Raw genomic sequence first — 57,258 nt, 5'->3', positions numbered from 1 at the left:
CATCAGGCCGATCGCCGGCATCGCCCGGCCGAACATCTCGTCTGAGGTGTCGGCGATCGTCTTGGCATAGGCATTGCCGTAGCCGGTGGTCGACGGATTGATCGAGAACACATCGGCCCGCAGCGAGGCGTAAGGCGTCCAGACCTGGCCGATCGAATCGATGAAGTTGCGCCGCCATGAGACTTCGGCTGTGGCGCGCGCGGTATTGCCGGCGAGGCCGCGCACCAGGCAGGTGCTCTTCTGATAGACCGCGCAGCCATCATAGAGCGAATAGGATGGCGTCGTGACCAGATAGGCGCTCTGGTTCGGGATTTGCTGGTAGGCCGTCGCGTCGCGGTGCAGGGCGGTGACATTGGCGTTGAAGGTCAATTCGCCGCCGAGGAAGGACGGCTTGTTGATGCGCTTGTCATAGTCGATGACCGGCAGCACCACGGGCTGCTGCTTCTGCCAATCGGTCGAGGTCAGCGGCTGGAAATAATAGCCGCGCATGTCGAACCAGGCCGTCTCGCTCTGCCCGTTGAGATAGACCGTCGAGATCGACTCCTGCAGATAGGTCGTCGAGCTGATGCTCTCATTGAGGATGCGGTAGTTCTTGTAGAACCAGCGATCCGTCGACATCGCCACGTTCCAGCCGAATGACCAGCGCGGGTTCAGGTAGAACTTGCCGTTCGATTCGATCGATCCGCGGAATTCCTTGTCGCCGGCGCCCAGCGGCGTCGCCAGGAACGCGGACTGGTCCTGCTGGAAAATACCCGTGGCGCGGATCTTGTAGGAGCCGTTGACGAGACGCTGGCGCCATTCCACCTGGCCGAGCAGGCCCTGGCGCGTCAGATAGGTCGGCGTGATGGTCAGGTCGTAATCGGGCGCCAAATTCAGGAAATATGGCAGGCCGACGCCATAGCCGAGCGCTCCCGTATTCAGAAACTTCGGCGAGAGGAAGCCGGATTTCCGCTTCACCGTCGAATCCGGACCTGACATGTAAGGCACATAGGCCATCGGCACGCCGAGGAATTCGAGGCGGGCATCCTCGTAATAGATCGTCTGCTCGGACTTCTTATGGATGATCCGCGCGGCGCGCACCTGCCAGAGCGGGGGTCTTTCCGGATTGTCCTTGCAGGGCTCGCAGGCGGTGTAGATGCCCTTGTCGAAGATGAAGGTCTCGCCGTCGGTACGCTCGCCGCGCGGCGCGGTGAAACGCGTCTTGTCGGGGTTCACGACGCGTAGCGAATCGATGAAGCCGTCGCGGAAATCGTCGGTCAGGTTGAAATGGTCGCCGTTGATGACCGTGCCGTTGGTCTCGGTGATCCGGGCGTTGCCAGTGGCGATGACGCGCTTGCTGGCGCGGTCATAGACAACCTTGTCGGCCTCGATCGTCCGCCCCTGATAGAGAATCTGGACGTCGCCCACGGCGGAAACGGTGTTGTTGTCCTTGTCGTAGACCAATTCGCGAGCGTCGACGACCATCCGCTCCTGCGGTTTGGCCCCAGCTTGCGGTTTGGCCCCGGCGGGATTCTGGGCAGCAACAGGCGCCTGCGCGACGGCGATGCCGCCGGCCGTCAGCATATAGGCCAAGCTCGAGGCGAGGGCGGTCGCCGTAGCAAAGCGCGCCATGCGTCTCACGCCCACATTCATACGCTCAATCCTAAATTAACCATAGGCACAGTACTCTTACCCGTCTTCCTGATGAAGGAGGGCCAAGGCTCCCAGCATCGTCCCGACGGCCGCAGGCAGCCACGCGGCGACGATCGGATTGACGATTCCCGACGATCCGAGTTCCTCCGACAGCTGCGTCGCAACATACAGCACGAAGCCGGCCGCCACGCCACCTATCACCAGTCTAGTTACTCCACCAAACCGGAAAAATCTTAAGGAAACGGACGCAGCGACCAAAACCATGGCGACGAGCAGCAGCGGCCGTGCCTTAAGTGACTGATAGCGCAGTTCATAGCGTGTCGTATCAAGCCCGGCACGCTGCGTTCTTTCGATCACCGTGGGCATCGCCCAGAAGCCAACGGCGTCGGGCGGTGTGAAGCTTTGCCGCATCTGTTCCGGCTCCAGCGTGGTCGCGAGCAGGTAGGTCTTGTAGTTTTGCGGCTCTTCCATGGCGGAGATCACACGCGCGTCGGTGAGTTCCCAGTGCCCTCGATAGAGCACGGCGCGTTTCGCGTCGATCCGCTCGACGAAGCCGCCATTGGCATCGAAATTGAAGATCGCGACGTCGGACAGGCCGTCGCCGTCCGGTAGTGCGCCGGCGGCGCGGATGATCGCCTGGCCATCGACGCTGCGTTGCCGCATCCAGATGTCCTGGCCGCTGGCCGTCTGGCCGGTGCGGGCGAATAGCCGCAGTTCGAGCGCGGTGGCCTTGCGCTTCAGCTCGGCCGCCACGGGGTTGTAGATCAGGATCGAGACAAGCCCGATGACCACGGCCACCAGGGCCGCGGGTTGCAGGAATTGCCAGGCCGAGACGCCGACGGAGCGTGCGACGACGAGTTCGAGCTTCCGGCTCAGCGTCAAAAGCGCGAACATGCCGCCAAACAGCGCCGCGAACGGGAAGATCTGTTCGGCGACCGCCGGCGCGCGGTAGAGCGCGAGCTGGATGATCAGCGGCGTCGTGGCGATGGGCGAATCGCCCGCGCGCCGCATCAGCTCGACGAAGTCGAGCGTTCCGATCAGGAAGAAAAACGTGCTGAAGACGCCGAGGATGGCGCGTGCGAACCGCTTTGTCAGATAGCGGCCAAAGGTCGAGATCAGAAGCATCAGGCGCGCCGAAGCCTTGCTGCGAGCAGGTTGAACGGCGCAAACAAGGGCGCCGTGAGGCGTCCCAGGAAAGGACGCAGCCTTTGGCCGAAGACGATTAGCGAGACCGAGATGATGATGGCGGCCAGCGGCAGGATATAGAGCAGCCAGACCGCGAAGCTTGATCTGACGCTTGCCGTCCAGGCGGCGTAAGCGCCGATGCGCGTCGCGCTGACGATGAGGATGGCGGATTGGAGCGCGACCGCGCGGCCCTGACGTGTGGTGCGCGCCTCGCCGATCGCCGCAAAGGCGATCAGCATGAAAGCGATCGGGTAGAGCGGCGCCGACAGCCTGTTGTGCAATTCGGCGCGGAAACGCCCCTCCTGGAGTTTGTAATAGCTCTCATTGGGGTCCTGGTTCAGCAGCGCCCAGGTCGAGCGTTCGCGCGGCTTGTAGGTGACCTTGTCGCCATCGCCTTCGCCGGACCCTCCCGTCGGATCGCCCGACAGTGCCGATAGGTTGAGCGCGTAGCGCTGGAACGAGATGATCGAGGTCGTGTCCTGGCGATTCTCGCGCTGGATCGTGCCCTTTTCCAGCATCAGGAAGCTGTTGCCGTCGACATCGACGGTGCGTCCGCGCTCGGCGATATAGATCGAAGGCTGCTTCGGATCGCGCCTGTCCTGCATGAAGATGCCGACCAGCGCGTCGCCAGACTTCTCGCGGTAATGGAAGGTCACGCCCGAGTCGAGGGAGACGAACTGGCCCTCCTTGACCACGTTCGCGACGAAATCCGCGCGGATCAGCGTGATCAGGTCGCGCAGCATGCGAAATCCCGCGGGCATCACCGACAGCGTCATCCAGCAGACGATCAACGAGGTCGCGATCGTCAGGACGATGAAGGGGCGCGTCAGGCGATGGGGCGCGACGCCGGCTGCGTTCATCACGATCAGCTCGGAATCACTGTTCAGCCGGTTCAGTGTGTAGAGCGTCGCCATGAACAGCGCGACCGGCGCGATGCCTGCGACCAAAGCCGGTAGCGAAAGCAGCGTGACGGTGAAGAAGATCAGGACCGTCTGGCCCTTGCCGGTGATCAGATCGACCTCGCGCAGGGCCTGCGTGACCCAGATCACGCTCGTCAGCCCGACAAGCAGGACGATGGCCGCGACCGTCGCGATCTTCAGGATGTAGCGGTCGAGGCGCTTAAGGAACAAGCTTCTGATTCCGATGCGAGGCTGGGAGGCGAGGCTCCCTTGGACGGTTCGACGAACTCACCCTATGGTATAGGCGCAATCAAGGCGCAAACGGGAATCGTTTGTGTTCGTCTCGTTTCGCCCTTCCCGATGCCCCAATCCCTAAATCGTGAGCCCGTCATGTCGCAGCGCCTGAAGCTCGAGGTCAAAGCCCTGAACGCAATCTCCGGCCAGGATCTCGTGATTCTCGTATCGGATGCGCTGACGCCGCCGAAGACGGCCGAGGAATGGCTCGGCGAAGGCGTCCGTAGCCTGCTCGCGCGCGCTGCCGTGGCCGAGCGCTTCAAAGGCAAGGCGCTGTCGGGGCTGACACTGCTGGCTCCCGACGGCGCCGGCTATGAGCGCTTGATTGCCATCGGCGTTGGCCCGGAAGCGGAGCGCGGCAAGCTCGATTTCGCCAAGCTTGGCGGCGCCATTGCCGGGCGCCTTGGTCATGGCCGCAGCGCCGATGTGATTCTGGCCCTGCCGGACGGTGAGCCGACGGCCGACCAGACCGCCGACATTGCGCTTGGGATGCGGCTGCGCGCTTACGCCTTCGATCGCTATAAGACCAAGACGAAGGAGAAGGACGAAGCCGAGCCGCTTACGGTGACGCTGCGGGTGTCTGACCCTGCGGCGCTCAAGAAAGCCTTGAAGGCGCGTGAGGCGATTGCGGGGGGCGTCGAATTGGCGCGCGATCTCGTCAACGAGCCGCCCAATGTTCTCTACCCCGAAGAGTTCGCCGATCGCGCCGCCAAGCTCGAGAAGCTCGGTGTCGAAGTCGAGATTCTCGACGAGAAGCAGTTGAAGAAGATCGGCATGCGTGCGCTCCTGGCCGTCGGCCAGGGCTCGCGCCGCGAAAGTCGCGTCGTCGTGATGCGCTGGAACGGCGCGAAGTCCGGCGTCCAGCCTGTCGCCTTCATCGGCAAAGGCGTGACCTTCGACACCGGCGGCATCTCGCTCAAACCCGGTGCCGGCATGGAGGACATGAAGGGCGACATGGCCGGCGCGGCCTGCGTCACCGGGCTGATGCATGCGCTCGCCGCACGCAAGGCCAAGGTCAACGCCATCGGCGTGATCGGCCTCGTCGAGAACATGCCTGACGGCAATGCCCAGCGCCCCGGCGACATCGTCACATCGCTCTCGGGGCAGACGATCGAGATCATCAACACCGACGCGGAAGGCCGCCTCGTGCTGGCCGATGTGCTCTGGTACACGCAAGATCAGTTCAAGCCGAAATTCATGATCAATCTCGCGACGCTGACCGGGGCGATCCTGGTTGCCCTGGCGCAGGAGCACGCCGGCCTGTTCTCCAACAACGACGAGCTGTCGGAGCGGCTGAGTTCCGCCGGCAAGGCGACAGGCGAGGCGGTCTGGCGCATGCCGCTGGGGCCGGCCTACGACAAGATGATCGATTCGAAATTCGCCGACATGAAGAACTCGGCCGGCCGCTATGGCGGCTCGATCACCGCCGCTCAGTTCCTGCAGCGCCATGTCAACGACACCCCCTGGGTGCATCTCGACATTGCCGGCACGGGCATGAGTTCGCCCAATACCGAGACCAACCGCTCCTGGGGCTCGGGCTGGGGCGTGCGCCTGCTCGACCATCTGGTGGCGGAGCATTACGAAAGCTGATTCGGTTTCGGAGACTGCTCCCACAGCATTTTGGCAAGAAAGGCTTTCATGCCGGAAATCCTGTTCTTCCATCTGCAGTCGCGCCCGCTCGAACAGGTCCTGCCGACGATTCTCGATCGGGCGGTTTCGCGCGGGCAGAAGGTCGTGGTCGAATTGTCCAGCCCGGAGCGATTGAGCGCGCTCGACGATCATCTCTGGACCTATTCCGACGAGAGCTTCCTGGCTCATGTCACGGCGGCCGAGGCCGACGCGGCGACGAATCCCGTCGTGCTGACGACGAAGGCGCATAACCCCAACGCGGCGCAGGTCCGCATCTGTGCGGAGGGTGTCCGCATTCCCGACGCATTGCAGGATTACGAGCGCGTCGTGTTGATTTTCGATGGTGACGATCCCGACGCGCTGACAGCGGCGCGCGAGGATTGGAAGTCGGTTCGGGCTTCGGGTGCCAGCGCCAGCTACTGGCAGCAGGACGAGGCCGGCCGCTGGGAGAAAAAAGCGTGAAATTGCCTGTCCTGCTCGTTTGCGCCGCCGTTTTGGGCGGGTGTTCCGTCGATATGGGCGGGTTCGCCTTCACCTCCGAGTCCAATGGCGGGCGCACCACCACGACGACGAGCAGCGCCACGGCCCGCGTCTCGACTCAGGAAGCGCAACTGACTGCGGATGGCGAATGCAGCGCCGATGTCTCGCTCGATCCCTCGACCCGCCCCTTGCCGCCGCAGATCGCGGAAGGCATCACCGAATGCGAGCTGGTCAAGCTGAAGGGCGCGCGCCCGACCGATGTGCTGATCGGCGACAGCGGCAAGGGCCAGCGCGAGGTGCAGGTGCTCTATTCCGAGCCCGGCGGCCGCGAGATCTACATGTTCACCGACAACCGGCTGAGCCGGATCGTGAAGCCGGGGCAGGGCTGACCTCTTCGGCACATTCCCGCATCGGGAGCAGGAACCAGGATATGCGGCGGTCATCGATCATTCGTTTCGCAGCTGTCGCCATGACGGGCCTTGCCCTGCTTTCGACCATGCCGCGGACCGCTTCGGCGCAGACAGTCTCGCAATTGTCGCAAGCCGAAGCCGCCAACAAGGCGCTCGTCCTCGACTTCTGGTCCAAGGTCTTCGATGCGCAGGACTGGACCAGGGCGAAGGACTATCTCGCCGACGACTACATCCAGCACAATCCCAACGTGGCGAGTGGATTGGCCGGATTCAACGCGTATTTCTCGAAGATCTGGCCGAACCCCAAATCCGCCACCGCGATCATCGCGACCGAATTCGTGGCCGTCGTGACGCAGGGCGATCTCGTCCAGCTCGTGATGCGTCGCAGCCGGGCAGAGCCCGGCAACGAGTTGAAGACCTATGACAGCTATTGGTTCGATCTGTTCCGGGTCAAGGACGGCAAGATCGTCGAGCACTGGGACCCGGCGCTGAAGCCCGTCAGGAATTGACGATACGGCAGCAGAAACGATTGTTCCTTGGTCGAGCGCATATCCTGCGGATCTTGTCGAAGGCGCCGTGACCGCTTCCCGGCTCAGGCGCTCTCCAGTTCCTCGCTCAGGCCCAACCACTCCTCTTCGGCTGCCGCCAGCGCCTCGGCGAGCTCGGCCCGCTGCCGCGACAGGATCAGCGCCTTGTCGGGATCGCGCGCGAAGGCCGCGCCATTGCCGAGCACGCCGTCGACCTTCTCGATCAATCCGGTCAGCTTGGCGATGCGCGCCTCGGCGAGATTGAGCTTTTGCCGCAGTGGGCCCTGCGCGACGCGCTTGACTGCAGCCTCCTTGCGCTCCTCGGCTTTGCCATTGCCTGACGGGGCTGCCTCGGCGGCGGATTTCTCGCGCTTGGCCGCCTTCGCGGTGCCGAGCACGAAGCTGCGATAGTCCTCCATGTCGCCGTCGAAATTCTTGACCGTGCCGTCGCCCACCAGCCAGAGCCGATCGGCGCAGGATTCGATCAGGAAGCGGTCGTGGCTGACGAGGATGACCGCGCCGGGATAGTCGTTGATCGCGTTGACCAGGGCGGTGCGGCTATCGATGTCGAGATGGTTCGTCGGCTCGTCGAGGATCAGGAGATGGGGGCCACCGAAGGCCGCGAGCCCGAGCATCAGCCGGGCCTTCTCGCCGCCGGAGAGGTTCTTCACCGGCGTCTCGGCCTTGCTCGCTGGGAAGCCGATCTGAGCCGCCTTGGAGCGGACCTTGGCCTCGGGCGCGTCTGGCATCAGATCGCGCAGATGCGCGACAGGCGTGTCCTCCAGCCGCAATTCGTCGAGCTGGTGCTGGGCGAAATAAGCCGTCTCCAGCTTCGATGATTTTCGCATCGTGCCCGAGAGCGGCGGCAGCCTGCCGCCGATCAGCTTGCAGAAGGTCGACTTGCCGTTGCCGTTCGAGCCGAGCAGCGCGATGCGGTCGTCGGGCAGCAGCGTCAGGTTGAGCCTCGACAGCACGGTGCGGTCGCCATAACCGGCGCTGGCGTTGTCCAGCACGATCATCGGCGGCGAGAGCGGCCGCTCGGGGCCGGGCAGGCTGAAGGGCTGGACGTCGCGATCCACGATCGTCGCGATCGATTCCATCTTCTCCAGCCGCTTGACGCGCGACTGCGCCTGGCGCGCCTTCGAAGCCTTGGCCTTAAAGCGGTCGACGAAGGCCTGGAGATGCTTGCGTTCGGCGTCCTGCTTCTCCTTGGCCTTGGAGAGCTGCATCTGCTTTTCGGCGCGCTGCCTGGCGAAGGAGGTGTAGCCGCCGCGATAGATCGTCAGCTTGCCCTGGTCGAGATGCAGGATGTGGTCGACGCAGGTGTCGAGCAATTCGCGGTCATGGCTGACGACGAGCACGGTGTGCGGGTAGCGCTCGAGATAATCGTAGAGCCAAAGCGTGCCTTCGAGGTCGAGATAGTTGGTCGGCTCGTCGAGGAGCAGCAGGTCGGGCTCCGAGAACAGCACAGCGGCGAGCGCGACGCGCATGCGCCAGCCGCCGGAGAAATCCGAGCAGGGGCGCTGCTGCGCCGCCTCGTCGAAGCCGAGGCCGTGCAGTACGGTCGCGGCGCGGGCCGGCGCGGAATGGGCGTTGATGTCGGCAAGCCGGGTTTCGATCTCGGCAATGCGATGCGGGTCTTTGGCGGTCTCGGATTCCTTGATCAGGGCCGCGCGCTCGGTGTCGGCAGCGAGCACGACCTCGATCAGCGTTTCCGGACCGCCGGGCGCTTCCTGCGCGACACCGCCGATGCGCCGACCCTTGGGCAGGCTGATGCTGCCGCCTTCCGGCGAAAGATCGCCGGTGATGATACGGAAGAGCGTGGTCTTGCCGGTACCGTTGCGGCCGACGAGGCCGACGCGCGAGCCATCGGGAAGCGAGGCGCTGGCGTGATCGAGCAGAAGCCGTTCACCGAGCCTGTAGGTAATGTCGTTGATCGTGAGCATGCGGCGGTTTAGGCGGGAATTCGCCCCTAAAGCAATCGTCAAACGCGCCGGGAGGCTGTTCGACGGACGCCGTCACGGTTTCGCCACGGTCTCGCCTTTCCGCGGCCCGGCCGGACCCTCACGCAAAGTAAGCCGCACACCATTCGATTCGCCCAGAGCATCCCATGCAGCTCAATCCCAGTTTTGCCGTCCGCCGCCATGTCTCGGTCGCATCTATCCTGATCGTCCTGACGTCGGTGATCGTCGGCAGCGCCGCCGCCGCTGCGACGTTGCTGCCGCTATCCTGGCTGCCATTGTCCTGAGGGCGAGGCCTTTCAGCGAAAGTTAACGCCGACCTGTCTATTCAGGCGAGACCATCATCGGTGTCGCTGCGAGGGCCAGGGCGCTTGTTCAGTCTGAGATTCAGGCTTCCTGCTGCCATGCTCGGCCTGGCGTGCCTAGCTGCGCTCGCCGTGGGCGGATCGGCCTATTTCGCCGTTCAGCAATGGACGCGCGAAGCCGTGCGCGAGCGCCTCGACATTCTCGCCGAAAGCCATGCCAAGGCGATCGAGCGGCGTTGGCTGCAGATCCGCTCCGAGCTCTCGGTGCAGGCGCGTAGCGCCTATACGGTCACGACGCTCGACGAGATCGGCAAATGGATGGAGCTGGGCGCTTATGACCGGAGCGCCATTCTGTCCTATTATCAAGGAGATGGTTCGCTATCTTCGTCCGAGCGCGTGGCGCGGACCGGCCAGGATCACAAACATGGCTATTCCTGGCGCCACGTCGCGATCCACGAGACCTATTCCGCGATCCTGAAGCAGTTCGGCTATGCCGACGTCTACCTCGTCTCCGCCAAGGGGCGCGTCGTCTACAGCGTGACCAAGGGGCCCGAATTCGGGCGCCTGATCAGCGAGCCCGACCTTGCCCGATCAGGCCTTGGCACAGTCTTCGAGGCCGCGAGCAAGCTGCCCATCGGCGAGCAGGCCGTCATCGATTTTGCGCCCTACGACCCGGTCGGTGGCGAATCGCGTGCCTTCCTGGCGCAGCGTTTCTCCGCCGCCGATGCGGGGGCTTCCGATCCGGCCGGTACGCTCATCTTCGCGATCAACACCTCGCTGATCGACGAGGTTCTGGCGGCGAGCGCCAGCGCGTCGCGCCATACCGAGGCTCATGTCATTGGCGCCGACGGCTTCATGCGCTCGAACCAGGCCGCGCGGCAGGCTGGCACGGCGCCCGTCGAGACGCTCGATCCGCGCCGGCTCGCCGCCTCGGGCGGTGCCATGCTCCAGATGACGAGCCGCGACGGCGCGCCGCTGGTCGTGACCGGGCGCAGCATGACGGTCGACGGCTGGCCCTGGCTGCTCTGGCTGACCGAGCCGGAGAGTTCGGCCTTCGCCGTCATCGACAAGCTCAAGGGAGCGATCGTGGTGGCCAGCCTCAGTGTGCTCGGCCCCGTGCTGCTGGTGGCGCTGCTGCTTGGCCTCTCCGTGGCGCAGCCGATCGCCGGGCTCGCCGAGGCGCTTGCGGGAGCCGCGGCCGGGCGCACCGATCTGCGCATCCCTGGCGCGCAGCGACGCGACGAGATCGGTGCGATCGCGGCGTCCGTCCAGAGCATCCGCGAAACCATGGTGCGGGACGAGCAGGCCCGCCTGCAGGAGCGCGAGGAGCGCGATGGCGACACACAGCGGCAGCGCGCGGCCTTGCTCAGCGATCTCGCATCCGATCTGGAGCGCTCCGTGCTGGGTGTCACGAGCGCGGTCTCCAACGCTGCTGAGGCTCTCAGCGTGACGGCGAGCGAATTGTCGGCGGGAGCGCGCGAGACGCAGGCTAATGCCGGTACGGTCCACGAGGCGGCTTCGCGGGCGATCTTCAGCATGAGCTCGATCGAGGAGGCGGCGCGCGATCTGCGCCTGGCGATTGATCGGCTTGATGGCGATGTTCAGTCCTCCGACCGCTCGGCGCGGTCGGCGCGGGATTACGCGGACGAGATGGGGGCGATCGTCGATTCGCTGGCAACAGGAGCCGCGCGCGTTTCCGACGTCACGGGCCTGATCTCGGGCATCGCCGCGCAGACCAATCTGCTTGCGCTCAACGCCACGATCGAGGCCGCCCGCGCCGGAGACGCCGGTCGCGGCTTCGCTGTCGTCGCCTCCGAGGTGAAGGGGCTGTCGGCTCAGACCGCGCGCGCCATCGAGGATATTTCGCGCCAGATCGCGACCATGAACCAGGCCACGGGCGAGACAGTCGATGCCATCGCCGGCATTCGCGGCATGATCGCCGATCTGAGCGACGCGGTCCGCCGTACCGCGGGAACGATGCGCCAGCAGCATGGCGTGACCCATGCCATCGTCTCCGATGTCAGCGCCGCGACCCATGAGTTCAGCCGAATCGGCGACGCCACCAGCCTGGTCTCGAACGCCTCGCAGCAGACCTCGGAGGCCGCGGCCGCCGTCCTGCGGGCGTCGAGCGAATTGAGCGGGCTTGCGGGTTCGCTGAAGGCGCGGATCGATCAGTTCATCATCCAGGTCCGCGCGGCGTGAGCGCGGCGAGCCGCTTGTCGGCGAGGCAGGCAAGGGCTAACCCTTCCTCATGAGCCGCACAGCCTTTTATCCCGGATCCTTCGACCCGATCACCAACGGCCATGCCGACGTCATCGCAGGCGCCTGCCGGCTCTGCGACCGGCTCGTCCTGGCCATTGGCGTGCATCCCGGCAAGGCCCCTATCTTTTCGGCCGATGAGCGCGCCGCGCTGCTGCGCGAGGTCGCGGGGCCGATCGCGGCGGCGGAGGGCGTTGCCATCGAGGTCGTGACCTTCGACTATCTCGCCGTCCAGGCCGCCCAGGCCGCCGGCGCGACCATCATGATCCGCGGCCTGCGCGACGCCACCGACTTCGACTACGAGATGCAGCTCGCCGGCATGAACCAGGCCATGGTGCCCGATCTGCAGACCGTGTTCCTCCCGGCTTCCGCCAATACGCGCTACATCACCTCGACGCTGGTCCGCCAGATCGCGTCGATGGGCGGAGATGTCTCGGCTTTCGTTCCGCCTCTGGTCAGCACTAGGCTCAAGGTCAAATTCCCGATGCGTTAATCCCGGTTCCGCGCCATTTTCAGTGACGCGAATTGGATTTGCATTTGCATTTTGCGAACGGCGATGGTGTCTCTGGCACCACTGACTCGCATCGTTTCGGTGCGAGTCCACCGTTCCACGAGTTCCTCCATGCGCCTCTCCCGCTACTTTCTGCCCCTGCTGCGCGATACGCCCAAAGAAGCCGAGATCGTCTCGCATCGCCTGATGCTGCGCGCGGGGATGATCCGCCAGCAGTCCGCCGGCATCTATTCCTGGCTGCCGCTGGGCCTGCGCGTCCTCGACAAGATCAGCCGCATTGTCCGCGAGGAGCAGAACCGCTCGGGCGCCATCGAGATCCTGATGCCGACAATCCAGTCGGCCGATCTCTGGCGCGAGAGCGGCCGCTACGACGCCTATGGCAAGGAGATGCTGCGCATCAAGGACCGGCACGACCGCGACATGCTGTACGGCCCGACCAATGAGGAGATGGTCACCGAGATCGTTCGCTCCTACGTCAAGTCGTACAAGGACTTGCCGCTCAATCTCTACCACATCCAATGGAAATTCCGCGACGAGGTCCGCCCCCGTTTCGGCGTGATGCGCGGGCGCGAGTTCCTGATGAAGGACGCCTATTCGTTCGACATCGACCAGGCCAGCGCGCGCCACGCCTATAACCGCATGTTCACGGCCTATCTGCGCACCTTCGCGCGTCTCGGCCTGAAGGCGATTCCGATGAAGGCCGACACCGGCCCGATCGGCGGCGACCTCAGCCATGAGTTCATCGTGCTCGCCTCGACCGGCGAGAGCGAGGTCTTCTGCCACAGCGACTACCTGAATTTCGAGACCCCGGCGGCCGACACCGATTTCGACAGCGTCCCCGGCCTGCAGGGCGTTTTCGACAAGTGGACGAGCCTCTACGCCGCGACAGAGGAAATGCACGACAAGGCAGCCTTCGAGGCGGTTCCGGAAGAGAAGCGCGTTTCGGCGCGCGGCATCGAAGTCGGTCACATCTTCTATTTCGGCACGAAGTATTCCGAGCCGATGGGCGCAACCGTGGCCGGCCCGGACGGGGTACCCGTGCCTGTCCATGGCGGCTCGTACGGTATCGGTCCGAGCCGGCTCGTTGCCGCGCTGATCGAGGCCGGCCATGACGATGGCGGCATCATCTGGCCCGATGAGATCGCGCCCTTCGACATTGCCGTGCTGAACCTCAAGGTCGGCGACGCTGCGACCGACGGTGCCTGCGAGCAGCTCTACAAGGCTCTGCTCGCCAAGGGCTATGACGCGCTCTATGACGACACCGACACGCGTCCGGGCGGCAAATTTGCCACCGCCGACCTGATCGGTGTGCCCTGGCAGATCATCGTCGGCCCCAAGGGGCTGACTGAGGGCAAGGTTGAGATCAAGCGTCGCGCCGGCGGCGAGCGCGAACTCGTCTCGCTCGAGGCCGCGCTCGACCGCTTCAAGGGCAAGACCGCGTGAACCCGCGCAACCGGCAGGGCAGGGGTCAATGAATATGGCGACGCAGGCGATGCCGGCCGAGACGGCCGATGCGGGCGCGCAGATTCAGCCCACCGGAACCCGCCCCTTCGCTGGCTTCGAATGGCTGCTGGCCGGACGCTATCTGCGCACGCGCCGGCGCGAGGGCTTCGTTTCGGTTATCGCCGGCTTTTCTTTCCTCGGCATCCTGCTCGGCGTCGCGACGCTGATCATCGTGATGTCGGTGATGAACGGCTTCCGCAAGGAGCTGCTGGAGAAGATCGTTGGCGTGAACGGCCACATCTTCGCAACCCCGATCGACCGCCCACTTGACGACTACATGGCGGTGGCGGAGCGGCTTCGGAAGGTGCCGGGCATCAAGCTCGCCATTCCGCTGGTCGAAGGGCAGGCGCTGGCATCGTCGCAATACGCCAATGGCGGCGTGCTGGTGCGTGGCATCAGCGAGGCCGACCTCAAATCGATCCCCTTTGTCGGCGGAAACATCAGGCGCGGCACGCTCGATGGCTTCGACACGGCCGGCGGCGTCGCCATCGGCAAGCGCCTGGCGGATTCCCTGTCGCTGCAACCGGGTGATTCGATCACCATCGTGACGCCGCGCGGGGCCTCCACGCCCTTTGGTACGGCGCCGCGCATCAAGGCCTATCCGGTGCAGGCCGTGTTCGAGATCGGGATGACCGAGTTCGACAGCTCCTTCGTCTTCATGCCGCTGACGGAGGCGCAGGCCTATTTCAACCGCGACGGCGACGTGAACGTCATCGAGATCTTCGTCGACAATCCCGACAAGACCCAGGCCGTGCGCGACGCCATCGAGGCCGATGCGCCGCGCCCGCTCGTGCTGTCCGATTGGCGCCAGCGCAACCGGACCTTCTTCAGCGCGCTCGAAGTCGAGCGCAACGTCATGTTCATCATCCTGGCCCTGATCGTGCTCGTCGCGGCGCTCAACATCGTCTCGGGCCTGATCATGCTGGTGAAAGACAAGACATCGGACATCGCGATCATGCGGACGATGGGGGCGACGCGCGGCACGGTCTTGCGCGTCTTCCTGATCACGGGCGCGGCGATCGGCGTCTTCGGAACGCTGGCGGGCCTCGGGCTCGGGATCGTCTTCGCCAGGAACATCAAGTCGATCACCGCGGCGCTGAACTGGCTCACCGGCGCCAATCTCTGGGATCCGACCGTGCGTTTCCTCAGCGACATTCCCTCGGTCATCGACTGGAGCGAGGTCACGAGCGTGGTGGTGATGGCGCTTGTCCTGTCGCTGCTGGCGACGCTCTATCCGGCCTGGAAGGCGGCGCGTCTCGACCCCGTCCAAGCGCTCAGGATGGGTTGAAGGCGGGAACTGGTCGCATCATGCAACGCGAAACACCTGCACTCTTCCTCTCTCAGGTCGAGCGCTTCTACCCCCAGACCGACGCTCCGCTCGAAATCCTGCGCAAGGCGGATTTCGCGCTGTGGCCGGGCGAGCTCGTCGCGCTCGTCGCGCCCAGCGGCACGGGCAAGTCGACCTTGCTCCATGTCGCCGGCCTGCTCGAAAAGCCGGATGCCGGCGAGGTCTTCGTCGGCGGCATGGCGACCGCCAAGCTCGACGACAAGGGCCGCACCCGGCTGCGGCGCACCGAGATCGGCTTCGTCTACCAGTTCCACCATCTGCTGCCGGAATTCAGCGCGCTGGAGAACGTCGTCCTGCCCCAGCGCATCCGCGGCCTGCCGAAGCAGTTGGCGGAGGAGCGGGCCGCCGAACTCCTGACCTTCCTCGGCCTGGGCGCGCGCCTCGACCATCTGCCGGGCGAACTCTCCGGTGGCGAGCAGCAACGCGTCGCGATCGGCCGCGCCATGGCCAATACACCGCGCCTGCTGCTGGCCGATGAGCCGACCGGCAATCTCGACCCGCATACCTCGCTGCATGTCTTCAGTACGCTTGTGGCCCTGGCGCGTGCTTCGGGGCTGGCGGCGCTGATCGCGACCCATAATCTCGACCTTGCTAGCCGCATGGACCGGCAGGTCACGATCCGCGACGGGCTGGTCGTGCCGCTCTGACGGCAAGTCAGTCGGGCGCGATCGAGAGCGCAACGCGGCTCGCGATCACCTGGTGATGTTCGACATGACTGGGACGATCCAAGAGGAATCGCTCATCCTCGGGATAGTAGCGGGCGAGATCAGGCTCCTTGCCGGCGAAGTCCCGGATGGCATCCATCGATTCCCACCAGCTGAGCGTCGCAATCTGGCTTGTTCCGTCGCCCAGCGGGCGTATCAGAATTTGAAATCCCAGATTTCCGGATGTTCCTGCGCAGTCGCTTGCCCCGGTGCGAGCGACATAGGCGCCGTACTCGTCTTGCTCGCCCGTTCGGATGCGGCCTGTCCATTTGCGAAGAATTACCTTGCTTGCCGTCATGGGACGCTCCTCAAGCGACCAAAGCGCGTGATCTCCCGCATCATAGCTGCATAGTTGACGCAGCCATGTGAAGCTTCACGTGAACATAGCAGCTGGGGCGATCGGCGGGGCATGACCCGAAATGGGGCGCCGCACCGCTCTGGGGACCTGTCGATGCTCGCTTAACGTCCTGTTAACTGCCATTCATATGCGCAGAGTGGAACTGACCTATCGGCATTGACGAGAACAAAACATGAATTAAATTGGACGTATAGAGAACAAGGGAGATGGACATGATCGCTGCGCGCAAACTCGTCGTTGGCTTGGCCGAAATCCTGTCGCTAGGCCTGTTTCTCGGCATGATCTGGATCTGGGCGGCGTTGATGGCGGGACCGCGCGTCTGACCTATCGACAGCGCGGCATGTCTATCCACAGCGTGGCATGCCGCCGCCTCGACGCCTGCTCCGCAACCGCTTCATATGACGCTGGCGCGACGCCGCGAGTCGTGCGCTGAGTAGCGGGCAGGCGAGGGTGGAATGAGTCGAGAATCCGGCGAGGCGCGCATTCTGTCGGAGGTCGGCTTCGTCCATCTTCATGTCCATTCGAGCTATTCGCTGCTCGAAGGCGCGATGACCGTCTCCACCATCGCCAAGATGGCTGCCGGGGACGGGCAGCCGGCGCTGGCGCTGACCGACACCAACAACCTGTTCGGCGCGCTCGAATTCTCGGAGAAGCTGGCGGCCTCCGGCCTGCAGCCGATCGTAGGCGTGCAGCTCTCGGTCGATTTCGCGGATGAAGCCGAGGGCGGCCGCAAGCCCGTGCAGCAGGACACGCCGCACATCGTCCTGCTCGCCATGACGGAAGGTGGTTACGGCAACCTGATGAAGCTCGTCTCCGAGGCCTGCCTGGCGGCTGGCGGCTCGGGGCAGCCGATCTCGTCGCCGGAGCGCCTGGCGGCGCATCATGACGGGCTGATCGCCCTGACCGGCGGTTATGGCGGTCCGCTCGACATGGCGCTGCGAGCCGGGCAGGCGCCGCAGGCAAGAACGCGGCTCGACCAACTCGCCTCCATCTTCGGTGACCGGCTCTATGTCGAGATCCAGCGCCATGAGCGCGAGGGGCAGGCCGTGGTCGAGGCGCATCTGCTGCGGCTCGCTTATGATGCCGACCTGCCGATCGTCGCCACCAACGAGCCTTTCTTCGCAAAGCCCGGCGATTTCGACGCCCATGACGCGCTGCTGGCGGTTGCCGCGGGGCGTCTGGTTTCCGACGGCGAGCGCCGCCGCGTCACGCCGCTGCATCAATTCGCCAGCCGCGCCGAGATGAAGCGGCGCTTTGCCGACCTGCCGGAGGCCTTGAGCACGACCGTCGAGATCGCGATGCGCTGCTCCTGGCGCGTCGGCCTGCGCAAGCCGATCCTGCCGCGCTTCGGCGCGGAAGGACGCGACGAGGCGGAGGAGCTGGACGCACAGGCGCGCGCCGGCCTTGCCGCGCGGCTCGCCAAGCACGGCCCGGCTTCGGGCTATGCGGTCGAGGACTATGAGAAGCGGCTCGATTTCGAGCTCTCCATCATCACCCGGATGAAGTTCCCGGGTTACTTCCTGATCGTTGCCGACTTCATCAAATGGGCCAAGGATCACGGCATTCCGGTCGGGCCCGGCCGTGGCTCGGGCGCGGGCTCGCTCGTCGCCTATGCGCTGACCATCACGGACGTCGATCCGTTGCGCTTCGGCTTGCTGTTCGAGCGCTTCCTCAACCCCGACCGCGTCTCGATGCCGGACTTCGACATCGACTTCTGCCAGAACCGGCGAGAAGAGGTGATCGACTACGTCAAACGCCATTATGGCGAGGAGCGCGTCGCCCAGATCATCACCTTCGGTACGCTGCTGGCACGCGGCGTGCTGCGCGATGTCGGTCGCGTTCTGGAAATGCCTTACGGCCAGGTCGACAAGCTGACCAAGCTCGTGCCGCAGAATCCGGCGAAGCCGATTTCGCTGGTCGATGCGATAGCAGGCGAGCCCAAGCTGCAGGAGGCGGCGGCGGAGGAGCCGATCGTCGCGCGCCTGCTCGAGATCGGCCAGAAGCTCGAAGGGCTGCACCGCCACGCCTCGACCCATGCGGCGGGCGTCGTCATCGGCGACCGCCCGCTCGAACAGCTCGTTGCGCTCTCGGTTGATCCGCGCACCGGCATGCGCGTCACCCAGTTCAACATGAAATGGGTCGAGCAGGCCGGGCTGGTGAAATTCGACTTCCTCGGCCTCAAGACGCTGACCACCCTTGAGACGGCGGTGAAGCTCATCGCCCAGCGCGGCATCGCGGTCGACCTCGCAAGCCTGCCTTTCGACGATCCCAAGAGCTACGAGATGCTGGCGCGCGGCGAGGTGGTCGGCGTGTTCCAGGTGGAAAGCGCCGGCATGCGTCGGGCGCTCGTCGACATGAAAGCCGACCGGATCGAGGATCTGATCGCGCTGGTCGCGCTCTATCGGCCAGGGCCGATGGACAACATTCCGAGCTATTGCCGCCGCAAGCTCGGTCAGGAAAGCCCGACCTATCTGCACCCGAAGATGGAGCCGATCCTTGCCGAAACGCACGGCATCATCGTCTATCAGGAGCAGGTGATGCAGGTGGCCCAGGCGCTCTCGGGCTATTCGCTCGGCGAGGCCGACCTGCTGCGCCGCGCCATGGGCAAGAAGATCAAGGCCGAGATGGACGCCCAGCGCGACCGTTTCGTGCGCGGCGCCGTCGAAGGCGGCATGACCAAGGATATCGCTTCCGAGATCTTCGATCTTCTGGCGAAATTCGCCGATTACGGCTTCAACAAGAGCCATGCGGCCGCTTATGCCGTGGTGGCTTTCCAGACCGCCTATCTCAAGGCGAATTATCCGGTCGAATTCCTTGCCGCCTCGATGACGCTCGATATGGGCAACACCGACAAGATCAACGAATTCCGCCGCGATGCCGAGCGCCTCGAGATCAAGGTTTTGCCGCCTGCGATCAACCGCTCCGGCGTCGAGTTCGATGTCGCCGATGGCGCGATCCATTATGCGCTCGGCGCGATCAAGGGCGTCGGGCGGCTTGCGGTCGAATCCGTCGTTGTCGCGCGCCGCGCCGGTGGCGATTTCAAGGATCTTGCCGACTTCGCCCGGCGGATCGACACCAAGCTGGTCAACCGCCGCACCATCGAGGCGCTGATTGCGGCAGGCGCGCTTGATGCGCTGGAGCCGGAGCGCGCCCGGGCGATGGCGGCGATCGACGGCATGCTGGCACTCTCCAACCGCACGCGCGACGAGGCGGCGGCAGGGCAATCCGATTTCTTCGGCGGCGGCATGGTCCAGGAGGCTTTCCGCATCCCGCCCGTCGAGCCCTGGTCGCCGGCCGAACGGCTCAGGCGCGAGCATGACGCGGTCGGCTTCTTCCTGTCGGGCCATCCGCTCGACGATTATGAGCACGTGCTCAAGCGCCTGCGCGTGCAGCGCTATGCCGATTTCGCCCAGACCGTGCGCGCCAACGGCACTTCGGTCGCCAAGGTCGCCGTTTCCGTCATCGACAAATCGGAGCGGCGGACGAAATCCGGTTCGAAGATGGGCATCGTCAACCTCTCCGATCCGAGCGGCCAGTTTGAAGCGATCCTGTTCTCGGAGGGGCTTCAGCGCTACCGGGACCTGCTGGAGCCGGGCAGGGCGCTGGTCCTGCGCCTTTCTGCCGTGCTCGACGGCGAGGAGGTGCGGCCCCGCATCGAGGATGTCGAGGTGCTGGACGATCTCGCCGCGCGTCAGAAGCAGGATCTGCTGGTCTATCTGCGTGACGATAAGGCGCTGGCCTCGATCGCCGAGCGTGTCCGTCCGCGCAGCGACGGCATCAGGGCCGAGGGCAAGATCGCGCTGGTGATGATCCTGAACGACGGCGCGCAGGAGGTCGAGATCGAGTTGCCGGGGCGCTATCCGGTCAACCAGCAGATCGCCAATGCGGTGCGCGCCGCGCCCGGCGTGGTCAGCGTCGAGTTGCGCTGAAGAGGCGCGAAAGCCGCTTGGGATCGGGCGGGTTTTCGCCCGCTCGACCGACTGGCATCTTACCGGCCTTGTGCTGACCCGAGAGCAATGCTTTCAAATGCAGCGGGAAAGCGTTTTCATCCGGGTGCGAAGCCGTTTCTCACCAGAGGAGTGGAGCGGACCCGAATGCCGGGGGGCCTGTCTTGAAGCATTATATCGCGCGCATTCCGATGAGCCTTGCGGTGCCCGAAGCGATGCACTGGGCCATCAAGGACGTGCTCGAGGGCGAGTACGAGGCGGGCTATGACGGCGTCGGCCTCGATATCCTCGATATCGGTGCGAATGTCGGTTCTTTTGCGCTCTGGGCGACGGCGCGCTGGCCGGGCAGCGTGGTGACCTCCTACGAACCGCATCCCGGCACCTTCGAGTTCCTGAAACGCAATACGCATCAGCGCCGCGATATCGTAATCGTCAACGCGGCCCTGTTTCCGGGCGGAGAGAAGACTGCGAGCTTCGTGAGCCGCTTCGCCGGGGACGGTGAATCCGGATTGGCATCCTATGCCGGCGATACCTTCGTGGCGGGCGCCATGGTCGAGCGCTACGAGGTCGCCGTCGTGGATCCCGCCAGCCTGCCATCACCGGACATCGTCAAAATCGATATCGAGGGCGGCGAGGGCGATGTGTTGGATCATATCGACCTCTCAAAGACTTCGCTGGTGTTGCTGGAGTACCAGAATCGCAAGAACCGGATCCAGCTGGAAGCCCGCCTGAAAGCGGATTTCGACCTGATCGACACCCATGAGCACTCGTGGGATCCGCTGCTCGAACAGCGCTGCTACCGGCCCGATCTGGCGGGCGACGTTTATGGGCGCATGTTTGCCGCCCGCAAGGGCATGACACGGATGAGGCGCACGACTGAGGGATGAGCGACAGGGCGCCGCGTCGCTGCGAGCGCTCTGGCCTGATAGCGGGATTGGACAAGGACGGGGGAACGTTTCCATGCTGAATTCTATCACCGTGGATCGCCGCAGCCTGATCGCGGGCGCGACGGTGCTGACCATCGCCGCCGCGGTCCGGCCGCTATCCGCACAAGCGCAGGAGAAACCGATGATCGACGCCCGCACCGCGCTTATCGTCGTCGATGTGCAGAATGATTTCTGCCCGGGCGGCAATCTCGCCGTGACAGGGGGTGATGAGGTCGTCGCGGTGATCAATGGGCTGGGCAAGCGTTTCGAGAGCATCGTCCTGACGCAGGATTGGCATCCCGCCGGCCATTCCTCCTTCGCCTCGAGCCATCCCGGCAAGAAGCCGTTCGAACTGATCCAGATGCCCTATGGACCCCAGGTGCTGTGGCCGGACCATTGCATTCAGGGCAGCAAGGGCGCCGAATTCCGGGCCGATCTCGATCTGCCCCGCGCCCAGACCATCGTCCGGAAAGGCTACCGGCCGGAGATCGACAGCTATTCGGGCTTCGTCGAGGCCGACCGGAAGACGCCGACGGGCCTGGGCGGCTACCTCAAGGAGCGCGGCGTCACGCGCGCCGTCGTCGTCGGCCTCGCTACGGATTTCTGCGTAAGCTGGACGGCTCAGGACGCTGCCAAAGCGGGGCTGGAGACGCAGGTCGTCGAAGAGGCCTGCCGCGCGATCGATCTCAACGGCTCGCTGGCCAAGGCCTGGGCGGATATGGCGGCGTTGGGGATCAAGCGGATCAAGGCGACGGATTTGCCGGGCTGAAAGCTTCAGATGTCACGCTCGCAGCGCCTGCTCGATCTGGTTCAGGTGCTGCGCCGGCATCGCAGGCCGGTCAGCGGCCGCAGGCTCGCCGAACAGACCGGCATCAGCATCCGCACGCTCTATCGCGATATCGCGACCCTGCAGGGGCAGGGCGCGCCGATCGAGGGTGAGCCCGGCCTCGGCTATGTGTTGCATCCGGGCTTCATGCTGCCGCCGCTGATGTTCACGGAAGACGAGATCGAGGCGCTGGTATTGGGTTCGCGCTGGGTCGCGGACCGTGCCGATGAGCGCCTGGGCGCTGCTGCGCGCGACGCCATGGCCAAGATTGCGGCTGTTCTGCCGGCTGATCTGCGTGAGCGCGCCGAGGCTTCGGCGCTGCTCGTCGGGCCCGGCGCGGCGATCAGCGAAGGCCGCATCGATCTCGGCCTCATCCGCAAGGCTATTCGCTCCGAGCGCAAGCTCGCCATCCTCTATCGCAATGGCAAGGAGGCGCGCTCGGAACGGGTGATCTGGCCTTTCGCGCTGAGCTTCTTCGATCATGTCCGGATCGTCGTCGCCTGGTGCGAATTGCGGCAGGGCTTCCGGCATTTCCGCGCCGACCGCATTGCTGAATTGACCGCGCTGGAGACGCGCTATCCACGCCGCAGGCTGGCGCTCCTCAAGGAATGGCGCGAGAGCGAGGGCATCCCTCCGCCGGAATAACGGACACTGCCGGAAACTGGCAGCATCGACATCTAGTGTGACGAGGCCTTCCAAGAACAGGAGCCTCCGATGCTGGATGCCAATTTCATCATTCTCTATGTCGACAGCCCGCTCGCGAGCGCCCGCTTCTATGCCGACCTGCTCGGCCGCGAGCCGCTCGATTCGTCTGCGACCTTCGCGATGTTCGCCTTGCCGTCGGGCATCATGATGGGACTGTGGTCGCGCCACACTGTCGAACCTGCGGCGGGGGCGGCTGGCGGCGGGGCGGAAATCGCCATGACGGTCACTGATGCCGCGGCTGTGGACGCCACCCACGCCGACTGGGCGGCGCGGGGGCTTGCCATTCTGCAGGCGCCAACGGATCTCGATTTCGGCCGCACCTTCGTGGCGCTCGATCTCGACGGCCATCGCCTGCGGGTCTTCGCGCCCGGACAGGCGTGAGGAGGTCTCGATGAATGGGCACTGGATTGCGGTGGCTGCCGCCGAGCATGTCAGGCGCGGCCTGTCCGGCGGATTCATGCAGGTTTGCCACGGCAAGGGCGCACCGTTGCGGCGCATCAAGCCGGGTGACCACGTCGTCTATTATTCGCCGACCGCCAGATTCGGCGGCTTCGACCGGCTGCAGGCGTTCACGGCGATCGGGGCGGTGCGGGAGAGGGAGCCATACCGAGCCGATATGGGCAATGGCTTCCAACCTTTCCGACGCGATGTCGATTGGCTGGAAGCGCGGGAGGCGCCGATCAGGCCGCTGCTCGACCGATTGCATCTGACCGCAGGGCAGCGAAACTGGGGTTATCAGCTCCGTTTCGGGCTCCTCGATATCGAGGCGCATGATTTCGAAATCATCGCCTCGGCGATGTCGGCTCATGTGGTCGATGCAGATTCGCTGTAATGCTGTTCCCTCGCAGAGCTCTCAGTATTGCTGGCTAAGCATCGTTCTGTTGCATCGCGCGGCGCGCGAGGCTAATCAGGCAACGGGTGGGGGAGGTAAAGCATGAAGATCATGCTTAGAATTATAACCAAGGATGGCCGAGATGACCTCTCCTAAGAATTTTATTTATATCGCTGCCGCGAGTGCTTTCCTGGCCTCTGGAGCATCGGTGCTGGCCCAGGCCCCGACCCAGGCCGACCAGCTCAAACTCGCCTATCAGGCCGGACGAAACCAGCTCGGCATTCTAAGCTATTGCAACGACAAGGGCTTCATCGGCACCGACGTCATCGACATCCAGAAGAAGTTGCTCGGCATGGTGCCGGTTCCCGCCGACAAGAGCGGCGGCGATTCGGCTGAAGCCCAGGGCCGCACCGGCACCATCGCGGCGATGGGCATCCAACAGAATATCGAGACGATCGCCAAGGCGCAGAACGCCACCGCTGAAACCTACTGCAAGCAGATCGGCGCCGTGGTCACGCAGATGGGCGCGGCCCTGCCGAAATAAGGCTTGATCGCCTTCGGTCGAACACGACGACCCCGGCCCCGCGCAACGAGCTAGCGTCGCGGGCTGGGGCATTCATGCGGTTTGTGATCCCGCCAGCCGGCGAACACCTTGCAATCCCGCGTCATCCCCTGTATGGCGCAGCCCATCCCACATGGGGAGCATCGCTTCATACTCGAAGCGTTCCGGTGACTTGGCAGCTTATGCCTTGTTCATTCGCACCCCAGAGGCTCAACCGGAAGGACGTTTGATACCATGGCTCTGCCAGATTTCTCTATGCGCCAGTTGCTCGAGGCCGGCGCGCATTTCGGCCACCAGTCGCATCGCTGGAACCCGAAAATGTCGCCCTACATCTTCGGCACGCGCAACAACATTCACATCCTCGATCTCTCGCAGTCGGTGCCGATGCTGTCGCGCGCCCTGCAGGCGGTCTCGGACACAGTCGCCCGCGGCGGCCGCGTTCTCTTCGTCGGCACCAAGCGCCAGGCGCAGGATTCGATCGCCGACGCTGCCAAGCGCTCGGCTCAGTATTATGTCAATTCGCGTTGGCTCGGCGGCATGCTGACCAACTGGAAGACCATTTCGGCTTCGATCCAGCGCCTGCGCAAGGTCGATGAGCTCCTCAATGGCGGCGGCACCGGCCTGACCAAGAAAGAGCGCCTGATGTTGGCGCGCGAGCGCGACAAGCTCGAGCGCGCGCTCGGCGGCATCAAGGACATGGGCGGCACGCCCGACATGATCTTCGTGATCGACACCAACAAGGAAGCGCTCGCGATCAAGGAGGCCCAGCGCCTTGGCATTCCGGTCGCCGCCATCATCGACTCGAACAGCGATCCGGACGGCATCACCTTCCCGGTTCCGGCCAATGACGATGCCGGCCGCGCCATCGCGCTCTATTGCGATCTGGTTGCGCGTTCGGCCATCGACGGCATCTCGCGCGCTTCGGGCGACCATGGCATCGATCTCGGCGCTGCCGAGGCTCCGATCGTCGAAGAGGTCGTCGCCGAGCCCGCCAACGACGCCGGCCCGACCTTTGAGCTGCTGACCGCGCCGCGCGGCGCGCCGGACGACCTGATGAAGCTTTCCGGCATGGGCCCCGAGCTCGTCCAGAAGCTCAATGATGGCGGTCTGTTCCATTTCTGGCAGTTCGCTGCGATGTCGCCTGCCGATGTGACCAAGGTCGATCACGACCTGAAGCTCGCCGGTCGCATCGAGCGTGACGGCTGGGTCGCCCAGGCGCGCGATCTCGCCGACGCGTGATCTTAATTCCGCGACGCGTCATCGGCGCGTCGCGAAAGCGCATTCTTCAATGATGCGAGACGAGCGCCGGCGGCCGGAAACGGAGCGTCGGCGTTCTTCCTTCAAGTGATGTTTCGAGACGAATTGCGCGGTTGCCCCCGGTGAGGGCGCAGTCCGCATGACAATAAGGACAAGGCAAATGGCAGCGATCACCGCCGGCATGGTGAAGGAACTCCGCGACAAGACCGGCGCGGGCATGATGGACTGTAAGACCGCGCTCAGCGCCGTCGACGGCGACATCGAGGCCGCGATCGACTGGCTGCGCACCAAGGGCCTCGCCAAGGCCGCCAAGAAGGCCGGCCGCGTCGCTGCCGAAGGTCTCGTCGCTGTTGCGATCGTCGGCCATAGCGGCGTCGTCATCGAGCTGAACTCGGAGACGGATTTCGTCGCGCGCAACCTCGAATTCCAGGCGCTGGCTCATGGCATTGCCAATGTCGCGCTTGAGCGCGGCGGCGACGTCGATGCTGTGCTCGCCCATCATTATCCCGGCGGCGGCACGGTTTCCGAGGCGGTCGCCAACGCCATCGCCACCATCGGCGAGAACATGACGCTGCGCCGGGTCGCGTCGCTGAAGGTCTCGACCGGCCTGATCGGCTCCTACGTCCATGGCGCGGTCGCCGACGGGCTCGGCAAGATCGGCGTCATCGTCGCGCTGGAATCGACCGGCAACGCCGATGAGCTCGCCGTGCTCGGCCGTCAGCTCGCCATGCATGTCGCGGCGACCAACCCGGTCGCGCTCGATCTGGCTTCGGTCGATCCCGAGGTGCTGGCTCGCGAGAAGGCGATCCTGGCCGAAAAGAACGCCGGCAAGCCCGCCAATGTGCTCGAGAAGATCACCGAGAGCGGGCTGAAGAGCTACGCCAAGGAATACTGCCTGCTCGAGCAGGCCTATATCCATGATGGCTCGAAGTCGGTCGGTCAGGTGCTCAAGGAGATCGAGGGCAAGGTCGGGGCTCCGGTGAAGCTCACCGGCTTCGCTCGTTTCGCGCTCGGCGAAGGCATCGAGAAGGAAGAGCAGGATTTTGCGGCGGAAGTCGCAGCCGCCGGCGGCACGACGGGCTGAAATGCCGGTTGACGATTGAGAAAAAGGCCGCGCCCAGCGCGGCCTTTTTTGTAAGAAGATGGCTGCGGATACGAATCGAGTTCGCGCTAGAGCATCGGCCCGAAAAGCGGGAACCGGCTTTCGGGACAAGCCGATGCAAGATCAGAGCCCTACAGCATCAGACCGCATACGATATTCGGTCTGATGCTGTAGCCAGGGAGACGAATCCGTGAGACCTAAACGCGTCCTTGTGAAGCTCTCCGGCGAAGCCCTTGCGGGACAAGCGGGATCTGGCCTCGACGGCCACACGCTGACGGCGCTGGCGGCTGACATTGCACATGCCGCACGCGAAGGCGTCGAGATCGCCATCGTGGTCGGCGGCGGCAATTTCTTTCGCGGCCTACAGGGCCTGAACAAGGGCCTGGATCGGCCGAGCGCCGATTCCATCGGCATGCTCGGCACGGTGATGAACGCGCTGGCCCTCGAACATGCGATCGAGACTGCCGGTGCCCCGGCGCGCGCGATGTCGGCCGTTCCGATGCCCTCGCTTTGCGAGAGCTATGCTCGCCGCCGCGCCCTCGACCACCTCAGCAACGGCAAGGTGGTGATTCTGGGCGGTGGCACCGGCAACCCCTATTTCACCACCGATACGGGCGCCGCGTTGCGCGCCGCCGAGCTCGATTGCAGCCACCTGCTCAAGGCGACGCAGGTCGACGGTGTCTACACTGCCGATCCCAAGATCGATCCGAAGGCGACACGTTACGACACGCTGACCCATGCCGAGGCGATCAAGCGCGACCTCAAGGTGATGGATACTGCGGCCTTTGCGCTGGCGCGCGATGCCGGCCTCACCATCGTCGTGTTCTCGATCGCCGAGACCGGCGCGCTCGCAGCCGTGCTGCGCGGCGAGGGCAGGGCGACTTACGTCACTCCCTGAGGCTGGGAGTCGGGCTGCCTGCTCAGGCCTGTGGGGTTAGAGTATTTCCACGTTTCTCCGAATCGCGGAAATGCTCTACCTCCTTGTTTTAACGCATTTTCTTAACGCGAACCGGTGTCCACTTCGCTCGAAAATGCTCTAGTAGGTGGTCCAGACGCCCGGACTCATCAGTTCGAGCAAGTGTCCATCCGGGTCGCGCAGATAGAGGCTCTCTCCGCCGCGCTCCCAGGTCCTGCGGCCCTCTATCGCGACGCCATGCTGATTCAATCTGGTCTCCCAGACGGGCAATTCTTCGGCGTCGACGGCGAAGCAGATATGCAGCGGTCCCGATCCGTCATGCGGGGGGATGATTCCGTTGGGTGATGTCTGGCTGCCAAGTGATTCTCCACGCTGGAACAACAGCAACACGCTCGACCCGCCGATGTCGTAAGCGTACAACGTCTTGGTGCGTAGCATCGCCTCGACTTCAAGAACGTTCTCGTAGAACGCTGCGGCGCGCTCGAGATCATCGACATAAAGTGCGGTCTCGATAATGCGATTCAAGCGTGGCATGGCTGACTCCGGTGTCAGGACTCGTTTTGGGGGGCTCGCCATGGCGGAACCGAATGAACGGGCGGTCAACCCCGCCGCGTCCAGATGTCCCGTTCTGGAACTGCGGCGGCGCATGAAATCCTTGACCCTGCGCGGACCCGCCGCCATGGTCGCGCCCGGTTTCGTATAAGCTCTCAAGGTCTTGAAGATAATGGCCCAGACGACATTCGATCTCGCGGACGTGAAGCGCCGCATGCAGAGTTCGCTCCAGTCCTTCAAGGGCGATCTCGCCTCGCTGCGCAGTGGTCGCGCCTCCGCCAACATGCTCGACCCGATCCAGGTCGAGGCTTATGGCGCCCGCACGCCGCTCAGCCAGCTTGCGACCGTCAGCGTGCCGGAAGCCCGCTTGCTCAGCGTTCAGGTCTGGGATCGCAGCATGACCGCGGCCGTTGAAAAGGCGATTCGTGAATCCGATCTCGGCCTCAACCCGCAGACGGAAGGCCAGGTGCTGCGCATCCGTATTCCGGAGCTGAATGAGCAGCGCCGCAAGGAGATGGTCAAGGTCGCCCATAAATATGCCGAGGATGCCAAGATCGCAGTGCGCCATGTCCGCCGCGACGGCATCGACCTGATCAAGAAGCTGGAAAAGGACGGCCATCTCACCAAGGATGACGTGGTTCGGCAATCCGATCAGGTCCAGAAGGTCACCGACCAGCACATCGCCGAGATCGACCAGGCGCTGGCGGCGAAGGAAAAAGAGATTCTGCACGTCTGAGACACGGGTTTCCGAGACGAGGACTGAGATCAAGCCTGCGCGGGAATGCCCCGCGCGACGCTCATCACGGCGCTAGGCCGAACGAGGCATTGGAATGTCAGCAGGCCAGCGTCAGGGGCAGCAGCCCGCAGGCCCCAGCCATGTCGCCATCATCATGGATGGCAATGGGCGTTGGGCGCAGATGCGCGGGCTGCCGCGTCAGGAAGGTCATCGGCGCGGCCTCGAGGCCCTGCGCCGCACGGTCAAGAACGCGGGTGAACTCGGCATCGCGGTGCTGACGCTCTACAGCTTCTCGACCGAGAACTGGCGTCGGCCCCAGGCCGAGGTCTCCTTCCTGATGGGGCTGCTGAAGCGTTTCGTCGAAAAGGATCTCGCCGAGCTCGACGCCTCCGGCGTGAAGGTCCGCATCATCGGCGGCCGCGAGGATCTTGCTCCGGATCTGCGTCGTCTGGTCGAGCATGCCGAGGCCATGACCTGCAACAATACCGGCATGACGCTCGCCATCGCTTTCAACTACGGCTCGCGCGACGAGATTGTCCGCACGGCCCGCGCGCTGGCTACCGAAGTCGCTGCTGGCCGCATTGCGGCAAGCGCGATCGACGAGGCCCTGTTCTCAAGCCGCCTCGACACGAGCGATCTGCCCGATCCGGAACTGGTGATCCGCACCTCCGGCGAGACGCGCATCTCGAATTTCCTGCTCTGGCAGGCAGCTTATGCCGAGTTCGTCTTCTCGCCGGTGCTCTGGCCGGATTTCGATCGCACCGCTCTGGAAGATGCGCTCGCCGAGTATCGTCGTCGCGAGCGCCGCTTCGGTGGGGTGTCCGAGCCTGCAGACCGCAATGTGGGGGCAGCGTGAATGAGCCCCGCTCCGACGCCGCGCCGGTCGCCTCCAGCGAACTGAAGCTGCGGGTTGCGTCGGCTCTTGTCCTGGCGGCGGGCATTCTTGCTGCGACGTTTTGGGGCGGCTGGCCGTTCCGATTGGTCTGGACGCTCGTGGCCGGCCTGGTCGCTTATGAGTGGCTCTCGATCGTCAGTCGCCAGAACGCGGTCGCGGCAGGTATCGGAGTCGTGCTTGCGGGGCTGCTGCTCGGGTTTTCGCCGGCAAGCCAGCCGGCGCTGGCGGGCGTTGCGGCTGCGTTGGCCCTGTGTGGAGCGGTGCTGACGCCATTCACCCAGAATCGCCTGGCGCTCGAAATCTGCGGTGTCGCCTATGCGCTGGCCTTCGCGCTCATCACGCCGGCCTTGCGCGCAGTTCCCGATCTTGGCCTGGCTCTGATCGTCTGGAGCTTCGCAGCGGTCTGGTTCACCGACATCGCGGCTTATTTCACCGGCCGCGCGTTGGGCGGCCCCAAATTGATGCCGCGTTTCAGCCCGAAGAAGACCTGGTCCGGCGCGATCGGCGGCACGCTGGCGGGCACGCTCGGAGGCTATGCGGTCTGGGCGCTGACGCCTCAAGCGGCGATGGTCGTTGGGCCAGGCCTCGCGATTGCTGCGTCGTTTGCGGCCTCCGTCCTCAGCCAGGCTGGCGATCTCTTCGAATCCGCCATCAAGCGGCGCTTCGGAGCGAAGGATTCGAGCCGGTTGATTCCCGGCCATGGCGGTTTCCTGGATCGTCTGGACGGCTATTGGGCCGTGCTGATCTTCGCTGGCCTGCTGCTCTTCCTGACGCGTCTTTGACGTAGAGAACCCGATGCTTCGAACCGTCACCCTGCTCGGCGCCACGGGCTCGATCGGCCGCTCGACCCGCGAGGTCGTCGCCGAGAATCCTGATCGTCTCGCGATTTCGACCGTTGTCGGCGGCAAGGATGCGGCGGCGCTCGCCAAGGTCGCCATCGAGACCGGGGCGCGTTTCGCGGCGCTGGCTGACGAGCGTGGTGCAGCGGCGCTGGCGGACGCCCTGTCGGGCAGCGGCATCGCCCATGGCGCGGGGCGCTCGGCTGTATTCGATGCCGTGGCGATGCCGAGCGATATCGTCGTCAGCGCGATTTCCGGAGCGGCAGGGCTGGAGGCGACCTTTGCGGCGCTGACGCCAGGCAGGGTCGTGGCGCTTGCCAACAAGGAAAGCCTCGTTTGCGCCGGCGCTGCCGTCATGGCGCGCGCGCAAGCGGTTGGCGTGCGGATCCTGCCGCTCGATTCCGAACATAACGCATTGTTCCAAGTCCTTGGCGCTGAGCCGATCTCGGCCATCCGCACCATGACGCTGACGGCTTCGGGCGGACCCTTCCGCACCTGGAGCGTCGAGGAAATCGCCGCGGCGCGGCCGGAACAGGCGCTGGCTCATCCCAACTATGCGATGGGCGCCAAGATCACGATCGATTCCGCCAGCATGATGAACAAGGGGCTGGAGCTGATCGAGGCCTGCTTCCTGTTCGGATTGCGCCATGACCAGCTCGAGGTGCTGGTGCATCCGCAGCAGATCGTCCACGGGCTGGTGACCTTCCGCGACGGCTCGGTCAGCGCTGGCATGGCCGTGCCCGATATGCGCGTCGCCGCTGCCCATTGCCTGGGTGTGGACGGTCGGCTCGACGCACCGCCGGCGCGTTTCCTGGACCTTGCGCTGACAGCGCCGCTCGCCTTCGAACGCCCCGATCTCGTGCGCTTCCCGGCGCTCGGTCTTGCCATGGCGGCGTTGGCGCAAGGCGGCGCCATGCCCGCGATCCTCAACGCAGCCAATGAGATAGCCGTCGCGGCTTATCTTGCCGGCGCGATCAGCTTTCCTGGCATCGCCGCATTGGTGGAGGCAGTCTGCAGCCAACCGGCGCCGCAGATGGCGGCTCCGGCAGACGTTCCGGCGGCCCTCGCGATTGACCAAGATGCGAGAAAGCGCGCGCGGGCGCTCTTGTAGTAGGCCTCTTTCGCTGTCACCTAAGGGCGACAGATCGGGAGTTTTTGATGGAATTCGTAGCGACAACCTGGAATGCGGGCAGCTCTGTGCTGGGCTATATCGTGCCGTTTCTGTTCGTCCTCGCCATCGTCGTCTTCATCCATGAGCTTGGGCATTTTCTCGTCGGCCGCTGGTGCGGCGTCGATGTGAAAGTGTTCTCGATCGGCTTCGGCCGCGAGATCTACGGCTTCAACGACAAGCACGGCACGCGCTGGCGCATCGCCCTGATCCCGCTCGGCGGCTATGTGAAATTCTCCGGCGACGCCGATGCGTCGAGCGCGCCTGACAACGCCGAAGTCGCGCAGATGACGCCCCAGGAGCGGGCGCGCTCGTTCCCGGCGCAGTCGATCGGCGAGCGGGCTGCCATCGTTGCGGCCGGGCCGATCGCCAATTTCCTGCTCGCGATTGTCATCTTCGCCACCACCGTGTTCCTGCTCGGCAAGCAGGTGCTGATCCCCAGAGTCGATCAGGTCAGGGCCGGCAGCGCTGCCGAACGAGCCGGCTTGCAGGCCGGTGATCTCGTCGTGGCGATCGACGGCCGGCCGATCGGCAGCTTCAGTGACATGCAGCGCGTCATCTCGGTACGGCCCAATGAGGTGGTCTCGGTCACCGTCGAGCGCGCCGGCACCAAGCTGACGATCCCGGTGACGCCTGCCCTGATCGAGACGACGTCTCCGCTTGGCAAACAGCGGATCGGAGTTATCGGCGTCGAAGCGTCGCGCAAGGCGGAGGACTGGAGGGTCCAGCATTTCGGACCACTCGAAGCGTTGCGCAATGGCGTCTCCGAGACCTGGTTCGTGGTCGAGCAGACCTATGGTTACATCGGCAAACTGGTCAGCGGGCGCGAATCGACTGACCAACTGTCGGGGCCGATCCGGATCGCTCAGGTCTCCGGTCTGGTGGCGTCGAATGGCGGGTTTCTGGGTCTGATCAACCTGGTGGCGATCCTGTCCGTCTCGATTGGCCTGATGAACCTGCTGCCGGTCCCGATGCTCGATGGCGGGCATCTGATGTTTTACGCGATAGAAGCACTTCGCGGCCGGCCGCTCAGTGAACGTGCTCAGGAAATCGGCGCCCGCGTCGGGCTCAGTCTCGTCCTGTTACTGATGCTGTTCGTAACCTGGAATGACATCCTCCACGTCCGTTCGCTGCTCTGAGCGGATTTTTCACGTCCTGACCGCGTCGCTTTGCGGCGGAATCACGGCAGGACGCGTGGCCTCCTGGCAACGAGGCGCTTAAAAATATTTTGTTAACGACAATGGCGGTTTGCGTCCTGCAGGAAACTTTGTAGAAGCGTTTGGACTGCAATGTCGCCATGCCACTGCCCCTAGGCGGTGGTCCCCCTTTGGGGTGGCGACCCGAGAAAATGGAATAGGCGACCCGATGACGTCGACCCAAAAGAGCCTGTCTTTCAAGCTGCGGCTCTCTCGATCAGTCGGACTTTCGGCCTTCATGTTGGCCGTAAGCGGTGGCGTAGTGTTCGCGCAGGCCGTGATTGTCCAGGGCAACAGAAGCGTCGACGCGGAGACGATCCGCTCCTACGCGGCCGGGCAGGGCTCGACTGCCCCTCAGGATATCCGCCAGAATCTGATGGCTACCGGCCTGTTCTCCAGCGTGCAGGTCAGCCGCCGCGGATCGCAGACCGTGATCGCGGTCAGAGAGAACGACACGATCAATCGCGTCGCCTTCGAGGGTAATCGCCGGCTGAAGAGCGATGTGCTGCTCCAGCAGGTCCAGTCGAAGGCGCAGGGCCCGATGAGCCAGGCGCTGATCGATGCCGACGTCCAGCGGCTCAAGGACGCCTATCGCCGCGCCGGTTACGGTCTGGCCTCGGTGAGCGGCCGTATCGCTCCGCTGCCGAACGGGCGCTCCGATGTGGTCTTCACCATCGTCGAGAGCGGCAAGACCGGCATCAAGTCGATCAACTTCAGCGGCAACGGCGTTTACTCGTCGGGTCGTCTGCGCGGTCTGATGACCTCGACCGAGTCGAACTTCCTCAGCTTCATCAAGACCTCGGACGTTTACGAGGCCGATCGGATCTCCTCCGATCTCGAGCTTATCCGCCGTTTTTATCTGAAGAACGGCTATGCCGACTTCCAGATCGTCTCGAACAATGCCCGCTTCGATGAGGCACAGGGCGGCTGGGTCGTCGACATTGCGGTCGATGAAGGCCCGCAATACCGCGTCGGCAATGTCGCGGTCGATTCCAAGCTGCCCGATATCGATCCCAATGCGCTGCAGCGCGTCGTCGCGACATCCGCCGGCGATACCTACAACGCCGAGGCGGTCGAGAAGTCGCTGGTGGCACTGACGACGGAAGTCTCGCGCCGTGGCTATGCCTTCGCGCAGGTTCGTCCGCGCGGCGACCGCGATTCTGCCGGGCGCCAGATCGGCATCACCTATGTCATCGATGAAGGCCCGCGGGTCTATGTCGAGCGCATCAATGTACGTGGCAACACCCGTACGCGTGATTACGTCGTGCGGCGTGAGCTCGATCTTGGTGAAGGCGATGCCTACAACAAGGTCCTGGTCGATCGGGCCGAGCGACGCCTGAACAATCTCGGCTTCTTCAGCAAGGTGCGTGTCACCAACGAGCCGGGTTCGACGCCTGACCGCGTCATCGTCAATATCGACGTCGAGGACAAGGCGACGGGCTCGTTCTCGATCGCCGGCGGTTACTCGACCTCGGACGGCGTCATCGGCGAAGTCTCGCTGTCGGAGTCGAACTTCCTCGGCCGCGGCCAGTTCGTCCGGATCGCCGGCACGCTCGGACAGCGTACGCAGGGCGTCGACTTCTCCTTCACGGAGCCGTATTTCCTCGGCCGCCGGATCGGGGCGGGCTTCGATCTGTTCTCGAAATACAACGACAACTACAACACTGGCCGCTTCGAAAGCCGCGTGAATGGCGGGCAGGTGCGCCTGACCTTCCCGATCACGGAAGAGTTTTCGATCACGCCGCGCTATTCGCTCTACACGACCGAGATCAAGATCCCGAACACGGAAAGTCGTCCCTATAACGACTGCGCCGTGCCGCTGGCCGGCATTACTCCGGGAACGGCCGGGGCGATCGGGAAAGATGCTGTCTATAACTGCGTGAGCAACGGCGAGGCGACAGTCGCGGTCAAGGAGGCGGTCGGCACGACGCTGACCTCGCTGGTTGGCCTGAACTTCAACTACAACTCGCTCGACAACTACCAGAACCCGCGCAACGGCTTCCTGGCCGAGATCAAGCCGGAATTCGCTGGTGTCGGCGGCGATTCGAAGTTCCTGCGCGTTGCGGCGGATGCCCGCTACTACCGCGAGATCTTCGACGATGTCGTCGGTTTCGCGCGTGTGCAGGGCGGCCATGTCCAGGCGACCAGCGGCGATCTGCGCATGATCGACCACTACTTCCTTGGACCGACGCTGGTTCGCGGTTTTGCGCCTTCCGGTATCGGTCCGCGCGACGTGCTGAACGATCCGACGGCCAATGCTCTCGGCGGCACCACCTATTTCGGCGGTTCGCTCGAAGTTCAGTTCCCGATCTTCGGCTTGCCGCGGGATCTGGGCCTGCGCGGCGCGGTCTTCGCCGATGCCGGCACGCTGTTCGACTATGAGGGCGGCTCGAAGACGATCACCACAGCCCAGACCTGCCCCGCTGGCGCGGAAGCGCGTCAGTTCAAAGTCGCAACGACGGGGGGACTGTTCGGTCAGTCGAACGTGGCCTGCGTGCGCGACAAGAACGTGATCCGCTCCTCCGTCGGCGTCAGCCTGCTCTGGCAATCGCCGCTCGGCCCGATCCGCTTCGACTATGCCTATGCATTGTCGAAGGATGACGGCCAGCGCGATCCCGCGACCGGCATCAAGTATGGCGGCGACCGGCTGCAGGCCTTCCGCTTCTCCGGCGGCACGCGCTTCTGACGCGACGGGGCAGGTTGCCCCGTCCCGGATCTTCTCGATGTCAGACCCTCAGTTCTTTCCTTTGGCGACCTCGCTCAGCTTCGGCGAGGTCGCAGCCATTTCGGGCGCCGCTTTGCCGGAAGGCGCCGATCCGGCTCGCATGATCACGGGCGCGGCAGCGCTCGAGGCCGCCGGCCCGTCCGACCTCGCCTATATGGACAACCCGAAATATACCGACGCCCTGGCGGCGACGGGCGCGGGCCTGTGCCTGGTGTCGTCGCGCTTCGCCATGCGGGTGCCGACTGGCACCACCGCGCTGGTTTCCAACACCCCCTATCATGCCTTTGCCCGGGTGCTTGCCCGCTTCTTCCCGACGGCGTTGAAGCCAGGCTCGATGTTCGGCTCGCAAGGCGTGGCGCCTGGCGCCTTCGTGCATGCGACGGCCGTTCTGGAGGCCGGTGTCACGGTCGATCCCGGCGCGGTCATCGGTCCCGGCGCCGAGATCGGGGCAGGCACCGTAGTCGGCTCCCATGCCGTCATCGGACCGCAGGTCCGCATCGGGCGCGACTGCGCGATCGGTTCCGGCAGCACGCTGCAATCGACCCTCATCGGCAACCGCGTCATCATTCACCCGGGCGTGCGCATCGGCCAGGACGGTTTCGGTTTCGCGATGAGCCCGAAAGGGCACATGAAGGTGCCGCAGATCGGCCGCGTCATCATCCAGGACGATGTCGAGATCGGCGCGAACACCTGTATCGACCGCGGCGCGAGCCGCGACACGGTGATCGGCGAGGGCACCAAGATCGATAACCTGGTCCAGATCGGCCATAACGTCGTCATCGGTCGCCACTGCGTCATCGTTTCCCAGGTCGGCATCGCCGGCTCGTCGACGCTGGAGGATTTCGTCGTCCTTGGCGGTCAGGTCGGCCTCGCCGGTCATCTGACGATCGGCATGGGCGCGCAGGTCGCAGCCCAAAGCGGCGTCGCGGGCGATGTGCCGCGCGGTGCGCGCTATGGTGGCTATCCCGCCCAGCCGGCGCTGAGCTGGGCGCGCGAGAGCGCCTTGCTGAAGTCGCTGGTCGCCAAGCGTGGCAAGACCTCGGATCGCTCGGACGTTTGACAAGATCCATCGCTGTCGGCCATGGCATGACAGGCAAGGATTGCATCACCTCGATCGCTCCGGCTCTAGAACGAATGGAAAATGCGGTGCCCAGCGCGGGGCCCGGATGGATAATGGGGACACCATGAACGACGCGACGAAAACCCTGGGTGTGGCGGACATCCAGAGGATCATGGCCTGCATTCCCCATCGCTACCCGTTCCTGCTGGTCGACCGCGTCGTTGACATCGACGGCGAGGATTCCGGCATCGGCATCAAGAACGTGACGATGAACGAGCCTCAGTTCACCGGGCATTTCCCCGGCCGCCCGGTTTTCCCCGGCGTGCTGATGATCGAGGCGATGGCGCAGACCGCCGGCGTCCTTGTCGTCAATGCCAGGGGCAGCGACGATCCGGCCGTCAGCACCGTGCTCTTCACCACGATCGACAAGGCGAAGTTCCGCAAGCCGGTCATTCCAGGCGATACGCTGCGCTTCCACCTGACGAAGGTGACTCGCAAGCGCAATCTCTACTTCTATCGCGGCGAGGCCCGGGTCGATGGGGTCCTGGTCGCCGAGGCCGATCTTTCGGCCATGGTCGTTTGACGATCAGCAAGGTCAGGACAGCGATCCCATGAGCGTGACCATTCACCCGATGTCGGTCGTCGATCCGAAAGCGCGCCTTGGGGCGGGCGTTCGCATCGGCCCGTTTTGCACGGTCGGGCCCGACGTGACCCTGGCCGACAATGTCGAACTGATCAGCCATGTCGCGGTTTCCGGAATCACCAGCATCGGTGAGCGCACGAAGCTCTATCCTTTCGCATCGGTCGGCCACCCGCCTCAGGATGTGAAATATCGCGGCGAGCCGTCGACGCTCGTGATCGGCGCCGACTGCCTGATCCGCGAAGGTGTCACCATCAATCCCGGCACCGAGGGCGGCGGCATGGAGACCACGGTCGGTGACCGTTGCTTCTTCCTCGCCAATTCGCATGTCGGCCACGACAGCCATATCGGCAACAACGTCATCTTCTCCAACAACGTCATGTGCGCTGGCCATGTCACGGTCGGCAATTTCGTCATCGTTGGTGGTGGCACGGGCTTGCAGCAATTCATCCGTGTCGGCGATCACGCCTTCATCGGCGGTGGCGCCGGCGTCATGAACGATGTCATCCCCTTCGGCCTGGTGCGCGACAACCCGGCTCACTTGGCCGGTCTCAATCTCGTCGGGCTCAAGCGGCGCGGTTTCTCGCGCGAGCAGATTCATGAATTGCGTCGCGCCTACAGGCTGCTCTTCGCCGATGAAGGCACTTTGTCGGAGCGCGTCGAGGATGTTGCAGGCGAATTTGCCGCCCATCCCCTGATTCACGAAATTCTCGATTTCATCCGCAACGGCAATGAGCGGGCGATTTGCGTCCCGCGCGACGTCAACGCGCCGGATCGGTGAACGCGGCTCATCCCGAGGCGACGGCGGTGGCGCGCGGGCCGCTCGCGATCATCGCCGGCGGCGGCGATTTTCCGCCTGCTCTTGCCGAAATCTTGGCCCGGCAAGGCCACAGCCTGTTTGTCGCCGCACTCGATGGCGCGGCTGACCCGGCACGTTTCGGCGAGATTGCGGTCACCTCATACAGGCTCGGCCAACTCGGGCGACTGCTCGACGATTTGCGCCGTCGGGAGATCGCCGATCTCGTCCTGATCGGCTCGCTGCCGCGCCCGAGCTTCGGTGCGCTGAGGCCGGAAGCCTCGACCTTGAAATATCTGCCTCATTTTGCACGCGCCTTTCAGGGCGGAGACGACCATTTGCTGCGTGGCGTCGTCCGCTTCTTCGAGGAGCGCGGCTTTCGCGTCCACGGCCCCGCCGAGATCGCGCCGGAATTAACCGTCCCAATGGGTGCGCTTGGCCGCAAGGCCGCCACGCCGGCTCAGCATGAATTGATCGCGCGCGGCTTCTCCATGCTGTCCGCGCTTGCCCCTTTCGATGTCGGTCAGGCGGCGATCCTGGCCGATCATCGCATCGTCGCGATAGAAGCGGCCGAGGGCACCGATGCGATGATCCGGCGTGTCGCCGAACTCGCCTCCAGCGGGCGGCTCAAGATAGCCAAGGGCGACGGCGTCCTGGTCAAGGCCCCGAAGGAGGGCCAGGACCTGCGCGTCGACATGCCGGCGATCGGCCCCGATACCTTGCGCAACATCTCAGAGGCGGGCCTTGCCGGTATCGCGCTCAGGGCTGGCCGCGTGCTCGTCGGCGATCGTGGCAAACTCGGCCGGCTTGCCGATCAGCTCGGCGTCTTCGTCGAGGGTGTCATATGAGCCGGCCATTCCGGCTTGCCATCATCGCGGGCGAGGCCTCCGGCGATGCGCTGGCGACGCGTTTCCTCGTGGCGCTGCGTGCCCGCTTGGGCGAGCGGCCGCTCGAACTCATGGGGGTGGGTGGCGAGAGCCTGATCGCGCAGGGGCTCGTCCCGCTGTTCCCGCAAGCCGATATCGCCGTGATGGGGTTCGGGCCTGTCATCGCGCGCTTGCCGCTGCTGCTGCGGCGGATGTCGGATGCGGCGAAGGGCGTTGCCGCCTTCGCGCCCGATCTGCTGCTGACGATCGACAGCCCGGACTTTTCCTTGCGCGTCGCCAAGAAGGTTCGCGCCCGTGCGCCGGCGATCCCGATCGTGCATTGGGTCTGTCCCAGCGTCTGGGCCTGGCGCTCCGGGCGGGCACGGCGCATGGCGCCGCATGTCGACCGCATTCTGGCATTGCTGCCCTTTGAACCGGCCGCCTTGGCGCGGCTGCATGGGCCAAGCACGGTCTATGTCGGGCACCCGCTGATGGAACGCCTGGCCGATCTGCGCCCGAACGTCGATGAAGCGGCTCGCCGCGCCGATAGCGAGCGACCGGAAATCCTGATCCTGCCGGGCAGCCGCCGCTCCGAGATCAATCACCTGATGCCGGCTTTTGGGCAGGCCGTGGCGCTGATCGCCGCCGAGCGGCCGCAAGCGTGCTTCGTCTTGCCGGCCGTCGTGCATCTTCGAGAACTGATCGGCGAAGCCGTCGCTTCCTGGCCGGTCAAGCCCGATATCGTCACCGGCGAGGCCAACAAGCTCGCAGCCTTCCGCGGGGCGCGCGCGGCGCTCGCGGCATCGGGCACCGTTACGCTCGAGCTCGCGCTGGCACAGATCCCCACAGTTGCCGCCTATCGCGGCGCCAATTGGGAAGCCGCTATCGCCAAGCGCTTGATCAAGCTGCCGAGCGTGATCCTGCCGAACCTGATCCTGGGGCGCAGTGTCGTGCCCGAATTCATCCAGGAGACGGCAACGCCTCAGACTTTGAGCCGGGAAGTTCTGGCGATCATTCCAGAGGGCGAGGCGCGCGCGCGCCAATTGGCCGGTTTCGACGAGGTCGAGACGATCATGCGTTCGGCCGGCGCGAGCCCGGCGGCGAATGCCGTCGAGGCCGCGCTGGCCTTGCTTGCATCAGATGATGCGGTGCGGGTTTGAAACCCGGTTCATTCGAGCGCCGCGCCTGACGCCTTGGCGATCGGGAACCATTTCGCCACCTCGATCTTGACGTGTTCGCCGAGTGCTTCGGGTGTCGAGCCGATGATCTCGGCGCTGACGTCGTTGAGGCGCTGCTTCACATTGGCGTCGGTCAGCGCTGTGTTTGCCACGCTGTTGAGCTTGTCGACGATGGGGCGAGGCAGATTGGCCGGCCCGAACAGCGCATTCCAAGTATAGGTCTCATAGCCGGTCAGGCCGCCCTCGGCGATGGTCGGGATGTCGGGGAAGGACGAGACCCGGGCCTTGGTGGTGACGCCGATGGCGCGCAATTGCCCCGTGCGGATGAATTGCGCGGAGGAGGGCAGGTTGTCGAACATGATCGGCACCGCGCCCGAGACCACGTCGTTCAAGGCGGGGCCTGCGCCACGATAGGGCACATGGTTCATGCTGACACCGCCGAGCGACTTGAACAGCTCGCCCGAAAGATGCAGCGGCGTGCCGACGCCTGACGAGGCATAGGCATATTTGCCGGGGTTTTCCTTCAGCAGCTTGATGACTTCCGGCACTGTTTTCGCGGGAAAGTCCGGATGCACGACCATGACGTTGGGCACTATGGCCAGCAGCGAGATCGGTGTGAAATCCTTGACCGGATCGAAGGTGACGGTCTTGAGGATCGCGGGATTGAGCGCATGGGTCGAGATCGTGCCCATCAGGATGGTGTAGCCGTCGGGCGCGGCGCGGGCCACGGCGGTGGAACCAAGGTTGCCGCCCGCTCCGGCGCGGTTCTCGATGATGACCGACTGCCCGAGCAGTTCACCCATCTTCTGGCCGACGAGGCGGGCGACGATGTCGGTGGAGCCGCCGGCGGCGAAGGGAACGATCAGCGAAACCGGTCGCGTTGGGAAGGTGGCTTGCGCCCGCGCGATCGCGGGAAATCCGGCGACCGAAAGCGCCGAGGCTCCGGTCAGGAAAACGCGACGATTCAAGCCATTCTGGTTCGACATAAAACTGCACTCCCAATTGATGGAGTGACGATAGCGTAGGCGCAGATGCGTCTCAGTTATCAATCCTGCGCAACAAAAAAGGCCGCGACGATTGCTCGTCGCGGCCTTCCAAGAGTTGGTCGGACTAAGAGTTGGCCCGGATGTTTCAGCGCCGGCCGATCGGGGTGTATTCGCGCTGGCCGGCGCCGGTGTAGAGCTGGCGCGGACGGCCGATGCGCTGGGACGGATCCTCGATCATTTCCTTCCACTGCGCGATCCAGCCGACGGTGCGCGCAAGCGCGAACAGCGCCGTGAACATCGAAGTCGGGAAGCCCATCGCCTTCAGCGTGATGCCCGAATAGAAATCGATGTTCGGATAGAGCTTCTTCTCGATGAAATAGGGGTCCGACAGCGCGATGCGCTCGAGCTCGATGGCGACGTCGAGCAGCGGATCGTCCTTGATGCCGAGCTCGTTGAGCACCTCATGCGTGGTCTTCTGCATGATCTTGGCGCGCGGATCGTAGTTCTTGTAGACCCGGTGGCCGAAGCCCATCAGTCGGAAGGGGTCGTTCTTGTCCTTCGCCTTGGCGATGTATTTCGGGATGTTCTCGACCGAGCCGATCTCCTCGAGCATCTTGAGGGCGGCTTCATTGGCGCCGCCATGAGCAGGGCCCCAGAGGCAGGCTGCGCCGGCCGCGATGCAGGCGAAGGGATTGGCGCCCGACGAGCCGGCGAGCCGGACCGTCGAGGTCGAGGCGTTCTGCTCATGGTCGGCGTGCAGGATGAAGATACGGTCGAGCGCGCGCGACAGCACCGGATTGACCTTGTACTCCTCGGCAGGCACCGCAAAGCACATGCGCAGGAAGTTCGAGGTGTAATCGAGCGAGTTCAGCGGGAACACGAAGGGCTGGCCGATGGTGTATTTGAACGCCATGGCGGCGAGCGTCGGCATCTTCGCGATCATGCGCATCGAGGCGATCATGCGCTGCTGCGGATCGGAGATGTCAGTCGAGTCGTGATAGAACGCCGACATCGCGCCGATCGAGCCGACCATCACCGCCATCGGGTGAGCGTCACGGCGGAAACCCTGGAAGAAGCGGGCCATCTGCTCGTGCACCATGGTGTGGCGCGTCACGCGATAGTCGAAATCGGCCTTCTGCGCGGCGGTCGGCAATTCGCCTTCCAGCAGCAGATAGCAGGTCTCGAGGAAGTCGCCATGCTCGGCGAGCTGCTCGATGGGGTAGCCACGATAGAGCAGGATGCCCTCGTCGCCGTCGATATAGGTGATCTGCGACTCGCAGCTCGCCGTGGAGGTGAAGCCCGGGTCATAGGTGAACATGCCCGTTTGCGAGTAGAGCTTGGCGATGTCGATGACGGAGGGGCCGATCGACCCCTTCTTGATCGCCATGTCGATGGTTTTTCCGTCGACCTGGAGCTGGCTGCTATTTCCGCTCATCGATACCGATCCTTTCAGGCTCGTTGCTGACCAGTCGCTGTTCCATCAGGCCCAACACCGAATTGTTGCGCACGAGACATCTCTGTCATCCGAAGGCCTGGACGTGACGGCCCTGTGACGGAACGGCAAATGCGGATACGGGCAGGAAGATGGTTCATCCAACTGATATTCAAGCAATATTTGTGCCCCTTCCACCACGCGGCGGAGCCGGTCACATGGCGCGTCACTAGACCATTTGCAGAGGCGGTTCAACAGAGCCGAAAGGGGGACAGAGCCCTCGCCACGTCATGACTGATCCACTAGGCGCGCCAGCGTCTCCTCGCGGCCGAGCACAGCCATGACGTCGAACAGGCCAGGCGACATGGCGCGGCCCGTCAGGGCGGCGCGCAGGGGCTGCGCTGCCTGGCCGAGCTTGAGCCCATGCTCCTCGGCATAGCCGCGAACCACGGCCTCCAGCGCCTCCGGCGACCAGTCGTTCAAGGCCGAGAGTTTCTCCGCCAGGCCCGGCAGGCGCTGGCGTGCGGCCTCGTCGAGCAGGGCTGTGGCCTTCTGATCGAGCTGCAGCGGGCGCGGGGCGTAAAGATAGTAGGCGCTGTCGAGCAGCTCGATCAGCGTCTTGGCGCGCTCCTTCAAGCCAGGCATGGCGGCAAGGAAGCGCGCCTCAAGCTCCGGCGAAAGCTCTGCCGGCAGGCCGCGTGCCGGGCCGATCTCGGGCAGGATGACTTTGAGCGCATCGAGCAGAGCCTGGTCTTCGGACTGGCGCATATAGAGCCCGTTCAAGCTCTCCAGCTTGGCGTAGTCGAAACGCGCCGGCGAACGGCCGATCGAGGACAGGTTGAACAGCGCGATCATCTCGTCGGTCGAGAAGATCTCCTGGTCGCCATGGCTCCAGCCGAGGCGCAGCAGATAATTGCGCAGCGCCACCGGCAAATAGCCCATGGAGCGATAGGCATCGACGCCGAGCGCACCATGGCGCTTGGAGAGTTTTGCTCCATCGGCCCCGTGGATCAGCGGGATATGCGACATGCTCGGCACCTGCCAGCCCATCGCCTGGTAGATCTGGGTCTGGCGGGCTGCGTTGGTCAGATGGTCGTCGCCGCGAATGACATGGGTCACGCCCATGTCGTGATCGTCGACCACCACGGCCAGCATGTAGGTCGGGTTTCCGTCGGAGCGCAGCAGGACGAGGTCGTCGAGGTTCTCGTTTTGCCAGACGACGCGGCCCTGGACCTCGTCCTCGACCACGGTCTCGCCGGTCTGCGGCGCGCGCAGGCGAATGACCGGCTTCACGCCGACCGGGGCCGTCGCCGGATCACGATCGCGCCAGCGGCCGTCATAGCGCATCGGCCGGCCCTCGGCCTTGGCCTTCTCGCGCATCTCGTCGAGCTCGGCCGGCGTCGCATAGCAATAATAAGCCTTGCCGGCAGCCAGCATCTGCTGGGCTACCTCGCGATGCCGCTCGGCACGGGCGAACTGGTAGACGGTGTCGCCATCCCAATCGAGCCCGAGCCAGCTCAACCCGTCGAGGATCGCGGCGATCGCCGGTTCCGTCGAGCGCTCGCGATCGGTGTCCTCGATCCGCAACAGCATCTTTCCGCCATGGCGGCGCGCATAGAGCCAGTTGAACAGGGCCGTCCGCGCTCCGCCGATATGCAGGAATCCGGTGGGCGAGGGGGCAAAGCGCGTGACGACCGCATCACTCATGAAGGCTGGGCTCCGGCTGGGCTCGTGAATCGGCAGCCCAAGGCAAAACAGGAAGGGAAGGCAAAAACAGGACAATTCACCGGTCATGGCATGACAGCCGGCGTGGCCCCTGTAACATGGCTCGGCCGCCCGCGTTAAGCGCAAGATCGCGGGCGGGCAGGGGGAAGGGGCGGCGGTGCATAGGGGACCGTCAGAGCAGATGAAATCACGCGGCGCGCTGGCCGGCGTCCTGCCGTGGCGCCTGCCCGGCTCATGGCTCGGCGGCGGTGTCGGCCTGGCATGGCGGGATTGGCCCAGGCAGGCGCGACAGGCCTTCGCCGCAGAGGCGGAGCGACGGCGGCTCTTCCTCTGGTTCCCGGTCATGATGGGCATCGGCATTCTGCTCTACTTCGCCGGCGACCGGGAGCCCGCGCTATGGGCGCCGCTTGCCGGCGTCGCGCTTGCAAGCGGCCTCGCCATAGCTCTGCGCCGGCGGCGGCTCGCCTTGCCGGTTTGTCTCGGGCTGGTTGCGGTCTTCGTCGGCTTCTCGGCGGCGACCTGGCGCACCGCGACGATCATGGCGCCGATCCTGGATCGCCCGCGCAGCGGCCAGCTCACCGGCTATGTCGAATCCGTCGAGGCGCGCGATGCAGGCGCTCGCCTCGTCGTGCTGGTCACCGGGATAGCCGGCGTCGAAGCGGAGCGACGGCCCAAACGCGTCCGCGTCAACATCAAGGCGGAGACAGTCGCGCCGGGAGATCATATCACGGCCAATGCGCGCCTTCTGCCGCCACCTGGTCCGGCGCGACCGGGCGGCTATGATTTCGGCCGCGACGCGTTCTTTCGCGGCATCGGCGCGGTCGGCAATATCCCCGGCAAGATCATGCTGACGCCGGCGCCCGGCCCGCCTCCACCCGAGCTCGCAAGAGCCGTGCTGATCGACCGCGCCCGCAACGCCCTGACCGCCCGCATCGCCAGCGTCGGTGGCGGGCAGGCCGGTGCGATGGCGGCGGCGCTGGTGACCGGCAAGCGTGGCCTGATCACGGAAACGACCAATGCCGATCTGCGCGCGGCGGGTATCTACCACGTCGTCTCGATTTCGGGCCTGCACATGGTGCTCGCCGCCGGTACGATCCTCTGGCTGGTGCGGGCGCTGCTGGCGCTCTCGCAGACGCTGGCCTTGCATTGGCCGCTCAAGAAGATTGCCGCCGTTGCCGCCATGGTCGGAGCAACCGCCTATTGCATCTTCTCCGGCTCCGACGTCGCAACCGTCAGGTCATTGATCATGACGCTGGTGATGCTCGGCGCAATCCTGATCGACCGCCCGGCGCTGAGCATGCGCAACCTTGCCTTGGCGGCCATCATCGTCTTGCTGCGCGAGCCCGAGGCGCTGCTCGGGCCGAGCTTCCAGATGTCGTTCGGGGCGGTCGCGGCGCTCATCGCCTTTGCCGAGCGCTGGGAGGAACGCAATCAGACCGCGCCGCCATCGCCATGGCCCTGGCCGCTGCGCCCACTCTGGATCGCCGCCAGCGGCACCGTCATCACGACCCTGCTGGCGACGGCGGCGACGGCTCCGTTCGGCGCCTATCATTTCCAGACCTTCAATCCGTTCGGGCTGCTCGGCAATGCGCTCGCCTTGCCCTTCGTCTCGCTGTTCGTCATGCCGGCTGCGGTGTTCGGAGTGCTGGTCTACCCCTTCGGCCTCGACTGGCCGGCCTGGTGGCTGATGGGCGCCGCCTCCGAGGTGGTGCTGCGGCTGGCCCACTGGGTCGCGGCGATCGACCATTCGACGCTGATCATTCCCGCCTTCGGCGAGGCCGCGCTGGTCTGCCTCGCCATGACATTGCTCTGGCTGACGCTGTGGAGCACGAAGCTTCGGCTGCTCGCCATCGTGCCGCTGGTGATGGGTGTCACGGTTGCGGCCAAGCCGGACCGGCCGGATATCGTCATCGAACGCGACGGTTCCGGTCTCGTCGTGCGCGGAGCCGACGACCGTTTCATTCTGGCCGGCCGGCCAAGCAGCTTCGTGCTGCAACAATGGCTCACCGCCGATGGCGATGGGCGGCAGCCCACGGATGCGAGCCTGCGCCAGAATGCGGCTTGCGATACGCAAGGCTGTGTCGTCACTGCCCGCAATGGCCGCCGCATCGCCTATGCGAAAGACCGGCTCGCCGTCATCGAGGATTGCCTGCGCGCCGATCTCGTCGTCACGCCGATACCCTGGTCGGCTCCCTGCGCAGCGAAGCTGGTCGACCGGACGGCCCTGAGCCGCGACGGCGCGACCTCCCTCATCGGCACTGCAGGCGGCTGGCGTATGGTCCAGGCAGAACGGAAGGATGCCGATCGCCCTTGGATGCGCAAGCGCGCGGTGACAAGCCCAAGGCCCGCGCAGCCGCCCCCGACGCGGCAGCCGGAGAGGAACGATACGGGTGATGTGGCAGCCGAGCCCGATCGGCTTCAGTAGCGCCGCATCAGATTGACCAACCGGCCCTGGATCTTGACCCGATCGGGGCCGAGCACACGGGTTTCATAAGCCGGGTTTGCGGCTTCAAGCGCGATTGACGAGCCACGTTTGCGCAGGCGCTTCAGCGTCGCCTCCTCGTCATCGATCAGCGCCACGATGATGTCGCCGGTATTGGCCGTGTCCTGCCGGCGGATGACGACGGTGTCGCCGTCGAGAATGCCGGCATCGACCATCGAATCGCCACGCACCTCAAGCGCAAAATGTTCACCGGTGCCGAGCATGTCCGCCGGCAGCGCGACACTATGGCTGCGGCTCTGGATCGCCGAGATCGGCGTGCCGGCGGCGATCCGCCCCATCACCGGAATTGCGATCGTGGCCCGCGCATCCTCTTCGGGACTGGGCGCCGGGCGCGCCTTGCCGAGGCCGCCGCCCTGGCCAAGCCCGCCTTGCACGATGGAGGGGCTGAAGCGCGCCCGCCCGCCCTGTGGCATGCCGACGCCATCGGGAAGCTTGATCACCTCCAACGCGCGGGCGCGATTGGGCAGCCGGCGAATGAAGCCGCGTTCCTCCAACGCCATGATCAGGCGATGAATGCCGGATTTCGAGCGGAGATCGAGCGCGTCCTTCATCTCGTCGAAGGAGGGCGGCACGCCGCTTTCACGCAGGCGTTCCTGGATGAAGCGGAGCAATTCGAATTGTTTGCGTGTCAGCATGGTCCCCGCCAGCGCCCGCGGCGCGAATTCGAAACAAATCACGAACATCATACACGTTCGTGTTGTGTTCCGCAAGCAAGTCCAGAGCCGGACCCGATCAGATTGCATCGCAACCCGATCGGATAACGCTTTCTCTAGCGGAGGCGGATGATCCGGCAGGGCGCGCCTTCTTTTGCCGGCTTTGCATGGGCCGGGCGAATGACCAGCGCCCGAGCACGTGCCAGATTGCCCAGCATCGAGGAATCCTGCTTGGCGAAGGGGCTGGCGAGCCAACCGGCCTCGATGTGCTGAAGATCGGCGCGCAGATAATCCTCGCGTTCATCATTAGCCGGCATATCGATTCCGAGGATCGCCGGCTCGCTGCGGTCGCGCGCGGGATCGGGCATGCCGAGCAGCGCCTCGATCAGCGGTGCCACGAACAGATGCCCGCAGACGATCGACGAGACCGGGTTACCGGGCAAGCCTACGGCGACCATGGCCCCGAGCCGTCCCATCATCATCGGCTTGCCCGGCCGCATCGCGATCTTCCAGAAGCCGAGCTCCATGCCCTGGCGCTTCAAGGCCTCCTGCACAAGGTCATGCGCCCCGACCGAAGCGCCGCCGAGCGTGATCAGCACGTCAGCGCCGGCTGCTCGCGCCCGCTCGATCTTGGCGGCGAGATCAGGATGATTGTCGCGCGCGATGCCGAGATCGAAGGCCGTTCCGCCGAGCTCCTCGACGATCGCCGCCAAGGAATAGCTGTTCGAGGCGACGATCTGGTCGGGCCCGACCGTTTCGCCCGGCAGGACGAGCTCGTCTCCGGTCGCCAGGATCGCGACCAGAGGCTTGCGTCGAACCGGCAGGGCAGGGTGTCCGGCTGCTGCCGCGAGGCCGAGTGCAGCACTGTCGAGCCGGCGTCCCGCCGGGAGGAGGAGGTCGCCTTTGCGGAAATCGAGCCCGGCGGGGCGGACGAAACGCCCCGGCTCAGCCCCTTCGCGGACGCGGATGACCGCGCTGCCGACACCGTCGGCATTCTCCTGGATCAGGATCGTATCGGCACCGTCGGGCATAGGCGCGCCGGTGAAGATGCGAATTGCCTCGCCGGCGCCGACCGTCCCTGCAAAGGCGCGCCCGGCCGCCGATTCGCCGATGACACGCAGCTCATTTGCCGGCGTAAGATCTATGGCTCGGGCCGCGTAGCCATCCATGGCGGAATTGGCGAAAGGCGGCTGCGTCCTGAGCGCGACGATATCGGCGCCCAAAACGCGCCCGGCGCAGGAGGCGAGCGGAACGGTCTCGACGGGCGTGGGCGCGGGAACGCTGTCGAGCAGCGCCTGCAGTGCGACCTTGACCGGGGTCAGGCTCATGCCGGCTGCCCCGCCTCGTAGACGCCGGATGTCCCGCCGGATTTGTGTACCAGCCGAATGCCCTCGATATGCATCGCGCGATCGACCGCCTTGACCATGTCGTAGACGGTGAGACAGGCGACACTGACGGCGGTGAGTGCCTCCATCTCGACGCCGGTCTGGCCTTTCATCTTCACCTCGGCGCGCACGCGCACGCCGGGCAATGCCTCGTCGATCGTGAGATCGACGGCGATCTTGCTGATCAGCAGCGGGTGGCAAAGCGGAATCAGTTCATGCGTGCGCTTGGCCGCCATGATGCCGGCGAGCCGGGCGGTGCCGAGCACATCGCCCTTCTTTGCGTCGCCGCGCCGCACGATGTCGAGCGTGGCTGCCTGCATCACCACATTGCCCTCGGCGATGGCGATACGCGTCGTCTCGGCTTTGTCGCCAACATCCACCATATGGGCCTGGCCCTGCGCATCGAGGTGGCTGAGGCCGGTCACGCCGCGGCCTCCTTGCCTGGACGGGCAAGCAGAGCGCGCGTCGCCTGCGCCACATCCGCCTGGCGCATCAGGCTCTCGCCGACCAGGAAGGTGTCGACGCCGACGAGCCGCAGCCTGGCGATATCGGCTGGGCCGAAGATGCCGCTCTCGCCGACGATGATCCGATCATCGGGAATGCGCGGTGCCAGGCGTTCGGTGACGGCGAGGTCGACATGGAAGCTACGCAGATCGCGGTTGTTGATGCCGAGCAGATGGCTGTCGATCTCTAGCGCACGATCGAGCTCGGCCTCGTCATGAACCTCGACGAGGACGTCCATCCCGAGGCTCTGCGCCGTGGCGTTGAGCTCGCGCGCCGTGGCGTCGTCGACGCCGGCCATGATGATCAGGATGCAATCGGCGCCCCAGGCCCGCGCCTCGAACACCTGATAGGCGTCGTAGAGGAAGTCCTTGCGCAGTGCCGGCAGGCCGGAGGCCTCGCGCGCTTGCGTCAGGAATTCGGGCCGACCCTGGAACGATGGCGCGTCAGTCAGCACGGAGAGGCAGGCGGCTCCGCCTGCCGCATAAGCCTTCGCCAGTGATGGCGGATCGAAATCCTCCCGGATCAGCCCCTTTGACGGGCTCGCCTTCTTGATCTCCGCGATCAATGCCGGCTGGCCCGTGGCATGCTTTGCCGCGAGCGCCGCGGCAAAGCCGCGTACGGGCGAGGCGGCCAGCGCCAGCCGCTCGATCTCGGCTTGCGGGACCGCGGCCTTGGCGGCGGCGATCTCCTGGCGCTTATAGGCCTCGATCTTCGCGAGAATATCGGTCATCGCCGCCTCACGCGTTCGAGCTGACGATCAATGCATCGAGCCGGGCCTTGGCGCGACCGCTGTCGAGCGCGGCGAAAGCCTGAGCCAGCCCGTCGCGCAGATCGCCCGCCTTGCCGGCAACGACGAGCGCAGCCGCCGCATTGAAGGCCGCGATATCGCGAAAGGCGGTCTTCTGCCCATCAAGCACGGCGCGCAGCGCGGCCGCATTCTGTTCCGGCTCGCCGCCGCGCAGATCCGCAGGCTTCGCCAGCGCAAGCCCGACATCGCCCGGGCTGATCGTGAAGCTCTCGATCTTGCCGCCATCGAGCGAGACGACCCGTGTCGGCCCGGTGGTGGTGATCTCGTCGAGACCATCGGAGCCGTGCACGGCCCAAATCCGCTGCGAGCCGAGCGAGGCCAGAACCTTCACCATCGGCTCCAGCCAGGTTTCGGAAAAGGCGCCGACGAGCTGCCTGGTCACGCCGGCCGGATTCGACAGGGGGCCGAGCAGGTTGAAGATCGTGCGGGTGCCGAGTTCGGTGCGCACCGGCGCGACATGGCGCATCGAGGCGTGGTGCGTCGGCGCGAACATGAAGCCGAGGCCGGCCTCCTTGATGCAGCGCTCTGTCGCCGCCGCGTCGAGCCCGACCTTGACGCCGAGCGCCATCAGCACATCGGCCGCGCCCGAGCGAGAGGAGGCGGCGCGGTTGCCGTGCTTGGCGACAGGCACACCACAGGCGGCCGTGATGATCGCGGCCAATGTCGAGACATTGTAGGAGCCCGACGAATCGCCGCCGGTGCCGACGATGTCGATGGCATCAGCCGGAGCCTGGACCTTGACCATCTTGCCGCGCATAGCGGCGACAGCCCCGGTGATCTCCTCTGTGGTCTCGCCGCGCACGCGCAAGGCCATCAGGAAGGCCGCGGCCTGGGCGTTGGTGACCTCGCCCGAGAGTATCGTGTCGAAGGCGTCTTTGGCCTCGTCGCGCGAAAGCGTGGCTCCGGTCGCGACCTTGGCGATGAAGGGTTTGAAGTCGTCCATGGGAACTCTGTGAAATCAGGCGGTCTGGGGCAGGGCGGCGGGGCGGTGCTGCTGCGACCATCGCTCGGAGCTCTCGAGGAAATTGCGCAGGATCGTCGCGCCATGCTCGGAGGCGATGCTCTCGGGGTGGAACTGCACGCCCTGCACGGGAAATTCGCGATGCGACAGCGCCATGATCAACCCGTCATCGCTCTCCGCCTCGATATCGAGTGCTGCGGGGCAGGTTTGACGGGAGACGACGAGCGAATGGTAGCGCGTCGCCTGGATCGGCCCGTTGATGCCACGGAACATGCCGCGCGACTGATGCCGGATCGCCGAGATCTTGCCGTGCATCGGCAGGGGAGCTCGCACGACATCGCCGCCGAAGACCTGGCCGATCGCCTGCAGGCCCAGGCAGACGCCGAAGATCGGCTTGGTTCCAGCGCCTTCGCGCACGAGGTCAAGGCAGATGCCGGCCTCGTTGGGCGTACAGGGGCCGGGCGACAGCACGATCGCGTCGTAGTCGTCGGACAACGCCTCAGAGACCGTGACCGCATCGTTGCGGCGCACGACGACGTCAGCCCCCAGCCCGCCGATCAGGTGGACGAGGTTCCAAGTGAAGCTGTCGTAGTTGTCGATCAGCAGGATGCGCATCGGTTCAAGGCTCAAGCTAGGGCGCAAGGTCATGCACGGTCGAGGGCAGGGCGGTCAAGTTGCAGCGCCGTCGAACGCCGTTGCGTGGTAAGGCTATCGCCCAGCAGGATGCGTTTGTGGTGAGTGCGCGGGGGCGGTGCGTGGCGTTCAATCGATATATCGGCCGGTATATTGGCATGGTGACGGCCGCGCTGTTGCTGGCCGGCTGCAACACCGGCGAGCGGCCTCAGGCCTTGCCCTATGAAGGGCTCGCGACGGCCGAACTCACCGGCTATGGCGTGATCCGCTTCTGGGCCGACGCGGTCGATGCGCAGACGAAGACCTATCTCGACGTCCAGTACCGCCAGATCGCCAGATCGGGCTGCGAACCCTGCCAGAGATCGGCTTCCTTCCTGGCGATCTCTGGCGGCAGCGCGGACGGCGCCTATGGTGCAGGTTTCCTCAAGGGCTGGAGTGCGCGCGGAGATCGCCCGCAATTCGAGGTCGTCACCGGCGTCAGCACCGGTTCGCTCGCCGCGCCGTTTGCCTTCCTCGGCCCCGCGCATGATGCCGAACTCGAGGAAATCTACACCCGCTATGGCGACAAGGACCTCTTCAACGACAAGGGCGTGATCGGCCTCGTCGGCGAATCGCTCTACGACACTGCGCCACTGCGTCGCCTGATCGAGCGCTATGCCAGCGATGATCTGCTCGACGCCATCGCGGTCGAGCATCGCAAGGGCCGCCGCCTGCTGGTGCAGACCACCAATCTCGATGCCCAGCGCCCGGTGATCTGGGACATGGGTGCGATCGCCGCCAGTGGCCAGGCGAGCCGCCGCCAGCTCTTCGTCGATATCCTGCTGGCTTCGGCCGCGATCCCAGCCGCGTTCCCGCCGGTGCGGCTCAGCGTCTCCAGCAATGGGCGGCTTTATGACGAGCTCCACGTCGATGGCGGTGTCGCTTCGCAGATCTTCTTCGCTCCGCCGGGGCTCGATCTGAACGGTGCGGCGCGGCGCAATCTCGGACATGAGCGCAAATTGGCGCTCTTCGTCATCCGCAACGGCAAGCTGAAGCCGGAATACAAGGCGAGCATCCAGACGGTTGCAGGCTTGGCGACGCGCTCGATCGCGACCCTGGTGAAGTACCAGGCGCTTTCCAACATCGCCGCGATCTCGGAACGGGCGCGTCGGCTGAGGGCAAGCTTTGCCTTCACGGCCGTGCCGGACGATTTCGCGGGCAAGCCGCGCTCGGAGTTCGACTCGCTTTACATGCAGGAGCTGTTCAAGCTCGGCTACGAACAGGCGCGCGCCGGCCATGCCTGGTTGAACGAGGCGCCGGCTTCGCCGACGCTGGCTATACGCTGAAGCGAGCCAGAGGCTGTTATGGCCTCTACTGCCCGCGCCCAACCCGCGAGGCGAAGCGGATCGCTTCTTCCGCTGCCTTGAACAGGGCTTTCGCCTTGTTCACGCATTCGGCCTGCTCGGATGCCGGGTTGGAATCATAGACGATGCCGGCGCCGGCCTGGACATGCATGCGCTCGTCCTTGACCACCGCCGTGCGCAGCACGATGCAGGTGTCCATCTCGCCATTGGCGCCGAAATAACCGATGCAGCCGCCATAGGCGCCACGCGCGTCGCGCTCCAGTTCGTCGATGATCTCCATCGCCCGGACCTTCGGCGCGCCCGAGACCGTGCCGGCAGGAAAGCCGGCGGACAAGGCGGCCAGCGCGTCATGCTGCGGGTCGATCGTGCCCTCGACATTCGAGACGATGTGCATGACCTGGCTGTAGCGCTCGATGAAGAAGGAATCGGTCACCTTTACCGAGCCGATCTGCGCGACCCGGCCGACATCGTTGCGGCCGAGATCGAGCAGCATCAGATGCTCGGCGCGTTCCTTCGGGTCGGCCAGCAATTCCTCGGCGAGCGCGTCGTCCTCAGCCACCGTCGCGCCGCGCCGCCGCGTCCCGGCGATCGGCCGGATGGTGACGGTATCGTCGCGCAGCCGGACCAGGATTTCTGGGCTGGAGCAAACGATCTGGAAGTCGGCGAAGTCGAGATAGCACAGGAACGGCGCCGGATTGACCCGCCGCAGCGCCCGGTAGAGAGCGAAGGGCGGCAGCTGGAAGGGCGCCTCGAAGCGCTGCGACAGCACGACCTGGAAGATGTCACCGGCGCGGATATAATCCTGCGCGGTGGCGACCATGGCGTGGAAATCCGCCTCGCTGGTGTTCGAGACAATCGCCGGCTCCGGCAAATTGGCGATGTCGATGGCGGCATCGGCCGGCAACGGCCCTTCGAGCGCCATCACCACGGCGTCCAGCCGGTCCTGCGCCTGCTCATAGGCCGCGCGGGCCGCGATGCCGGGCTGAGCCCGCACCGGGGTCACGACATGGATCTCGTCGCGCACCGAATCGAACACGACCATCAGCGTCGGGCGCATCAGGATCGCGTCGGGAACGCCGGTGCCGGTCTCCTTCGGCTCGGCCAGGCGCTCCATCAGGCGCACCATGTCGTAGCCGAGATAGCCGAACACGCCGGCGGCCATGGGCGGCAGCTTCTCGCCTTCCGCCCCTTCGCTGTCGGGGATCGCGCTCTCGTCCAGCAATGCGCGCAGGCTTTCGAAGGCCGGGCGCGGATCGGTGAGGAAGCTGTCGCCGAGCGCCGGTCGGCACAAGGCGGCCTCGCCGTGATGGCAGCGCCAGATCAGGTCTGGCTCGAGCCCGATCATCGAGTAGCGCCCGCGCACGGCTCCGCCTTCGACCGATTCGAGCAGGAAGGCCGGGCCCGTCGTCGCGTGCCGCAGCTTCAGGAAGGCGGCGACCGGCGTCTCGCAATCGCCGACCAGCACCTGGCGCAGCAATTGTGCCGTGCCGGCCTCGTAGCTTTGCGCGAAGCGTTCGAAAGCGGCTTGCATGGTCAATTCTGCGCGCCGCCGGTGGCGTTGCGGAATGCGGCCTCGTTGACGCTGACGCCGAGCTCCGACTGCCGCTTGCCGACATATTGCGACAGGACGTCTTCGCTGATGCTCGAAGCGAGCAGGCGGGCGAAATTATCCGCCTCCTGCGTCGTGCGGGCATAGGGCTGCACGGTCGCGCTATCGACCTTGAACAGCACGCGCCCGCCATCGGCGAGAGACGCCGCGCCGCTCTTGCCGACCGCCGTGCCGAAGATCAGGCTGACCACATTGGCCGGCAAGTCGGGGCGTTGCTCCTGCCGGCCGATATCGGCGGCCTTTTCGATCGTGAGCCCGGCGGTCGAAGCGGCCGCGTCGAAAGCCTCGCCCTTGTCGAGCTGAGCGACGAGTTCGCGCGTCTTGGTCGAGAGCTTGCTCGCGACCTCGTCGGCGCGCCATTGCGCCTCGACCTGCGCCTTGACCTCATCGAAGCCCTGCGCGCGGGCGGGATCGATCTTGGTTAGATCGAACCAGACATAGCCGGTATCGCGCGGCAGCCGGATCGCCTCGTTGTCGACGCCGATATCCGAGCGGAAGAGCGCCTGCACGGTCGCGTCGCCTCCCGGCACGGCCGTCTCGGTCGCGCCATCGGGCTTGCGCAAGCTCGCATCGACGGGGCCGAGCGTGCGCAAGGGCAGCTTCAATTCGCTGGCGATCTCGGCCAGCGGCTTGGCGGCAGCGCGCTGATCCTCGATCTTGTCGTGCAGGTCGGTAATCAGGCTCGTGGCGCGGCTGGTCGCGATCTCGCTGCGCAGCTCGGTCGCGACCTCCTCATAGGGGCGTACACGCTCGGGCGTGATCGCGGTCACGCGCAGCAGGACTGGGCCAAAGGCGCTCGTCACCGGAGCGCTGACCGCACCTTGCGCCAGCGCGAAGGCAGCGTCGCGTACGGCCGGATCGAAGACCTGGCTCTTGGCGAAGGTGCCGAGCGAGAGATCCTTCTCGGCGACGTTGCGCTGGGTCGCCACTGCCTCGTAGGTCTCACCGCCGTCGATGCGGGCCTTGGCGGCCTGCGCCTCTTCCGGCGTCGGGAAGGCGATCTGCTGGATGGAGCGCGTCTCAGGCGAGCTGAAGCGCTGCCCCTTGATCTGCTCATAGCGCGCCTTGACGTCGTTCTCGCTGACCGAGGCCGGATCGGCGACCGTCTCGGCCGAGATCGAAAGCATGCTGGCGGTGCGGTATTCGGGCGCGCGGAAAGCGGCCTTGCGCTCGTCGAAGAAGGTCTTGAGCTGAGCTTCGGTGGGGGCTGCGAGCTCACCGGCCGTGCTCACCGGCACGCGGGCGAAGGTGATGCTACGCTTCTCGTTGCGCAGGCGGTGGCCGATCTCCTGCAGCGCCACGGGCGCGGCGACTGCGCCCACGACCATCTCGGCGAGCTGCTGGCGCAGGATGGTGGCGCGCTGCTCGCGGACATAGGCCTGCTCGTTATAGCCGTTATTGCGCAGCAATTCGTTGAAACGCGCCGGCGAGAAAGCGCCCGATGCGTCACGGAAGGTCGGATCGTCAAAGATCAGGTTGCGAATCGTCTCGTCGGATACGGCCAGCCGCATGCCCTGCGCCGTCTGGTCGAGCACCGCTTCCGTCACCAGCCGCGACAGCACCTGCCGGTCGAGACCAATCGCGCGCGCCATATCGGGCGTGATCTGGCGGCGCTGCTGGCGGGTCAGCGTCTGGATCTCGTTCTGATAGGCCGTGCGCATCTGTTCGAGGCCGATCTCGACCTTGCCGACGCGCGCGACTTCGTTGCGGCCATAGCCGCGGAAAATGTCGCCGATACCCCAGATCGCAAAGGACAGGATCAGGAAGCCGAATGTTATGCTGATGATGAGCTTCCCGAGGAAACTCTGACCCGCCTTGCGGATGCCCTGCATCATCATTGAATTTAAGTCTTTCCTGTCCGGATGCGGCGCAAGCGGGCGCGCCGCCGGTTTTTGTCGGTGCCGCTTATAGGAACCGCTTGCGCAACTCGCAATCATTCCTGAGTCGATCGGCACTGCGGTGTTGCAGGGCGATTGCGGCATGGGCCGGCCGTTGCTAGAGGCTGTTAGGGACTATGGGAAGGGTTTGACGCTGGCGATTTTGCGCGAATGTCAGCAGTTCGAGGACGCAAACCCTCCGGTTTGCTACGAAGAACGACGCCGCAGTCGCGCAAAAGCGCCGCGCCCTGCGGGTGAGGTGAAAACGGCGGAGTGCAGCGTCGCATCGCTTGCCGATACCGATGGTATCGCCTGCGCAATGCTCCTCCCATCTCCGCCGTTTTGACCTCATCAAACCCTTCCCATAGTCCCTAACAGCCTCTAGAGCCGGCGCAGCATCTTGGGAGGCAAAACGTGACGCGCAGCATCAGGCCGCTGGTGGCCGGCAACTGGAAGATGAACGGGCTGAAGGCCGATCTCGCCATCGCGGTCGAGGTCGCCAAGGGCTATGACATCGCGCTGAAGGCGGCCGTCGATCTTGCGATCTGCCCGCCCGCGACCCTGCTCTATACCACTACGGCCGCATTGATCGGATCGCGCATCGCAACCGGCGGGCAGGATTGCAGCCTCAATCCCGGCGGCGCCTTCACTGGCGAGGTCTCGGCCGCGATGCTCGCCGATTCCGGCGCGAGCTTCGCCATCGTCGGCCATTCCGAGCGGCGCACGCTTCATGGCGAGACCAACGCCATCGTCAAGGCGAAGGCGCAAGCGGCGCGGGACGCCCTGCTGGTGCCGATCATCTGCGTCGGAGAGACCAAGGATGAGCGCGAGGCCGGCAAGGCCCTGGCGATCGTCAAGAAGCAGCTACGCGGCTCGGTCCCGGAGGATTCGACGGCGGCTGGTCTCGTCATCGCCTATGAGCCGGTCTGGGCGATCGGTACGGGCCTGACCCCGACGGCCGCCGATGTCGCTGAAATGCATGAGGCGATCCGCACAGAGCTCGGCCGGATTCTCGGCAAGGCGGCGGCTGCCGGCGTTCGCCTGCTTTATGGCGGCTCGGTGAAGCCCTCTAACGCGGCGGAATTGATGAATGTCGCCCATGTCGATGGC

51 protein-coding genes (2 of these 51 running past the window's edge) are annotated in these 57,258 nt (G+C 65.1%); 34 read left to right on the top strand and 17 right to left on the bottom strand.

Features of this window, described 5'->3' with window-relative positions; translation table 11 throughout:
• The 3 genes in view from J2Y55_RS06080 to lptF are tightly spaced (at most 57 nt apart) and all read right to left on the bottom strand, a layout consistent with a single transcriptional unit that may run on beyond the window.
• A protein-coding gene (locus J2Y55_RS06080; RefSeq protein WP_310149218.1) for an LPS-assembly protein LptD crosses the window boundary here: on the bottom strand, positions 1-1,611 show its 5' portion. It extends 927 nt beyond the left edge of the window; only the first 1,611 of its 2,538 coding nucleotides appear in the window; its start codon is at positions 1,609-1,611; its stop codon lies beyond the left edge, outside the window.
• A 57-nt stretch (positions 1,612-1,668) separates the two neighbouring features.
• Entirely contained in the window at positions 1,669-2,757 is a 1,089-nt protein-coding gene (gene lptG, locus J2Y55_RS06075; protein ID WP_092165801.1) for an LPS export ABC transporter permease LptG, read from the bottom strand.
• Positions 2,757-3,947 carry an LPS export ABC transporter permease LptF gene (gene lptF, locus J2Y55_RS06070; protein ID WP_310149213.1) on the bottom strand — a complete coding sequence of 397 codons (1,191 nt, stop codon included), beginning with the start codon at positions 3,945-3,947 and terminating at the stop codon, positions 2,757-2,759. Before lptF ends, lptG begins: the two co-directional genes overlap by 1 nt.
• 159 nt (positions 3,948-4,106) lie before the next feature.
• Between lptF and J2Y55_RS06065 the strand changes: the two genes are divergently transcribed.
• Genes J2Y55_RS06065 through J2Y55_RS06050 form a run of 4 tightly spaced genes read left to right on the top strand, consistent with a single transcriptional unit; the run spans position 4,107 to position 7,038 of the window.
• Entirely contained in the window at positions 4,107-5,600 is a 1,494-nt protein-coding gene (locus tag J2Y55_RS06065; protein WP_310149210.1) for a leucyl aminopeptidase, read from the top strand.
• 48 nt (positions 5,601-5,648) lie between these two features.
• Positions 5,649-6,101 (top strand): DNA polymerase III subunit chi, encoded by a 453-nt coding sequence (locus J2Y55_RS06060; RefSeq protein WP_310149208.1) that lies wholly within the window; start codon positions 5,649-5,651, stop codon positions 6,099-6,101.
• Positions 6,098-6,508: a hypothetical protein gene (locus J2Y55_RS06055; RefSeq protein WP_310149204.1), complete on the top strand. Its 411-nt coding sequence runs from the start codon at positions 6,098-6,100 to the stop codon at positions 6,506-6,508. The genes J2Y55_RS06060 and J2Y55_RS06055 overlap by 4 nt, the downstream gene beginning before the upstream one ends.
• A gap of 41 nt (positions 6,509-6,549) precedes the next feature.
• A complete protein-coding gene (locus J2Y55_RS06050) occupies positions 6,550-7,038 on the top strand; it encodes a nuclear transport factor 2 family protein (protein WP_310149201.1) in 489 nt (162 codons plus the stop codon).
• Positions 7,039-7,121: 83 nt separating this feature from the next.
• Here J2Y55_RS06050 and J2Y55_RS06045 read toward each other — a convergent pair whose 3' ends face one another.
• Positions 7,122-9,002 carry an ABC-F family ATP-binding cassette domain-containing protein gene (locus J2Y55_RS06045; protein ID WP_310149199.1) on the bottom strand — a complete coding sequence of 627 codons (1,881 nt, stop codon included), beginning with the start codon at positions 9,000-9,002 and terminating at the stop codon, positions 7,122-7,124.
• Positions 9,003-9,166: 164 nt separating this feature from the next.
• On the opposite strand from J2Y55_RS06045, the gene J2Y55_RS06040 reads away from it, so the two are divergent.
• The 6 genes from J2Y55_RS06040 (at position 9,167) to J2Y55_RS06015 (ending at position 15,590) form a co-directional block, all read left to right on the top strand.
• Positions 9,167-9,304 (top strand): hypothetical protein, encoded by a 138-nt coding sequence (locus tag J2Y55_RS06040; protein ID WP_310149197.1) that lies wholly within the window; start codon positions 9,167-9,169, stop codon positions 9,302-9,304.
• 117 nt (positions 9,305-9,421) lie between these two features.
• On the top strand, positions 9,422-11,524 hold the full coding sequence (locus J2Y55_RS06035; RefSeq protein WP_310149194.1) for a methyl-accepting chemotaxis protein: 2,103 nt from the start codon (positions 9,422-9,424) through the stop codon (positions 11,522-11,524).
• Between the two features lie 49 nt (positions 11,525-11,573).
• Positions 11,574-12,074 carry a pantetheine-phosphate adenylyltransferase gene (coaD, locus tag J2Y55_RS06030; RefSeq protein ID WP_310149191.1) on the top strand — a complete coding sequence of 167 codons (501 nt, stop codon included), beginning with the start codon at positions 11,574-11,576 and terminating at the stop codon, positions 12,072-12,074.
• A 129-nt stretch (positions 12,075-12,203) separates the two neighbouring features.
• On the top strand, positions 12,204-13,535 hold the full coding sequence (proS, locus tag J2Y55_RS06025; protein ID WP_310149188.1) for a proline--tRNA ligase: 1,332 nt from the start codon (positions 12,204-12,206) through the stop codon (positions 13,533-13,535).
• Positions 13,536-13,569: 34 nt separating this feature from the next.
• Positions 13,570-14,883 (top strand): lipoprotein-releasing ABC transporter permease subunit, encoded by a 1,314-nt coding sequence (locus tag J2Y55_RS06020; RefSeq protein ID WP_310150632.1) that lies wholly within the window; start codon positions 13,570-13,572, stop codon positions 14,881-14,883.
• Between the two features lie 20 nt (positions 14,884-14,903).
• Positions 14,904-15,590: an ABC transporter ATP-binding protein gene (locus J2Y55_RS06015; protein WP_310149185.1), complete on the top strand. Its 687-nt coding sequence runs from the start codon at positions 14,904-14,906 to the stop codon at positions 15,588-15,590.
• 7 nt (positions 15,591-15,597) lie between these two features.
• Here the strand turns inward: J2Y55_RS06015 and J2Y55_RS06010 are convergent, their stop codons facing one another.
• Complete coding sequence (locus J2Y55_RS06010) at positions 15,598-15,945, bottom strand: hypothetical protein (RefSeq protein ID WP_310149182.1); 348 nt, start codon at positions 15,943-15,945, stop codon at positions 15,598-15,600.
• 515 nt (positions 15,946-16,460) lie between these two features.
• Between J2Y55_RS06010 and dnaE the strand changes: the two genes are divergently transcribed.
• The 10 genes from dnaE (at position 16,461) to pyrH (ending at position 27,060) form a co-directional block, all read left to right on the top strand.
• The gene (gene dnaE, locus J2Y55_RS06005) at positions 16,461-19,934 is read left to right on the top strand and encodes a DNA polymerase III subunit alpha (protein WP_310149179.1); all 3,474 of its coding nucleotides are present in this window, start codon (positions 16,461-16,463) and stop codon (positions 19,932-19,934) included.
• A 182-nt stretch (positions 19,935-20,116) separates the two neighbouring features.
• On the top strand, positions 20,117-20,839 hold the full coding sequence (locus J2Y55_RS06000) for an FkbM family methyltransferase (RefSeq protein WP_310149174.1): 723 nt from the start codon (positions 20,117-20,119) through the stop codon (positions 20,837-20,839).
• 73 nt (positions 20,840-20,912) lie between these two features.
• Positions 20,913-21,647, top strand: coding sequence for a bifunctional nicotinamidase/pyrazinamidase (gene pncA, locus J2Y55_RS05995; protein WP_404978827.1), 735 nt, complete (start codon positions 20,913-20,915; stop codon positions 21,645-21,647).
• A 9-nt stretch (positions 21,648-21,656) separates the two neighbouring features.
• The gene (locus tag J2Y55_RS05990; protein ID WP_310149171.1) at positions 21,657-22,349 is read left to right on the top strand and encodes a helix-turn-helix transcriptional regulator; all 693 of its coding nucleotides are present in this window, start codon (positions 21,657-21,659) and stop codon (positions 22,347-22,349) included.
• A gap of 69 nt (positions 22,350-22,418) precedes the next feature.
• Positions 22,419-22,790, top strand: a complete 372-nt coding sequence (locus J2Y55_RS05985; RefSeq protein WP_310149168.1) for a VOC family protein — start codon at positions 22,419-22,421, stop codon at positions 22,788-22,790.
• A gap of 10 nt (positions 22,791-22,800) precedes the next feature.
• A complete protein-coding gene (locus tag J2Y55_RS05980) occupies positions 22,801-23,241 on the top strand; it encodes an EVE domain-containing protein (RefSeq protein ID WP_310149165.1) in 441 nt (146 codons plus the stop codon).
• 133 nt (positions 23,242-23,374) lie between these two features.
• The gene (locus J2Y55_RS05975; RefSeq protein WP_310149163.1) at positions 23,375-23,785 is read left to right on the top strand and encodes a pore-forming ESAT-6 family protein; all 411 of its coding nucleotides are present in this window, start codon (positions 23,375-23,377) and stop codon (positions 23,783-23,785) included.
• A gap of 252 nt (positions 23,786-24,037) precedes the next feature.
• Positions 24,038-25,042, top strand: a complete 1,005-nt coding sequence (locus tag J2Y55_RS05970) for a 30S ribosomal protein S2 (RefSeq protein WP_310149160.1) — start codon at positions 24,038-24,040, stop codon at positions 25,040-25,042.
• A 178-nt stretch (positions 25,043-25,220) separates the two neighbouring features.
• Positions 25,221-26,144 (top strand): translation elongation factor Ts, encoded by a 924-nt coding sequence (gene tsf / locus J2Y55_RS05965; RefSeq protein WP_310149157.1) that lies wholly within the window; start codon positions 25,221-25,223, stop codon positions 26,142-26,144.
• A 208-nt stretch (positions 26,145-26,352) separates the two neighbouring features.
• On the top strand, positions 26,353-27,060 hold the full coding sequence (pyrH, locus tag J2Y55_RS05960) for a UMP kinase (RefSeq protein WP_069691669.1): 708 nt from the start codon (positions 26,353-26,355) through the stop codon (positions 27,058-27,060).
• Between the two features lie 138 nt (positions 27,061-27,198).
• On the opposite strand, the gene J2Y55_RS05955 is transcribed toward pyrH, so the two are convergent.
• Entirely contained in the window at positions 27,199-27,846 is a 648-nt protein-coding gene (locus tag J2Y55_RS05955) for a VOC family protein (protein ID WP_310149151.1), read from the bottom strand.
• Here J2Y55_RS05955 and frr point away from each other — a divergent pair.
• From frr to lpxB, 11 genes are all read left to right on the top strand, one after another.
• Positions 27,803-28,366, top strand: coding sequence for a ribosome recycling factor (gene frr / locus J2Y55_RS05950; RefSeq protein WP_092165774.1), 564 nt, complete (start codon positions 27,803-27,805; stop codon positions 28,364-28,366). The genes J2Y55_RS05955 and frr overlap by 44 nt on opposite strands.
• A 94-nt stretch (positions 28,367-28,460) precedes the next feature.
• Positions 28,461-29,222 (top strand): isoprenyl transferase, encoded by a 762-nt coding sequence (locus J2Y55_RS05945; RefSeq protein WP_310149146.1) that lies wholly within the window; start codon positions 28,461-28,463, stop codon positions 29,220-29,222.
• On the top strand, positions 29,219-30,043 hold the full coding sequence (locus J2Y55_RS05940) for a phosphatidate cytidylyltransferase (protein WP_310149142.1): 825 nt from the start codon (positions 29,219-29,221) through the stop codon (positions 30,041-30,043). The genes J2Y55_RS05945 and J2Y55_RS05940 overlap by 4 nt, the downstream gene beginning before the upstream one ends.
• A gap of 13 nt (positions 30,044-30,056) precedes the next feature.
• The gene (dxr, locus tag J2Y55_RS05935; RefSeq protein WP_310149139.1) at positions 30,057-31,211 is read left to right on the top strand and encodes a 1-deoxy-D-xylulose-5-phosphate reductoisomerase; all 1,155 of its coding nucleotides are present in this window, start codon (positions 30,057-30,059) and stop codon (positions 31,209-31,211) included.
• Between the two features lie 47 nt (positions 31,212-31,258).
• Positions 31,259-32,407 (top strand): RIP metalloprotease RseP, encoded by a 1,149-nt coding sequence (gene rseP / locus J2Y55_RS05930; RefSeq protein ID WP_310149136.1) that lies wholly within the window; start codon positions 31,259-31,261, stop codon positions 32,405-32,407.
• Between the two features lie 226 nt (positions 32,408-32,633).
• A complete protein-coding gene (gene bamA, locus J2Y55_RS05925) occupies positions 32,634-35,150 on the top strand; it encodes an outer membrane protein assembly factor BamA (RefSeq protein WP_310149133.1) in 2,517 nt (838 codons plus the stop codon).
• A 37-nt stretch (positions 35,151-35,187) separates the two neighbouring features.
• Complete coding sequence (gene lpxD, locus J2Y55_RS05920) at positions 35,188-36,249, top strand: UDP-3-O-(3-hydroxymyristoyl)glucosamine N-acyltransferase (protein ID WP_310149131.1); 1,062 nt, start codon at positions 35,188-35,190, stop codon at positions 36,247-36,249.
• 124 nt (positions 36,250-36,373) lie between these two features.
• A complete protein-coding gene (gene fabZ / locus J2Y55_RS05915) occupies positions 36,374-36,832 on the top strand; it encodes a 3-hydroxyacyl-ACP dehydratase FabZ (RefSeq protein WP_310149128.1) in 459 nt (152 codons plus the stop codon).
• 28 nt (positions 36,833-36,860) lie between these two features.
• On the top strand, positions 36,861-37,670 hold the full coding sequence (gene lpxA, locus J2Y55_RS05910; RefSeq protein WP_310149125.1) for an acyl-ACP--UDP-N-acetylglucosamine O-acyltransferase: 810 nt from the start codon (positions 36,861-36,863) through the stop codon (positions 37,668-37,670).
• Entirely contained in the window at positions 37,667-38,533 is an 867-nt protein-coding gene (locus tag J2Y55_RS05905) for an LpxI family protein (protein WP_310149122.1), read from the top strand. The genes lpxA and J2Y55_RS05905 overlap by 4 nt, the downstream gene beginning before the upstream one ends.
• The gene (gene lpxB, locus J2Y55_RS05900; protein WP_310149119.1) at positions 38,530-39,711 is read left to right on the top strand and encodes a lipid-A-disaccharide synthase; all 1,182 of its coding nucleotides are present in this window, start codon (positions 38,530-38,532) and stop codon (positions 39,709-39,711) included. The genes J2Y55_RS05905 and lpxB overlap by 4 nt, the downstream gene beginning before the upstream one ends.
• Before the next feature lie 8 nt (positions 39,712-39,719).
• Here lpxB and J2Y55_RS05895 read toward each other — a convergent pair whose 3' ends face one another.
• From J2Y55_RS05895 to gltX, 3 genes are all read right to left on the bottom strand, one after another.
• Positions 39,720-40,715 (bottom strand): Bug family tripartite tricarboxylate transporter substrate binding protein, encoded by a 996-nt coding sequence (locus J2Y55_RS05895; RefSeq protein ID WP_404978825.1) that lies wholly within the window; start codon positions 40,713-40,715, stop codon positions 39,720-39,722.
• A 145-nt stretch (positions 40,716-40,860) separates the two neighbouring features.
• Positions 40,861-42,150: a citrate synthase gene (gltA, locus tag J2Y55_RS05890; protein ID WP_069691656.1), complete on the bottom strand. Its 1,290-nt coding sequence runs from the start codon at positions 42,148-42,150 to the stop codon at positions 40,861-40,863.
• A 285-nt stretch (positions 42,151-42,435) separates the two neighbouring features.
• The gene (gltX, locus tag J2Y55_RS05885) at positions 42,436-43,854 is read right to left on the bottom strand and encodes a glutamate--tRNA ligase (protein WP_310149112.1); all 1,419 of its coding nucleotides are present in this window, start codon (positions 43,852-43,854) and stop codon (positions 42,436-42,438) included.
• A gap of 199 nt (positions 43,855-44,053) precedes the next feature.
• Here gltX and J2Y55_RS05880 point away from each other — a divergent pair, with 199 nt between their 5' ends.
• Positions 44,054-46,297 (top strand): ComEC/Rec2 family competence protein, encoded by a 2,244-nt coding sequence (locus J2Y55_RS05880; protein ID WP_310149109.1) that lies wholly within the window; start codon positions 44,054-44,056, stop codon positions 46,295-46,297.
• Here the strand turns inward: J2Y55_RS05880 and lexA are convergent.
• From lexA to J2Y55_RS05850, 6 genes are all read right to left on the bottom strand, one after another.
• Positions 46,291-47,010 (bottom strand): transcriptional repressor LexA, encoded by a 720-nt coding sequence (gene lexA / locus J2Y55_RS05875; RefSeq protein ID WP_310149106.1) that lies wholly within the window; start codon positions 47,008-47,010, stop codon positions 46,291-46,293. The two genes, J2Y55_RS05880 and lexA, sit on opposite strands and share 7 nt — an antisense overlap.
• A gap of 134 nt (positions 47,011-47,144) precedes the next feature.
• Positions 47,145-48,356 (bottom strand): molybdopterin molybdotransferase MoeA, encoded by a 1,212-nt coding sequence (locus J2Y55_RS05870; protein ID WP_310149103.1) that lies wholly within the window; start codon positions 48,354-48,356, stop codon positions 47,145-47,147.
• Positions 48,353-48,838 carry a cyclic pyranopterin monophosphate synthase MoaC gene (moaC, locus tag J2Y55_RS05865; RefSeq protein ID WP_310149100.1) on the bottom strand — a complete coding sequence of 162 codons (486 nt, stop codon included), beginning with the start codon at positions 48,836-48,838 and terminating at the stop codon, positions 48,353-48,355. The genes J2Y55_RS05870 and moaC overlap by 4 nt, the downstream gene beginning before the upstream one ends.
• Entirely contained in the window at positions 48,835-49,647 is an 813-nt protein-coding gene (trpC, locus tag J2Y55_RS05860; RefSeq protein ID WP_310149097.1) for an indole-3-glycerol phosphate synthase TrpC, read from the bottom strand. The genes moaC and trpC overlap by 4 nt, the downstream gene beginning before the upstream one ends.
• A gap of 7 nt (positions 49,648-49,654) precedes the next feature.
• On the bottom strand, positions 49,655-50,668 hold the full coding sequence (gene trpD, locus J2Y55_RS05855; protein WP_310149094.1) for an anthranilate phosphoribosyltransferase: 1,014 nt from the start codon (positions 50,666-50,668) through the stop codon (positions 49,655-49,657).
• A 15-nt stretch (positions 50,669-50,683) separates the two neighbouring features.
• Positions 50,684-51,301, bottom strand: a complete 618-nt coding sequence (locus tag J2Y55_RS05850; protein ID WP_310150622.1) for an anthranilate synthase component II — start codon at positions 51,299-51,301, stop codon at positions 50,684-50,686.
• Positions 51,302-51,441: 140 nt separating this feature from the next.
• Here J2Y55_RS05850 and J2Y55_RS05845 point away from each other — a divergent pair, with 140 nt between their 5' ends.
• Positions 51,442-52,644: a patatin-like phospholipase family protein gene (locus J2Y55_RS05845; RefSeq protein WP_310149092.1), complete on the top strand. Its 1,203-nt coding sequence runs from the start codon at positions 51,442-51,444 to the stop codon at positions 52,642-52,644.
• Positions 52,645-52,669: 25 nt separating this feature from the next.
• Here the strand turns inward: J2Y55_RS05845 and trpE are convergent, their stop codons facing one another.
• Both trpE and J2Y55_RS05835 read right to left on the bottom strand, forming a co-directional pair.
• Entirely contained in the window at positions 52,670-54,193 is a 1,524-nt protein-coding gene (trpE, locus tag J2Y55_RS05840; RefSeq protein WP_310149089.1) for an anthranilate synthase component I, read from the bottom strand.
• 2 nt (positions 54,194-54,195) lie between these two features.
• A complete protein-coding gene (locus tag J2Y55_RS05835; RefSeq protein WP_310149086.1) occupies positions 54,196-56,109 on the bottom strand; it encodes a peptidylprolyl isomerase in 1,914 nt (637 codons plus the stop codon).
• Positions 56,110-56,562: 453 nt separating this feature from the next.
• On the opposite strand from J2Y55_RS05835, the gene tpiA reads away from it, so the two are divergent.
• Positions 56,563-57,258 carry the 5' portion of a triose-phosphate isomerase gene (gene tpiA, locus J2Y55_RS05830; protein WP_310149082.1) on the top strand. It continues 66 nt past the right edge of the window, so only the first 696 of its 762 coding nucleotides appear in the window; its start codon is at positions 56,563-56,565; its stop codon lies off the right edge, out of view.

It is taken from the genome of Allobosea sp. BE125 (assembly GCF_031456075.1).
Taxonomy (GTDB): Bacteria; Pseudomonadota; Alphaproteobacteria; order Rhizobiales; family Beijerinckiaceae; genus Allobosea.
The sequence above is the reverse complement of the archived record's forward strand: the minus strand, read 5'-3'. Positions and strand labels throughout refer to the sequence as shown.

Excerpts from the sequence above, each read along its gene's own strand:
- J2Y55_RS06020 (WP_310150632.1), top strand. The coding sequence starts at position 13,570 with ATGGCGACGCAGGCGATGCCGGCCGAGACGGCCGATGCGGGCGCGCAG.
- J2Y55_RS06060 (WP_310149208.1), top strand. The coding sequence starts at position 5,649 with ATGCCGGAAATCCTGTTCTTCCATCTGCAGTCGCGCCCGCTCGAACAG.
- trpC (WP_310149097.1), bottom strand. The coding sequence starts at position 49,647 with ATGACCGATATTCTCGCGAAGATCGAGGCCTATAAGCGCCAGGAGATC.
- J2Y55_RS06035 (WP_310149194.1), top strand. The coding sequence starts at position 9,422 with ATGCTCGGCCTGGCGTGCCTAGCTGCGCTCGCCGTGGGCGGATCGGCC.
- J2Y55_RS05975 (WP_310149163.1), top strand. The coding sequence starts at position 23,375 with ATGGCCGAGATGACCTCTCCTAAGAATTTTATTTATATCGCTGCCGCG.
- J2Y55_RS05835 (WP_310149086.1), bottom strand. The coding sequence starts at position 56,109 with ATGATGATGCAGGGCATCCGCAAGGCGGGTCAGAGTTTCCTCGGGAAG.
- J2Y55_RS05880 (WP_310149109.1), top strand. The coding sequence starts at position 44,054 with ATGAAATCACGCGGCGCGCTGGCCGGCGTCCTGCCGTGGCGCCTGCCC.
- lpxD (WP_310149131.1), top strand. The coding sequence starts at position 35,188 with ATGTCAGACCCTCAGTTCTTTCCTTTGGCGACCTCGCTCAGCTTCGGC.
- J2Y55_RS05955 (WP_310149151.1), bottom strand. The coding sequence starts at position 27,846 with ATGCGGCGCTTCACGTCCGCGAGATCGAATGTCGTCTGGGCCATTATC.
- J2Y55_RS05850 (WP_310150622.1), bottom strand. The coding sequence starts at position 51,301 with ATGCGCATCCTGCTGATCGACAACTACGACAGCTTCACTTGGAACCTC.
- frr (WP_092165774.1), top strand. The coding sequence starts at position 27,803 with ATGGCCCAGACGACATTCGATCTCGCGGACGTGAAGCGCCGCATGCAG.
- pncA (WP_404978827.1), top strand. The coding sequence starts at position 20,913 with ATGCTGAATTCTATCACCGTGGATCGCCGCAGCCTGATCGCGGGCGCG.
- J2Y55_RS05895 (WP_404978825.1), bottom strand. The coding sequence starts at position 40,715 with ATGTCGAACCAGAATGGCTTGAATCGTCGCGTTTTCCTGACCGGAGCC.
- J2Y55_RS05970 (WP_310149160.1), top strand. The coding sequence starts at position 24,038 with ATGGCTCTGCCAGATTTCTCTATGCGCCAGTTGCTCGAGGCCGGCGCG.
- lptG (WP_092165801.1), bottom strand. The coding sequence starts at position 2,757 with ATGCTTCTGATCTCGACCTTTGGCCGCTATCTGACAAAGCGGTTCGCA.
- dxr (WP_310149139.1), top strand. The coding sequence starts at position 30,057 with ATGCTTCGAACCGTCACCCTGCTCGGCGCCACGGGCTCGATCGGCCGC.
- gltA (WP_069691656.1), bottom strand. The coding sequence starts at position 42,150 with ATGAGCGGAAATAGCAGCCAGCTCCAGGTCGACGGAAAAACCATCGAC.
- J2Y55_RS05945 (WP_310149146.1), top strand. The coding sequence starts at position 28,461 with ATGTCAGCAGGCCAGCGTCAGGGGCAGCAGCCCGCAGGCCCCAGCCAT.
- dnaE (WP_310149179.1), top strand. The coding sequence starts at position 16,461 with ATGAGTCGAGAATCCGGCGAGGCGCGCATTCTGTCGGAGGTCGGCTTC.
- J2Y55_RS06065 (WP_310149210.1), top strand. The coding sequence starts at position 4,107 with ATGTCGCAGCGCCTGAAGCTCGAGGTCAAAGCCCTGAACGCAATCTCC.
- fabZ (WP_310149128.1), top strand. The coding sequence starts at position 36,374 with ATGAACGACGCGACGAAAACCCTGGGTGTGGCGGACATCCAGAGGATC.
- J2Y55_RS05870 (WP_310149103.1), bottom strand. The coding sequence starts at position 48,356 with ATGAGCCTGACCCCGGTCAAGGTCGCACTGCAGGCGCTGCTCGACAGC.
- J2Y55_RS06050 (WP_310149201.1), top strand. The coding sequence starts at position 6,550 with ATGCGGCGGTCATCGATCATTCGTTTCGCAGCTGTCGCCATGACGGGC.
- lpxB (WP_310149119.1), top strand. The coding sequence starts at position 38,530 with ATGAGCCGGCCATTCCGGCTTGCCATCATCGCGGGCGAGGCCTCCGGC.
- coaD (WP_310149191.1), top strand. The coding sequence starts at position 11,574 with ATGAGCCGCACAGCCTTTTATCCCGGATCCTTCGACCCGATCACCAAC.
- gltX (WP_310149112.1), bottom strand. The coding sequence starts at position 43,854 with ATGAGTGATGCGGTCGTCACGCGCTTTGCCCCCTCGCCCACCGGATTC.
- bamA (WP_310149133.1), top strand. The coding sequence starts at position 32,634 with ATGACGTCGACCCAAAAGAGCCTGTCTTTCAAGCTGCGGCTCTCTCGA.
- J2Y55_RS05985 (WP_310149168.1), top strand. The coding sequence starts at position 22,419 with ATGCTGGATGCCAATTTCATCATTCTCTATGTCGACAGCCCGCTCGCG.
- trpE (WP_310149089.1), bottom strand. The coding sequence starts at position 54,193 with ATGCAAGCCGCTTTCGAACGCTTCGCGCAAAGCTACGAGGCCGGCACG.
- proS (WP_310149188.1), top strand. The coding sequence starts at position 12,204 with ATGCGCCTCTCCCGCTACTTTCTGCCCCTGCTGCGCGATACGCCCAAA.
- J2Y55_RS06040 (WP_310149197.1), top strand. The coding sequence starts at position 9,167 with ATGCAGCTCAATCCCAGTTTTGCCGTCCGCCGCCATGTCTCGGTCGCA.
- lpxA (WP_310149125.1), top strand. The coding sequence starts at position 36,861 with ATGAGCGTGACCATTCACCCGATGTCGGTCGTCGATCCGAAAGCGCGC.
- rseP (WP_310149136.1), top strand. The coding sequence starts at position 31,259 with ATGGAATTCGTAGCGACAACCTGGAATGCGGGCAGCTCTGTGCTGGGC.
- J2Y55_RS06015 (WP_310149185.1), top strand. The coding sequence starts at position 14,904 with ATGCAACGCGAAACACCTGCACTCTTCCTCTCTCAGGTCGAGCGCTTC.
- trpD (WP_310149094.1), bottom strand. The coding sequence starts at position 50,668 with ATGGACGACTTCAAACCCTTCATCGCCAAGGTCGCGACCGGAGCCACG.
- J2Y55_RS05980 (WP_310149165.1), top strand. The coding sequence starts at position 22,801 with ATGAATGGGCACTGGATTGCGGTGGCTGCCGCCGAGCATGTCAGGCGC.
- J2Y55_RS06010 (WP_310149182.1), bottom strand. The coding sequence starts at position 15,945 with ATGACGGCAAGCAAGGTAATTCTTCGCAAATGGACAGGCCGCATCCGA.
- tsf (WP_310149157.1), top strand. The coding sequence starts at position 25,221 with ATGGCAGCGATCACCGCCGGCATGGTGAAGGAACTCCGCGACAAGACC.
- J2Y55_RS06045 (WP_310149199.1), bottom strand. The coding sequence starts at position 9,002 with ATGCTCACGATCAACGACATTACCTACAGGCTCGGTGAACGGCTTCTG.
- lexA (WP_310149106.1), bottom strand. The coding sequence starts at position 47,010 with ATGCTGACACGCAAACAATTCGAATTGCTCCGCTTCATCCAGGAACGC.
- J2Y55_RS05990 (WP_310149171.1), top strand. The coding sequence starts at position 21,657 with ATGTCACGCTCGCAGCGCCTGCTCGATCTGGTTCAGGTGCTGCGCCGG.